Origin of the sequence: Pseudoalteromonas sp. L21, from assembly GCF_021728035.1 — a bacterium.
Taxonomy (GTDB): domain Bacteria; phylum Pseudomonadota; class Gammaproteobacteria; order Enterobacterales; family Alteromonadaceae; genus Pseudoalteromonas; species Pseudoalteromonas arabiensis.
Genome location: NZ_JAKKCV010000005.1, coordinates 346028 through 403565, shown reverse-complemented (window position 1 = coordinate 403565; position 57538 = coordinate 346028). Strand labels below are relative to the sequence as shown.

The 57538-nt window shown below is 41.7% G+C and carries 56 protein-coding genes and 1 riboswitch (2 of these 57 cut by a window edge); of the genes, 33 read left to right on the top strand and 23 right to left on the bottom strand.

Annotated features, from left to right (window positions below):
- Window positions 1-721: the 3' portion of a site-2 protease family protein gene (locus tag L3V41_RS16340; protein ID WP_062568190.1), read on the top strand. It extends 296 nt beyond the left edge of the window; 721 of the gene's 1017 nt are visible here — the last part of the coding sequence; the start codon falls outside the window, past its left edge; its stop codon occupies window positions 719-721.
- 849 nt (window positions 722-1570) lie between these two features.
- Here the strand turns inward: L3V41_RS16340 and L3V41_RS16335 are convergent.
- Together L3V41_RS16335 and L3V41_RS16330 are read right to left on the bottom strand one after the other, a co-directional pair.
- Complete coding sequence (locus L3V41_RS16335) at window positions 1571-2884, bottom strand: TIGR00366 family protein (RefSeq protein ID WP_237128098.1); 1314 nt, start codon at window positions 2882-2884, stop codon at window positions 1571-1573.
- A gap of 153 nt (window positions 2885-3037) precedes the next feature.
- Window positions 3038-3988, bottom strand: coding sequence for a chemotaxis protein CheV (locus L3V41_RS16330; RefSeq protein WP_237114693.1), 951 nt, complete (start codon window positions 3986-3988; stop codon window positions 3038-3040).
- 146 nt (window positions 3989-4134) lie between these two features.
- On the opposite strand from L3V41_RS16330, the gene L3V41_RS16325 reads away from it, so the two are divergent.
- Window positions 4135-5205 carry a potassium channel family protein gene (locus L3V41_RS16325; RefSeq protein WP_130151464.1) on the top strand — a complete coding sequence of 357 codons (1071 nt, stop codon included), beginning with the start codon at window positions 4135-4137 and terminating at the stop codon, window positions 5203-5205.
- Entirely contained in the window at window positions 5202-5414 is a 213-nt protein-coding gene (locus L3V41_RS16320; protein ID WP_062568194.1) for a hypothetical protein, read from the top strand. Before L3V41_RS16325 ends, L3V41_RS16320 begins: the two co-directional genes overlap by 4 nt.
- A gap of 1 nt (window position 5415) precedes the next feature.
- Here L3V41_RS16320 and L3V41_RS16315 read toward each other — a convergent pair whose 3' ends face one another.
- Both L3V41_RS16315 and L3V41_RS16310 read right to left on the bottom strand, forming a co-directional pair.
- A complete protein-coding gene (locus tag L3V41_RS16315; protein WP_237114695.1) occupies window positions 5416-6447 on the bottom strand; it encodes a cytosolic protein in 1032 nt (343 codons plus the stop codon).
- 76 nt (window positions 6448-6523) lie between these two features.
- Window positions 6524-6985 (bottom strand): EVE domain-containing protein, encoded by a 462-nt coding sequence (locus L3V41_RS16310; protein ID WP_062568196.1) that lies wholly within the window; start codon window positions 6983-6985, stop codon window positions 6524-6526.
- A gap of 79 nt (window positions 6986-7064) precedes the next feature.
- On the opposite strand from L3V41_RS16310, the gene tesB reads away from it, so the two are divergent.
- Window positions 7065-7922, top strand: a complete 858-nt coding sequence (gene tesB, locus L3V41_RS16305) for an acyl-CoA thioesterase II (RefSeq protein WP_193988134.1) — start codon at window positions 7065-7067, stop codon at window positions 7920-7922.
- Here tesB and plsB read toward each other — a convergent pair.
- Window positions 7919-10369: a glycerol-3-phosphate 1-O-acyltransferase PlsB gene (gene plsB, locus L3V41_RS16300; protein WP_237128097.1), complete on the bottom strand. Its 2451-nt coding sequence runs from the start codon at window positions 10367-10369 to the stop codon at window positions 7919-7921. The two genes, tesB and plsB, sit on opposite strands and share 4 nt — an antisense overlap.
- Window positions 10370-10788: 419 nt before the next feature.
- Here plsB and rpsJ point away from each other — a divergent pair, with 419 nt between their 5' ends.
- The 15 genes from rpsJ (at window position 10789) to L3V41_RS16225 (ending at window position 21164) form a co-directional block, all read left to right on the top strand.
- Complete coding sequence (gene rpsJ, locus L3V41_RS16295; RefSeq protein WP_002957900.1) at window positions 10789-11100, top strand: 30S ribosomal protein S10; 312 nt, start codon at window positions 10789-10791, stop codon at window positions 11098-11100.
- A gap of 27 nt (window positions 11101-11127) precedes the next feature.
- Window positions 11128-11763: a 50S ribosomal protein L3 gene (gene rplC, locus L3V41_RS16290; protein WP_036974218.1), complete on the top strand. Its 636-nt coding sequence runs from the start codon at window positions 11128-11130 to the stop codon at window positions 11761-11763.
- 17 nt (window positions 11764-11780) lie between these two features.
- Entirely contained in the window at window positions 11781-12386 is a 606-nt protein-coding gene (gene rplD / locus L3V41_RS16285; protein WP_062568199.1) for a 50S ribosomal protein L4, read from the top strand.
- Complete coding sequence (gene rplW / locus L3V41_RS16280) at window positions 12383-12685, top strand: 50S ribosomal protein L23 (RefSeq protein WP_054552368.1); 303 nt, start codon at window positions 12383-12385, stop codon at window positions 12683-12685. Before rplD ends, rplW begins: the two co-directional genes overlap by 4 nt.
- 17 nt (window positions 12686-12702) lie before the next feature.
- Entirely contained in the window at window positions 12703-13527 is an 825-nt protein-coding gene (rplB, locus tag L3V41_RS16275; protein WP_036974212.1) for a 50S ribosomal protein L2, read from the top strand.
- 16 nt (window positions 13528-13543) lie between these two features.
- Window positions 13544-13822: a 30S ribosomal protein S19 gene (rpsS, locus tag L3V41_RS16270; RefSeq protein WP_010376377.1), complete on the top strand. Its 279-nt coding sequence runs from the start codon at window positions 13544-13546 to the stop codon at window positions 13820-13822.
- A gap of 14 nt (window positions 13823-13836) precedes the next feature.
- Window positions 13837-14169, top strand: a complete 333-nt coding sequence (rplV, locus tag L3V41_RS16265) for a 50S ribosomal protein L22 (RefSeq protein ID WP_055016519.1) — start codon at window positions 13837-13839, stop codon at window positions 14167-14169.
- A gap of 11 nt (window positions 14170-14180) precedes the next feature.
- On the top strand, window positions 14181-14882 hold the full coding sequence (rpsC, locus tag L3V41_RS16260; protein ID WP_062568200.1) for a 30S ribosomal protein S3: 702 nt from the start codon (window positions 14181-14183) through the stop codon (window positions 14880-14882).
- A 12-nt stretch (window positions 14883-14894) separates the two neighbouring features.
- Window positions 14895-15308, top strand: coding sequence for a 50S ribosomal protein L16 (gene rplP, locus L3V41_RS16255; protein WP_036974208.1), 414 nt, complete (start codon window positions 14895-14897; stop codon window positions 15306-15308).
- On the top strand, window positions 15308-15499 hold the full coding sequence (gene rpmC / locus L3V41_RS16250; RefSeq protein ID WP_004588692.1) for a 50S ribosomal protein L29: 192 nt from the start codon (window positions 15308-15310) through the stop codon (window positions 15497-15499). The genes rplP and rpmC overlap by 1 nt, the downstream gene beginning before the upstream one ends.
- The gene (gene rpsQ / locus L3V41_RS16245) at window positions 15499-15756 is read left to right on the top strand and encodes a 30S ribosomal protein S17 (RefSeq protein ID WP_054552372.1); all 258 of its coding nucleotides are present in this window, start codon (window positions 15499-15501) and stop codon (window positions 15754-15756) included. Before rpmC ends, rpsQ begins: the two co-directional genes overlap by 1 nt.
- Window positions 15757-16407: 651 nt before the next feature.
- A complete protein-coding gene (locus tag L3V41_RS16240) occupies window positions 16408-19266 on the top strand; it encodes a TonB-dependent receptor (protein ID WP_237128096.1) in 2859 nt (952 codons plus the stop codon).
- 148 nt (window positions 19267-19414) lie between these two features.
- The gene (locus L3V41_RS16235) at window positions 19415-20152 is read left to right on the top strand and encodes a hypothetical protein (RefSeq protein ID WP_062568202.1); all 738 of its coding nucleotides are present in this window, start codon (window positions 19415-19417) and stop codon (window positions 20150-20152) included.
- Window positions 20153-20214: 62 nt separating this feature from the next.
- Window positions 20215-20505, top strand: a complete 291-nt coding sequence (locus L3V41_RS16230) for a hypothetical protein (RefSeq protein ID WP_062568203.1) — start codon at window positions 20215-20217, stop codon at window positions 20503-20505.
- A gap of 68 nt (window positions 20506-20573) precedes the next feature.
- Window positions 20574-21164: a hypothetical protein gene (locus L3V41_RS16225; RefSeq protein WP_062568204.1), complete on the top strand. Its 591-nt coding sequence runs from the start codon at window positions 20574-20576 to the stop codon at window positions 21162-21164.
- A 39-nt stretch (window positions 21165-21203) separates the two neighbouring features.
- On the opposite strand, the gene L3V41_RS16220 is transcribed toward L3V41_RS16225, so the two are convergent.
- A complete protein-coding gene (locus L3V41_RS16220) occupies window positions 21204-22841 on the bottom strand; it encodes an endonuclease (RefSeq protein WP_237128095.1) in 1638 nt (545 codons plus the stop codon).
- Window positions 22842-23116: 275 nt separating this feature from the next.
- Here L3V41_RS16220 and L3V41_RS16215 point away from each other — a divergent pair, with 275 nt between their 5' ends.
- The 6 genes from L3V41_RS16215 to L3V41_RS16190 all read left to right on the top strand — a co-directional run bounded on the left by L3V41_RS16215 (window position 23117) and on the right by L3V41_RS16190 (window position 32026).
- A complete protein-coding gene (locus L3V41_RS16215; protein ID WP_237114700.1) occupies window positions 23117-26047 on the top strand; it encodes a TonB-dependent receptor in 2931 nt (976 codons plus the stop codon).
- Between the two features lie 259 nt (window positions 26048-26306).
- Window positions 26307-28121 carry an assimilatory sulfite reductase (NADPH) flavoprotein subunit gene (locus L3V41_RS16210; protein WP_237128094.1) on the top strand — a complete coding sequence of 605 codons (1815 nt, stop codon included), beginning with the start codon at window positions 26307-26309 and terminating at the stop codon, window positions 28119-28121.
- Window positions 28122-28169: 48 nt separating this feature from the next.
- Entirely contained in the window at window positions 28170-29867 is a 1698-nt protein-coding gene (gene cysI / locus L3V41_RS16205) for an assimilatory sulfite reductase (NADPH) hemoprotein subunit (protein WP_237128093.1), read from the top strand.
- Window positions 29868-29905: 38 nt separating this feature from the next.
- Complete coding sequence (locus tag L3V41_RS16200; RefSeq protein ID WP_062568209.1) at window positions 29906-30646, top strand: phosphoadenylyl-sulfate reductase; 741 nt, start codon at window positions 29906-29908, stop codon at window positions 30644-30646.
- A 102-nt stretch (window positions 30647-30748) separates the two neighbouring features.
- The gene (locus L3V41_RS16195) at window positions 30749-31471 is read left to right on the top strand and encodes an ABC transporter substrate-binding protein (protein ID WP_237128092.1); all 723 of its coding nucleotides are present in this window, start codon (window positions 30749-30751) and stop codon (window positions 31469-31471) included.
- 15 nt (window positions 31472-31486) lie between these two features.
- Window positions 31487-32026: a DUF4124 domain-containing protein gene (locus L3V41_RS16190; protein ID WP_237128091.1), complete on the top strand. Its 540-nt coding sequence runs from the start codon at window positions 31487-31489 to the stop codon at window positions 32024-32026.
- Here the strand turns inward: L3V41_RS16190 and L3V41_RS16185 are convergent.
- The 4 genes from L3V41_RS16185 to L3V41_RS16170 form a co-directional block, all read right to left on the bottom strand.
- On the bottom strand, window positions 32023-32268 hold the full coding sequence (locus L3V41_RS16185; RefSeq protein ID WP_062568212.1) for a hypothetical protein: 246 nt from the start codon (window positions 32266-32268) through the stop codon (window positions 32023-32025). The two genes, L3V41_RS16190 and L3V41_RS16185, sit on opposite strands and share 4 nt — an antisense overlap.
- An 81-nt stretch (window positions 32269-32349) precedes the next feature.
- A complete protein-coding gene (locus L3V41_RS16180) occupies window positions 32350-33186 on the bottom strand; it encodes a DUF4097 domain-containing protein (protein WP_237128090.1) in 837 nt (278 codons plus the stop codon).
- 188 nt (window positions 33187-33374) lie between these two features.
- Window positions 33375-36125, bottom strand: a complete 2751-nt coding sequence (acnA, locus tag L3V41_RS16175; RefSeq protein ID WP_193988144.1) for an aconitate hydratase AcnA — start codon at window positions 36123-36125, stop codon at window positions 33375-33377.
- Between the two features lie 433 nt (window positions 36126-36558).
- The gene (locus tag L3V41_RS16170) at window positions 36559-36933 is read right to left on the bottom strand and encodes an RNA-binding S4 domain-containing protein (protein WP_062568215.1); all 375 of its coding nucleotides are present in this window, start codon (window positions 36931-36933) and stop codon (window positions 36559-36561) included.
- Between the two features lie 235 nt (window positions 36934-37168).
- Here L3V41_RS16170 and L3V41_RS16165 point away from each other — a divergent pair, with 235 nt between their 5' ends.
- Together L3V41_RS16165 and L3V41_RS16160 are read left to right on the top strand one after the other, a co-directional pair.
- A complete protein-coding gene (locus L3V41_RS16165) occupies window positions 37169-37456 on the top strand; it encodes a hypothetical protein (RefSeq protein WP_193988145.1) in 288 nt (95 codons plus the stop codon).
- A gap of 56 nt (window positions 37457-37512) precedes the next feature.
- Complete coding sequence (locus L3V41_RS16160; protein WP_062568217.1) at window positions 37513-38175, top strand: hypothetical protein; 663 nt, start codon at window positions 37513-37515, stop codon at window positions 38173-38175.
- Here the strand turns inward: L3V41_RS16160 and L3V41_RS16155 are convergent.
- The 5 genes from L3V41_RS16155 to glnA form a co-directional block, all read right to left on the bottom strand.
- Window positions 38172-38630 (bottom strand): cyclic nucleotide-binding domain-containing protein, encoded by a 459-nt coding sequence (locus L3V41_RS16155; protein WP_062568218.1) that lies wholly within the window; start codon window positions 38628-38630, stop codon window positions 38172-38174. The genes L3V41_RS16160 and L3V41_RS16155 overlap by 4 nt on opposite strands.
- A gap of 27 nt (window positions 38631-38657) precedes the next feature.
- Window positions 38658-40043: a nitrogen regulation protein NR(I) gene (gene ntrC / locus L3V41_RS16150; RefSeq protein ID WP_237128089.1), complete on the bottom strand. Its 1386-nt coding sequence runs from the start codon at window positions 40041-40043 to the stop codon at window positions 38658-38660.
- 18 nt (window positions 40044-40061) lie between these two features.
- Entirely contained in the window at window positions 40062-41132 is a 1071-nt protein-coding gene (gene glnL / locus L3V41_RS16145) for a nitrogen regulation protein NR(II) (protein ID WP_130151490.1), read from the bottom strand.
- 80 nt (window positions 41133-41212) lie between these two features.
- On the bottom strand, window positions 41213-41737 hold the full coding sequence (locus L3V41_RS16140; protein WP_228074387.1) for a DUF4124 domain-containing protein: 525 nt from the start codon (window positions 41735-41737) through the stop codon (window positions 41213-41215).
- 134 nt (window positions 41738-41871) lie between these two features.
- Window positions 41872-43278, bottom strand: coding sequence for a glutamate--ammonia ligase (glnA, locus tag L3V41_RS16135; protein ID WP_062568222.1), 1407 nt, complete (start codon window positions 43276-43278; stop codon window positions 41872-41874).
- 508 nt (window positions 43279-43786) lie between these two features.
- Between glnA and typA the strand changes: the two genes are divergently transcribed.
- Window positions 43787-45610 (top strand): translational GTPase TypA, encoded by a 1824-nt coding sequence (gene typA / locus L3V41_RS16130; protein WP_062568223.1) that lies wholly within the window; start codon window positions 43787-43789, stop codon window positions 45608-45610.
- A gap of 144 nt (window positions 45611-45754) precedes the next feature.
- Window positions 45755-46054, top strand: a complete 300-nt coding sequence (locus tag L3V41_RS16125; RefSeq protein ID WP_062568224.1) for a hypothetical protein — start codon at window positions 45755-45757, stop codon at window positions 46052-46054.
- A gap of 38 nt (window positions 46055-46092) precedes the next feature.
- On the opposite strand, the gene L3V41_RS16120 is transcribed toward L3V41_RS16125, so the two are convergent.
- Window positions 46093-47184 (bottom strand): MBL fold metallo-hydrolase, encoded by a 1092-nt coding sequence (locus L3V41_RS16120; protein ID WP_237128088.1) that lies wholly within the window; start codon window positions 47182-47184, stop codon window positions 46093-46095.
- A 131-nt stretch (window positions 47185-47315) separates the two neighbouring features.
- Window positions 47316-47972, bottom strand: coding sequence for a DUF2959 domain-containing protein (locus L3V41_RS16115; protein ID WP_062568226.1), 657 nt, complete (start codon window positions 47970-47972; stop codon window positions 47316-47318).
- 86 nt (window positions 47973-48058) lie between these two features.
- On the opposite strand from L3V41_RS16115, the gene L3V41_RS16110 reads away from it, so the two are divergent.
- Genes L3V41_RS16110 through dtd form a run of 3 tightly spaced genes read left to right on the top strand, consistent with a single transcriptional unit; the run spans window position 48059 to window position 50335 of the window.
- Window positions 48059-48931: a virulence factor BrkB family protein gene (locus L3V41_RS16110; RefSeq protein ID WP_062568227.1), complete on the top strand. Its 873-nt coding sequence runs from the start codon at window positions 48059-48061 to the stop codon at window positions 48929-48931.
- 25 nt (window positions 48932-48956) lie between these two features.
- A complete protein-coding gene (locus L3V41_RS16105) occupies window positions 48957-49910 on the top strand; it encodes an alpha/beta fold hydrolase (protein WP_062568228.1) in 954 nt (317 codons plus the stop codon).
- Window positions 49898-50335: a D-aminoacyl-tRNA deacylase gene (gene dtd / locus L3V41_RS16100; RefSeq protein ID WP_062568229.1), complete on the top strand. Its 438-nt coding sequence runs from the start codon at window positions 49898-49900 to the stop codon at window positions 50333-50335. Before L3V41_RS16105 ends, dtd begins: the two co-directional genes overlap by 13 nt.
- Here dtd and L3V41_RS16095 read toward each other — a convergent pair whose 3' ends face one another.
- On the bottom strand, window positions 50336-51025 hold the full coding sequence (locus L3V41_RS16095) for a fused MFS/spermidine synthase (protein ID WP_062568230.1): 690 nt from the start codon (window positions 51023-51025) through the stop codon (window positions 50336-50338).
- Window positions 51026-51250: 225 nt separating this feature from the next.
- Between L3V41_RS16095 and L3V41_RS16090 the strand changes: the two genes are divergently transcribed.
- Window positions 51251-52144, top strand: coding sequence for a bifunctional GNAT family N-acetyltransferase/hotdog fold thioesterase (locus tag L3V41_RS16090; protein WP_193988152.1), 894 nt, complete (start codon window positions 51251-51253; stop codon window positions 52142-52144).
- A 51-nt stretch (window positions 52145-52195) separates the two neighbouring features.
- Here the strand turns inward: L3V41_RS16090 and L3V41_RS16085 are convergent, their stop codons facing one another.
- The 5 genes from L3V41_RS16085 to dapA form a co-directional block, all read right to left on the bottom strand.
- Window positions 52196-53233 (bottom strand): phospholipase A, encoded by a 1038-nt coding sequence (locus tag L3V41_RS16085; RefSeq protein ID WP_193988153.1) that lies wholly within the window; start codon window positions 53231-53233, stop codon window positions 52196-52198.
- A 176-nt stretch (window positions 53234-53409) separates the two neighbouring features.
- Entirely contained in the window at window positions 53410-54528 is a 1119-nt protein-coding gene (locus L3V41_RS16080) for a succinylglutamate desuccinylase/aspartoacylase family protein (RefSeq protein WP_193988154.1), read from the bottom strand.
- A gap of 5 nt (window positions 54529-54533) precedes the next feature.
- A complete protein-coding gene (locus tag L3V41_RS16075; protein ID WP_237128087.1) occupies window positions 54534-55739 on the bottom strand; it encodes a PLP-dependent decarboxylase in 1206 nt (401 codons plus the stop codon).
- Window positions 55739-56479, bottom strand: coding sequence for a 2,3,4,5-tetrahydropyridine-2,6-dicarboxylate N-succinyltransferase (locus L3V41_RS16070; RefSeq protein ID WP_237128086.1), 741 nt, complete (start codon window positions 56477-56479; stop codon window positions 55739-55741). Before L3V41_RS16070 ends, L3V41_RS16075 begins: the two co-directional genes overlap by 1 nt.
- A gap of 14 nt (window positions 56480-56493) precedes the next feature.
- Window positions 56494-57378 (bottom strand): 4-hydroxy-tetrahydrodipicolinate synthase, encoded by an 885-nt coding sequence (gene dapA / locus L3V41_RS16065; protein WP_237128085.1) that lies wholly within the window; start codon window positions 57376-57378, stop codon window positions 56494-56496.
- 137 nt (window positions 57379-57515) lie between these two features.
- Window positions 57516-57538, bottom strand: a riboswitch (Lysine riboswitch); it runs 174 nt beyond the window's last position.

Sequence of the window (57538 nt, the reverse complement as noted above, 5' to 3'; positions counted from 1 at the left end):
ATTTAAAAGTGCAAAAGTTGTTAAAGCAGCACTTGCTGGAGCATCCGTAGCGGGTTATGCATGGCTATTCTCGATAGAGTTTGCGTTGATGCTAATAGGGTGCTTGGTTGTGCATGAATATGGGCATGTCAGAGCGATGCAGTATTTTGGTATAAAAACCAAAGGTATTTACTTAATTCCATTTGTCGGCGGGCTTGCTGTTTCAGACGATAAAATTACGACCCGTTGGCAAGATGTTGTTATCTCATTGATGGGGCCAGCATTTGGTTTGATCACATCAGTACTGGGTGTGGTGCTTTATTACGCAACTGAGATGGAAATATTCGCGGGTGTAGCAGTATTAAGTGCACTACTTAATCTCTTCAATTTATTACCAATTCTCCCTCTAGATGGGGGGCATGTGCTGAAAAGTATTAGTTTCTCAATGCGCTCGTGGATTGGCCTAACAATGTGTTTAGTGGGTGTGTTATTAGGCCTTTGGCTTAGCTACACTTTCGGACTGACGTTGTTAGTGTTTTTCTTGTTTATTGGTGCGCTGGAAATACTTTTTGAGTGGCGTGAACGCCATAATTCACACCTTGTACCATTAGATACTTATGGGCAAACCTTCTCAACTGTGATGTATGCGCTGGTGGTCGCAGGCCACGTAGCCGTGATGATGCACTTTGCTGATTCACAAAGCGCAATCTTAAGCCTACCAATGAAAATTTTATCAAGTTAGTTTATTGTTTTCGCGCTGAGTTAATTTGAAATAGCGTTATAAAATTAATCGGAATGTTCCATGAGTCATTTATCCGAATTTACTGACATGAAAGCCCATATTCCGTACTTATTTTAGGAGTTATCCTATTTACATAAAGTAGGGTAGAAATTTAAGTTAAATATCTGTGCTTTCCGATTACTTTGCAATTGCATGAGCACCACTTACGAGTCACGCCAATGGAAAGCTGTTTAAGGCTGAAATTATGTGAGAACAAGGCACATTGATTGGAGTGCTCGTTTAAAGTTTAAATCATTATGATTCCTTACTACATTTAGGGCGCCTTATCACTCTATCCGTTTTGGAGGTATGAAATGAAGCATCTCTACCGCGTATTATTTTTACTAATATCTACAGGAGTGATTACATATATAGGCATTGAATTTAAGCTAAATAAGAGCATACCGGAAACACTATCATTAGTTTGTATAATCTTTTTAAGTTTTTCTATCGGTTTCTATGTAGGTAGATATGAAAAAAGCTAGTTTAATGGACGCTGGTATAGCGAATGATACAGCGTGAAAGTAAACACTTGTTTGCTCTCAAAAACTTAAACATGTTACTTTTTATGGACTTTTTAGGAAAGGTTAGGACACACGAATCCGACTTTATAAAATATACAGATAAAAATTATGGGACGAATAAGTAAGCTTTTGGTATATAAACTGAACCAGTACGAAACGGTTAAATAAACAACCTTGTTTCGAACACTAAAAGCTAATCTCAGAGCTATTCCCTAAGCCTCGCTATGTATCCATTGCGATATTTTTATTGGCTTAGTAAAACGGGTTTATATACTTTAGCCTTATTTTAAGGATAAAAACTCAGCATTAGCGCAATAAACACACCGGTGATCACCAGTTGCACTAAACAAAAGCCCATAATATCTTTTGCTTTTAGTCCTGCTATCGCAAGTACAGGTAGGGCCCAAAAAGGCTGAATGAGGTTTGTCCATGCATCACCCCAAGCAACGGCCATAGCAACACGGGGTATGTCGGCACCGAGTGTTTGTGCCGCAGGTATGACGATAGGTGCCTGAACAGCCCATTGGCCTCCACCCGATGGCACAAATATATTCACAAAACCAGCGCTTAAAAAACTCCAAAATGGCAGTGTTTCGGCTGTGGCTATTGCGATGAAGCCTTCGGAAATTTGCTGAGCTAGGCCCGTGTTAACCATGATAGCCATAATGCCTGCGTAAAATGGAAATTGCACTACGATTCCAGCACCGCTTGGGATTGCTTGCTGTAGGCTTGTGAGTAAGTTATGAGGTGTTTGGTGCAGTAAAATAGCGCTGAATAAGAAAATGGCGATAACACTATTTAAATTTAAGCCACCGTTACTCAGTACAAAGTAATAAACTAGATAGCCAAGGCCGATGAGTCCCATCCCTATACCCAGTATGCGGCTATGCTCAATGATTTCAGCAGGACGGCTAGGGGTTACCGACTGAGTCGGTTCATCATCTAGCTTTGCAGGGTCAATATATATACTGTCTTTGTTGCTTGGCAACATGTAGCGGTTTACAAGTGGCATGACAATAAATAAGCCAATGACAATTGCGATATTAAACCCTGAAAAAATAGTACTGTCCGTACCTATTACGCCGATACTTTGCTCTGAAAAGTGCCCCTCTGTTGCGATAGTCAGTGGTACTGAGCCTGCCAAGCCACCATGCCAGACAATAAAGCCTGAATAAGCACTGGCAACGAGTAACCTGTAATCAACGCGAACTTGTTTGGCAATCGCTTTTGCAAACAAAGCTCCTATTACTAAACCAAAGCCCCAGTTGAGCCAGCTTGCTAATAATGAAACGAACGTAACCAGTATAATTGCCTTGGCAGGTGTACTAGCCAAGGCCGCCAGCTTGGTTAATATATGTCGCATGACAGGCGTACTTGCCAGCATATAACCGGTTAGTAATACTAACAGCATTTGCATGGCAAATTGCAATAAGTTCCAAAAGCCGCTTCCCCAAGCCGTTAAAATTTGTATCGGTGTCGATGGTGTGAAAATACCAGCAACGATAAAGCTTAAAAAAGTTAATAAAATTACAAAAATAAATGGATCTGGTAGGTAACGCTCAACCAGTTTTGTGAATGGCTTTGCAACATGATTTAGCATAATTTTTATTGTTGTCAGTAAATTGATTGTGCCAATTAATCATGAAAATAACTAATTGGCAAATCGACATTCTTTGGTGGGTTTACATTGGGCATCCCAAAAAGTGCTCATCAGCATTTTTTGCGTTATTTAAAAGGGCAATTATTTATAAGACTATTTTTGTTGCTCGAGTACAGCTCTTAAACGCGATTGTACTTCCTCGACAAGCAAAATAGGTTGAAACTTAGACAAGAAGGCATTACACCCTACCTTTTCAACCATTGCTTGGTTAAAACTACCACTCAAAGAGGTATTTAAAACGATATGTAGGTTTTTTAGGCGGCTATCTTGGCGAATTTCATGGGTGAGCCTATAACCATCCATTGCCGGCATTTCAGCATCGGTAATTACCATCAGTAATTCTTTTTCAACATCCTTGCCCTCGTCTGCCCAGCCTTTTAGCATCTCTAATGCTTCAAGGCCATTACGTGCTGGAATTATTTCTATACCTAATTGAGTTAGTGTATCACTTACTTGTTTGCGCGCAGTCGGGGAGTCATCGGCATGTAAAATTTTACGACCTGTGAACTCGTTGACTATATTTTGATCTAAAATGTCATCGCTGATTTGCACTTCGTATTCGATAATTTCAGCCAAGACTTTTTCAACATCGATAATCTCAACTAGGTGCTCTTGATTATCACGTTTAATTTTTGTCAGTGCAGTTAGGTAATGGTTTTTACCAATAGCGGTGGGTGGCGGCATAATGTCAGACCATGTCATATTGATAATCTGATCGACTTTGCCAATTAAAAAGCCCTGTACGGTGCGATTGTACTCAGTAATTACTAAGTTAGTATCTTCAATGTGTTTCGCCTCAGGCATGTTAATCGCTTTACGTAAATCGATCACAGGAATAGATTCACCACGGATATCGACAACACCAGATACTTTAGGATGTGAATTGGGTATTTTGCTTAAGTGGGGAAGTTTAACAACCTCTTTTACTTTGAATACATTGAGCGCAAATAAGTGGCGGCTGTGTAGATAAAACAGCAAGAGCTCTAAACGATTTTCACCAACTAATTGTGTACGTTGATCGACTGAAGCTAGAACACCAGACATATTGCACCCTTAATACTTAATACAGAGAAAGTATAGTCTACTATTATTTTTCATCGACAGACATTAAGAATTTTCCACCAGTTGCCAAAACCTATGCATTACAGTACCGTATCGGTTAATTTCTTCTAAGATACATTGCAAGGATTATGCATCATATTTTTAACCGCTTAGTGGTGCTTATACGCAGTCATATTGATCAGGTTAGCTGGCAGGCTGTGGTAATAACAACACTTTTCCATATGTTGCTTATTTGGTGGTTACTCGTGCTTGCAGGAGAGCAGGATCTCACACCAATTAGCACCTACTTTTACTATTATGTTGTCACGACTTCTACAGTCGGTTATGGCGACTTTAGTGCCAGTACAGAGCTAGGACGCTGGATCGTTGCACTGCTACAAATTCCTTTTGGTTTGGCATTATTTGGTGTTCTGTTAGGAAAAACAGGGCAAACAGTTACTTACTTGATTAGGCGCGCTATGACGGGTGATAAAAGCTTCTCACATATTAACAATCATATAATTATCTTCGGTTGGCATGATACGCGGACAAAAAAGATGATTGACTATATTTTGGCAGATAACAAGCGTCTTGATCGACGCATATTATTAGCAGTGACCGAGCAAATGGAACATCCATTTCTAGACAATACACATGTTGATTTTGCTCGCTTAAGTAGTTTTACCGATATTGATGAGTTAAAACGTGTGGCTATAGAGCGGGCAGATAAAATTATTATTGATGGTCAAGACGATGACCAAACATTCACAACGGCATTACGCATCAGTAAATTGGTCAATGAGCAGTGCCATATTAGTGCTCATTTTGATGATGAAACTAAAATTGAGATGCTACTTGAGCATTGTAATAATGTTGAATGCAGTAGTTCTAAGTCTGCAGAAATTCTTGTACGTTCAATGCAAGACCCAGGTTCAAGCCGTGTGCAAGAAGAATTATTATCTACGCTACACGGTGACACGCAATTTAGCTTGCCAATACCTAAGGGTGTAAAAGCCATGACGTTTGGTAATTTATTTCATCACTTTAAACAAAGTCATGATGCGATTTTGCTTGGTGTGGCGCATAACTTAAGTGCTCAGAATATGGATTTAAACCCACCTCTGGATTATACCGTCAGTGAGGGGGATATTTTGCACTACATCGCCGTTGAACGTGTACTTAGTAATGAAGTTGATTGGTCTTCATTGGTGAGCGAATGAATGAAGTTGCGTTTTTAATTATTGTATTGAGTGCGTATATTTTGCCTGTGGTGATTGTTTTAAATAGCAAACGCACTCAGGGGCATGAAAAAAATGCATGGTTAATAGGGATTATCTTGTTTTCGTGGTTAGCACTTATCATGTACTTAACCATCGTGCCCAAGCATGGGCACGTTAAAAAAAATAAAAAGGCGAAAAGTAAACACTAAGTTATTTTAACTGTTTTAGTTTGTGTTCAATAACCGGATCGTCAGGAGCCAGTTGTTGCGCCACTTTAAGCAATTTTACGGCATCTTTAGGGTGTTGCTCTTGGTGTTTTAGAGCAACATCTAACAAAGGTTGCACATCAACGTTTTCTTGCTCTTCTTTTACATGCTCCGCTTTTTCATCAATTAAAATGTTATGGGCTGTACTCAATAGTGCCAAGCGGTGTGCGGAACTCGCATTCGCTTTGTTAAGGCGGCGATAGTAGTCTTCTTTAAAACGCAGTGTACGTGTTTGCTGGCGAAATTGTGCAATATCGACTTGCTGGTGGCGCATAAAGTCAACGGCAACATCTTTATAAAATCCAAACTTACTGAGGTAAGTGGCATGTACACTGTGTCCCATTCCGAACACTCTTAGATGATTAAGCTGTGGGTAGCGCTTAGCGTGGGCACGGTCGATGCGATTTGTTGGGTCGTAAATAATGTAGCCTTTAGCGTGGCCTAAATCTAAGTCATGGTAATCACCGTGCCAATCAAAATTTTGTGCGATATCTGTGCTTGAGCGATCATCCCATGGCACTTTATCTTTATTTTTGGTGCTGACAGGGTGAAATAATAGTACTTTGTCGAGTTTTAATAAGTTAGCGAATGCACCTACTGCAAAGCCACCACGACTCAAGCCGTAACCTAATCGCTCGGTAAAGCAACTAACTAAAGGTGCCAATTGCTCAATAAAGAAAATCAGATTCCGATGTCTAAACCAATTGCTTTTCCCTAAATGTTGAAACGCAATTATATTTATTCCCTGCTTTTTGGCGAGCTTATAGCCCCAAGGAGTAAAGTCGTCGGTTAAGTCATGTTCTTGATAATTGGTACCAGCAGGAGAGAAGGTAAATAGCAGTGGCTTATTAGCATCGCTGATGTGATATTTCATATACACATCACCAAGCAAGTCGCCGCCAATAAATGGTAGTTGATTTTGCTGTTCGTCGCGGGGTAGCTTGGTCCACTCATCTAACCAATACAATAATTTCATACATACCCCATCTTACCCTTGAAACAAAGGTGACGTATTTTAGCAAATTTGGGGGCTCATTTAAATGACAGTGATTTTATGTCTCACTCATTGTCATTATTTGCTGCCAGTCATGTTCAGTCACGGGCATGACTGACAGTCGGCCGCCTTTTTTAAGGGCGATTTCGGTAATTGACTCATTGGCTTTAATTGCTTGTAAGCTCACTGGCTTTTTAAGGTGTGATTGATATTTCACATCGACCACAAACCAGCGAGGGTTGTCTGTTGTTGCTTTGGCGTCATAGTAGTCGCTATTTAAATCGAATTGTGTTGGGTCAGGGTAGGCATCACGCGTTATCGTTGCAATGCCTACCACACCAACTGCTTTGCAACTGGAGTGGTAAATCATCACCAAATCACCTTGCTTCATGTCATCACGCATGAAATTACGGGCTTGATAATTACGTACGCCATCCCACATAGAGGTTTGCTCAGGTGTGTTTTTTAGATCATCAATTGAAAATGCATCGGGTTCGGTTTTAAAAAGCCAATAAGCCATAATGAGGTGCTCTTACAAAGATTTACTTCCAATTAGTCTATAGTATCATTAAACGCTTGTCGGGATTGAGGATAAATAAATGAGCCAAGTATTAGATGATTTGCTGTCATTAATGGCGCTAGAAGAAATTGAACAAGGCTTATATCGTGGCCAAAGCCAAGATTTAGGGTTTAGAGCTGTTTTTGGCGGCCAAGTTATGGGCCAAGCTTTATCGGCCGCTAAAGAAACGTTACCCGAGGGGCGCATCGTTCACTCTCTGCATTCTTACTTCTTACGCCCAGGGGATGCTGCAAAACCGATTGTTTATGATGTAGAAAACATTCGTGATGGTAAAAGTTTTAGTACTCGTCGAGTTAAAGCCATTCAATACGGTAAACCTATTTTTTATATGACGGCGTCCTTCCAAGGCGATGAAGAGGGGTTATCGCATCAAACGCAAATGCCAAGTGTGCCACAGCCTGAAGAGCTAAAGTCGTCTCTTGAATTCTATCAAGCGAATGCCGAGCTTATTCCTGAACCTATACGCAATAAGTTCATTCGCGAAGTGCCGATTGAAATGCGCCCTGTGACTTTTCATAACCCATTTAAGCCACAAGTTATGGAGCCAGTGAAACATATTTGGTTTAAAGCCAATGGCGAGATGCCTGACGACCAGCGCATTCATAATTATTTACTTGCGTATGCATCGGATTTTGAGTTCTTACCAACGGCCTTACAACCCCACGGTGTATCGTTTATGCAGCCGAATATGCAGGTTGCGACGATTGACCATGCAATGTGGTTCCACCGTCCGTTTAGACTTGATGATTGGATTTTATATTCGATTGATAGCCCAAGTGCGAGCTCTGGACGTGGTTTGGTGCGAGGCCAATTCTTTGACCGTCAAGGCAACTTGGTTGCCTCAACGATCCAAGAAGGGGTCATGCGTCAGCGTTAACCTTTTGAGTGCTTAGCTTGGCTTTGCACTATGTCGTCAATTGACTGCCAGACGCGTGCTGGCAGCAATGCCTTAAGGTATATATACACCTCACACAGCTCACTGCTACCCGTTAACCCTTGTTCTGTTTCAGTGATCAGCTTTTGCTCACGTAAACTTGTAATAAAACCAATGAGTACTTTCTTATCAAAGAATTCAGGGGTTTTAATGCCGTGTAACGTCCCTAAACGCTCTGCCAATACTTGGCTTTCATGCTCAAGTTCAGCACGCTCAATGCCATGACTGGTTTGGATAAAACCAATAACGATTGCATAACGTTGTAAAGTTAAGCTTAAAGCGCGACCGAGTATTTCTAGTTTTGCTAAGCAATCACTGCTGTTGGTGATTTTTATATTATCACCGTCAATTTCAATGAGGTCTTGATCAACAAAGCTGGCAAGAACACGCGTAATGTAGTTTTCATCTAACTCATGTAAGAACCACTCTTTGGCAAATAGTGGGTAAAAGCGTGCAATCAAAGCGTGGCAATCTGCCATCGTCGTTTTATGCGCTTTAAATAAATGCAGTGCAAGCAAGCTTGGCACAGCAAACAAGTGCAATACGTTATTACGGTAATAGTTGAATAACGTTTTCTCTTTGTCGTTAATCGCGATAATTTCACCAAACTCATCGCTGATAACATCAAATTTATTAAGCTTAAGCGCATGCTCTAATAGCTGCTCAGCCGTTTCGTCTGGTGTTGTTACTTTGTCGCTATAACTCGCGCTGCGTTGTAAATGTAGATAAAACTCAAGCTGAGCAATCAATTTAGGCTTACTTAACGCATGTTTATCATTAACTAATAAAATCATGGCCAGTAGATTCACCGCATTGAGTGCCGCGGCGCTATTAATATTAACCATGACTTTATCAGCAAGGTTGGCGACCTGCGGCCCAAGCCATTGTGGTTTTTGTACATCGGTTGGGTGAATAGATTCACGCCAATCAGGTTGCTGCTCATTCAGGTATTGGTTTATCGAAATAGGGTCGCCAAAGTTTAAGTAACCACGCCCATAGTTTTTCAGGTTTTTAATCGCTTTAAAGATACCTAATATCGACTCACCTTTTTTATCGTTACCGGCAAGCTCTTTTAAGTAGGTATTAATTTCCATTACGTGCTCATAACCTATGTATACAGGCACAATCGAAATAGGGCGATCAATACCTCGTAGCATGGCTTGCAACGTCATAGCGAGCATACCTGTTTTTGGCGGTAACAAACGACCAGTACGGCTACGGCCACCTTCAGTGTAAAACTTTACTGAATAACCTTTGATAAACAGCTGACTCAGGTATTCTTTGAATACTGATGAATACAGTTTATTGCCCGCGAATGAGCGGCGAATAAAGAACGCACCGCTACGGCGGAAAATTCCCCCTGCTGGGAAGAAGTTTAAGTTAATACCTGCCGCGATATGCGGCGGTACCAAACCTAAATGGTAAATAGAGTAGGTCAGTAATAAGTAGTCCATATGAGAGCGGTGACACGGCATATAAATAATCTCGTGGCCTTTATCAGTCAGCTCATTGACTTGTTCAGAAAACTTAATATCAATACCGTTGTAAAGCTTATTCCATAACCAAGTTAACACGCGATCAGCAACACGAATGGTTGCATCACTGTAATTTGCCGCTATTTCATCAAGAAGTTTCAGCGCATTTTGGCGTGCTTGCTGTTGGCTGATGTTCTTTTCTTTGGCTTCAATTTGAATGGCTTTTTTAATTGTAGGTGAAGCAAGTAGCGAATTGAATAGCTGCTCTCGCGATGGCATTTTAGGGCCAGTCGCAGCCAGTTTTTGACGTTTGAAGTGAACGCGTGCAACACGCAGTAGTTTGTGTGGTAGCTCATCCACGTCTGCTTTTTCGTTCACTAGCAGTGATAAGTCCAGGGGCTGACTAAAACGAATAAAATTATCGCGCCCAGAGAATAGCAACACAAAAAACTTGCGGAACCAACTTGGTGTGAGCGAGTGCGATACTAACGTCCCTAAGCCAGGTTTTTCTTTACCTGGGTTACGACCCCATAAAATAGTCACGGGGATCACTTGCACGTTTTTTTCTCCCGTGCGCATCAAATGATCAATGATTTGCTTGCCTTGTTGCAGCGCATTACTGGGTTTACTTTTGTCCCCAAATAATGGCGGAGGGTTTTGAATACCAATAAAGCGATTAAGTTCAGCATGCCCTAAAAGCTGCTCTTGTGTTGGGTCTGGTAGACCATATTTTTTACACACGCGCGCGAGTGCAGCCAAATCTGAGCGTGCATTAAGCTTAACTATATAGAAAGTCGGGTTAGCTGGGTTTAGGTTATATTGTTCAATCGGGTTGTCGGGCAGCACCTTGCTTCTTACAAACAAGCGGTTCATACCTGCTGACATAAAATTCAAACAACGATTAATGATACGCATCAACTCACCAAAGTAAATAAAGTAGTAATAGAGGCAAAAATAAGCGCAATAGAATAGCAATTATTAACTGGACTGACCATTTAAAAGCGATGCTTGCGCGCCTCAGACTGCACAAGTATAAAGTAAAGACGGCAATGTTATTGATAAAGTTCGAAAATTAAACAAATTTTAATTGGGGCTGTGGATTTTTCAAAATTGTTGTTGCATTTATCACCAATATCACTATAATACGCAGGCTTTCAAAATTCCCTCGGGAACTTGGAAGGAAAGATTAAGCTTGGATTTCAAGCTAATAAAACAGGAACTCCGATTTGGAGTTCAACGTAGATATAAGAAAGCAGCCGACATCTTAGTTAGTAAGATTGTTTCGGTCGTTTTTTTATGCTCTTTTTAAATGCTCTTTATATTGAGGTTTAAGAATGTCAAATCAACGCATTCGTATTCGCCTAAAAGCTTTTGACCACCGTTTGATTGACCAATCAACGGCGGAAATCGTGGAAACTGCGAAACGCACTGGCGCACAAGTACGTGGTCCAATCCCACTACCTACACGCTTTGAACGTTTTACTGTACTAACTTCACCGCACGTTAACAAAGACGCGCGTGATCAGTACGAAATCCGCACCCATAAACGTCTGATCGACATCGTAGAACCAACTGACAAGACTGTTGACGCTCTTATGCGTTTAGATCTTGCTGCTGGTGTTGATGTTCAAATCAGCCTGGGTTAATCGGAAGATTAGAGAGGTTTTAGGAAAATGGCATTAGGTCTAGTCGGTCGTAAAGTGGGTATGACACGTATCTTCACTGAAGATGGTGTATCTATCCCTGTGACAGTTATCGAAGCGACTCCTAACCGTATTGCTCAGATCAAATCTGAAGCAACTGACGGTTATAACGCGCTTCAAGTAACCGCAGGCACTAAAAAAGCAAGCCGTGTAAACAAAGCAGCAGCGGGTCACTTCGCTAAAGCTGGTGTTGAAGCGGGTCGCGGTCTGTGGGAATTCCGCCTAAATGGTGGTGAAGGCGATTTTGAAGTAGGCGCTGAGCTTACTGTTGAATTATTCAACGAAATCAACAAAGTTGACGTAACCGGTACTTCTAAAGGTAAAGGTTTCCAAGGTGGTGTTAAGCGCTGGAATTTCAGCATGCAAGACGCGACTCACGGTAACTCTCTATCTCACCGTGCTCCTGGTTCAATCGGTCAAAACCAATCACCTGGTAAGGTGTTTAAAGGTAAGAAAATGGCCGGTCACATGGGTGCTGAGCGTGTAACGACTCAAAACTTAGAACTAGTTCGCGTTGACGCTGAGCGTAACTTGCTTTTAGTTAAAGGTGCAGTACCTGGCGCTATCGGCGGTGACGTTATCGTTAAACCAGCTGTTAAAGCATAAGTCCTGGAGATTTAGTGATGGAATTAGCAATTAAAGACGCTTCTGGCGCTCTTGAAGTTTCTGAAGCTACTTTTGGACGTGAGTTTAACGAAGCATTAGTACACCAAGTAGTTGTTGCTTACGCAGCAGGTGCTCGTCAAGGTACTCGTGCTCAGAAGACACGTTCTGAAGTAAGCGGTGGTGGTAAAAAACCATGGTCTCAAAAAGGTACTGGCCGTGCACGTGCTGGTACAATTCGTAGCCCAATTTGGCGTTCAGGTGGCGTTAGCTTCGCAGCTAAACCACAAGATCACAGCCAAAAAGTAAACCGTAAAATGTACCGCGGTGCGATCAAAAGCATCTTATCTGAATTAGTTCGTCAAGAGCGTTTAATCGTTGTTGAACAGTTTGGTCTTGAAGCACCAAAAACTAAAGAACTAGTTGCTAAGCTTAAAGAACTTGAGCTTAAAGATGTTCTAATCGTGACTGAAGAAGTAGATGAGAATCTTTTCTTATCGGCACGTAACCTATACAAGGTTGACACGCGTGATGTAGCTGGTATCGATCCTGTAAGCCTAATCGCTTTCGATAAGGTACTTATTACAGCTGCTGCTGTTAAGCAACTTGAGGAGGCGCTAGCATGATCCGTGAAGAACGTCTTTTAAAAGTGATCCTTGCTCCACACATCTCTGAAAAAAGCACTATCGCTGCTGAAGAGAACAACACGATTGTTTTCAAAGTAGCTTCTGATGCAACTAAAGCTGAAATCAAAGCTGCAGCAGAAAAGCTTTTTGAAGTAGAAGTAACTGGTGTTCGCACACTAAACGTTAAGGGTAAAACAAAACGTACTGGCATGCGTTTCGGTCGTCGTTCAGACTGGAAGAAAGCTTACGTTACTCTTAAAGAAGGTAGCGAGCTAGACTTTGTCGGCGGCGCCGAGTAATAAGGGGAGTTAGAATTATGGCACTTCAAAAGTGTAAACCAACTTCTGCGGGTCGTCGTCACCTGGTTAAAGTGGTTAACCCAGATCTACATAAGGGTAAACCTTACGCACCACTACTAGAGAAAAACTCTAAGTCTGGTGGTCGTAATAACAAAGGTCGTATCACGGTTCGTCACATCGGTGGTGGTCACAAGCATCATTACCGTGTAATCGACTTTAAACGCACTAAAGATGGCATTCCAGCTGTTGTTGAGCGTCTAGAGTATGATCCAAACCGTAGCGCAAACATCGCTCTTGTATTATATGCAGACGGTGAGCGTCGTTACATTATTGCACCTAAAGGCTTAAAAGCTGGTGATTCAATCCAGTCTGGTGTTGATGCACCAATCAAAGCTGGTAACACATTACCAATGCGTAACATGCCTGTAGGTTCGACTGTTCACAACGTAGAATTAAAACCAGGTAAAGGCGCGCAAATCGCACGTTCTGCTGGTGCATACGTTCAAATCCTTGCACGTGAAGGTCAATACGTGACTCTACGTCTTCGTTCTGGCGAAGTTCGTAAAGTTCCAGCTGACTGTCGCGCAACACTTGGTGAAGTAGGTAATGCTGAGCATATGCTTCGTTCACTAGGTAAAGCTGGTGCAAATCGCTGGCGTGGTATCCGTCCGACAGTTCGTGGTGTTGCCATGAACCCGGTAGATCACCCGCACGGTGGTGGTGAAGGTCGTACATCTGGTGGTCGTCATCCTGTGTCTCCATGGGGTAAACCGACTAAAGGTGCTAAGACACGTAAGAACAAGCGTACTGATAAGTTTATCGTACGTCGTCGTACTAAATAATAGTTGAGGAATAGCCATGCCACGTTCTCTCAAGAAAGGTCCTTTTATTGACCTACACTTGCTGAAGAAGGTAGAGAAAGCGTTGGAAAGCGGTGACAAGAAGCCAATTAAAACTTGGAGCCGTCGTTCAATGATCATACCTAACATGATCGGATTGACCATCGCTGTCCATAATGGTCGTCAGCACGTTCCTGTGTTTATCACAGACGAAATGATCGGTCACAAACTGGGCGAATTTGCACCAACTCGTACTTACCGCGGTCACGCTGCGGATAAGAAAGCGAAGAAACGTTAAGAGGGGAATGATAAATGCAAGCATTAGCTAAACATAAATTCGCCTCTGGTTCGGCGCAAAAAGCTCGTCTAGTTGCAGATCAGATCCGCGGACTTCCGGTTGATCGCGCTCTAGAAATCCTGGCGTACAGCCCTAAAAAAGCGGCTGTATTAGTTAAGAAAGTACTTGAGTCTGCTATTGCTAACGCAGAGCATAACGAAGGTGCTGACATTGATGAGCTACGTGTAGCTACGATCTTTGTGGACGATGGTCCTACAATGAAGCGTATTATGCCACGTGCTAAAGGACGCGCAGATCGCATCCTTAAGCGTACAAGCCACATCACTGTTGTGGTTTCAGATAGCTAGGAGTATAAGTAATGGGACAAAAAGTTCATCCTACTGGTATTCGCCTAGGTATCTCTAAACCTTGGGTTTCTACCTGGTACGCGAATTCAAAAGATTTCTCTGATCAGCTTTTTGGCGATCACAAAGTACGTAAATTCCTTACTAAGGAATTAAAAGCGGCTTCTGTGTCTAAAATCGTTATTGAGCGTCCAGCTAAATCTATCCGTGTAACAATTCACACAGCTCGTCCTGGTGTTGTTATCGGTAAAAAAGGCGAAGACGTTGAAAAACTACGTCAAGCAGTAACTAAGATTGCAGGTGTTCCGGCTCAGATCAATATTTCTGAAGTTCGTAAGCCTGAACTTGATGCACAACTAGTAGCTGACGGTATTGCGTCACAGCTAGAGCGTCGTGTTATGTTCCGTCGCGCTATGAAGCGTTCGGTACAAAACGCAATGCGTATTGGTGCAAAGGGTATCAAAGTTGAAGTTAGCGGTCGTCTTGGCGGTGCTGAGATCGCACGTTCAGAATGGTATCGTGAAGGTCGTGTACCTCTACATACTTTACGTGCTGATATCGACTACGCAACTTCTGAAGCCTTAACCACTTATGGTATCATTGGTGTTAAAGTTTGGATCTTCAAAGGCGAAGTTATTGGTGGTTTACCACTAGTACAAGAGCAAGAGAAGCCAGCTAAACGCGCGCCAAAGAAAGCCAAAAAAAGTGCTAAGTAGAGGTAGCGAGTAATGTTACAGCCAAAACGTACAAAATTCCGTAAAATGCACAAAGGCCGCAACCGCGGTTTAGCGCAAAACGGTAACAAAGTAAGCTTCGGTACTTTCGGTTTGAAAGCTACTGGTCGTGGCCGTATGACTGCTCGTCAAATCGAAGCAGCTCGTCGTGCTATGACACGTCACGTAAAGCGTCAAGGTAAAATCTGGATCCGTGTATTCCCAGATAAGCCAATTACGAACAAACCATTAGAAGTTCGTATGGGTAAAGGTAAAGGTTCTGTTGAATATTGGGTTGCTGAAATTCAACCTGGTAAAGTACTTTACGAAATGGAAGGTGTTTCTGAAGAGCTTGCTCGTGAAGCATTTAACCTTGCAGCGCGTAAATTACCATTCACAACAACTTTCGTAACTCGGACGGTGATGTAATGAAAGCTAGCGAACTAAAAGACAAAAGCGTAGAAGAGCTAAACGCTGAACTTCTAGGACTTCTTCGTGAGCAGTTCAACCTGCGCATGCAAGCAAGCACTGGTCAGTTAGCTCAGACACACACGCTAAGAACAGTACGTCGCGATATCGCGCGTGTAAAAACAATTATTAACCAGAAGGCAGGTCAATAATGAGCGATAAAATCCGTACTCTTCAAGGCCGTGTAATCAGCGACAAGATGGATAAGTCTTTCACTGTTGCTATCGCACGTTACGTGAAGCACCCAGTATATGGGAAATTCATCAAACGTACGACTAAACTACACGTACATGACGAAAACAACACAGCTCAAACTGGTGACGTAGTTACTATCTCTGAGTGTGCTCCTATTTCTAAGACTAAGTCTTGGACTTTAGTAGACGTTGTTGAGCGTCCAAAGAAAGCTTAATTTTTAATTAAGTTTACTTTTAAAAAGCCCCGGCACTTGCTGGGGCTTTTTGTTTTCAAACTCTAAACAGCCATTTCAGTTAGTGTTTACTGTCATTCATCTTTGTATGAAAAAGCTTGCGTAATTTGATTTACAGTAATTCGCAAGTGTTCAAAAAATAGACCACTCAATTAAATAGAAAATAACTATTTAAGTAATAAAGTTAACCGTGTCGTTTTAAGAAAGAGATATTTAATCATTTTTTTATAAGCTGGCTCAAAATTTATTATTGTCAAAAATAAGTGATGAAATACTTTTTCAGAATCAACCTTAAATAATAGGTTTATTTTTGAGCTATATTGTTACTTTGTTGTTTTGTTTTTAATTTTATATGTGTTTTTTATCCAGATTTATGCTTTTGTAAATTTATTGTTTATATGTAATATTATAATTAATAATGTGAGGTGTGGAAATTATTTTTATCTCAAGTTACTGATTGTATTGGTTATTTATTTGATTTACATATATTTACATATGTATCAATAGTTTTATTTAATTGTTCCTTTTTAAATTTATAATGAGCTTTGCGTTTATGTACCTTTATTGGTTATTGATATAGGTGTATTGATGTAAAACGCAAATAAAAAATAAAATAATCATTTGGAAGGGAAAATGAGCAAGTTAAACACATTATCATTTAATATAAAGGCTGCCCTGTGTATAACAGGGCTTGGTTTATCACATGTTGCCACTGCTGCAGATGAAGGTAATGAGCAAGTTGAGCGTATTCAAGTTACGGGTTCAAAAATAAAGCGTATTGGTGATTTGTCTCCAACTCCTGTTACTGTTATTACGGGCGATGCGATGGTTAATGCGGGTATTACTAATGCCGCTGAACTATTAAGCGAGATGCCATCGGCTACAGTTGGTTTATCACCTGAGACAACAAACGATAACGTTTTTGCTAATGGCTTGAGTAATACAGACTTACGAGGTTTAGGTGCAGAACGTACGCTCGTACTTGTTAATGGACGCCGCTTTATTGCGGGTGCTCCGGGCAGTAGCGCCGTCGACTTAAATAATATTCCAACCGCAATGATTGAGCGTATGGAAATCTCAACCGGCGGCGCTTCAGCTGTGTATGGTTCAGATGCGGTCGCTGGTGTGGTCAATATTATTACTAAGAAATCATTCCAAGGCTTTGAATTTGATGCATCAACATCGCAGCCTCAGCAAGACGGCGGTGAGGAGTCTTATGTATCATTCACTTTTGGTAATGAAGGTGAAAAAGCAAGCTTTGTAACGAATATCTCTTATTCGGATTCAAAACAATTACGTGGTGATCAACGAGACTTTATTCGTAACGGTGTTATTTCTTTAGACCACCCAGATAACTTAAATGATGAAGATGGCATTCCTCGTCGAATCATTTATGATCAAACAGGTAGCACAACGCTTGGCTTTTATAGTCCAACAGGTGATTTCTTCACATCTGATGGTCATTATATCTTTGCTGATGACGGTTCAATTCGTCCATTTGCAAGTGGTGAATATTTACCAGCAAGTTCAACGCCAGGTAGCCGTAATACGCAATATTATGTTGGTAATGAAGGCGATGGCTATCATTTCTTAAATCATAAATATGTGCGTACACCACTTGAGCGTTTAAATTTATCATCGAATGTGAACTATGCGTTTAGTGATGCTCACTCAATGGCATTTGAGCTTACGTATTCAAATACGCATGCCTATGGTGAAAGCTCGCCTGCATTCCATACTTTAAGTGGTATGCGTACAGATAATGCGTTTTTTAGTGATGAGACAAAACAGTTTTTCTCTGATCGTGATATGGACACATATACAGCGTATATTACTACAGACGCACTAGGTAACCGCGTATACGATCAAAAGCGTCAGCTTATTCAAGGTGTTTTAAGCTTTGAAGGTGAAATAACCGATAACTGGTTTTACTCAGCTTATGTGCAACGTGGCTCAGTACAAGCGGATACAACTTGGCACGGTGAAATGCTTGTCGACAATTTTAATAAGTCATTAGATGCCGTTGAAATTGATGGCGATATTGTCTGTGCCGATCGTTCTGGAGATGAAGTAACTGCCCGTGAAGGTTGTGTGCCTCTTAATATTTGGGGAACAGGCCTTGCCTCGCAAGAAGCGCTTGATTATGTAAAGACAGATGCAACTCGCCGTGCAACAGTTGATCAAACAACTTATGGTGTAACGTTTAGCGGTGATTTATTTGAGCTAGAAGCGGGACCAATTGCGACAGCATTTACCATTGAGCATCGTAAAGAAGCATCATCAACTTTACCTGATCCCGCTATGCGTAAAGGATTGATTTTTAACAATCAATCTGAGGCATTATCAGGTTCATTTGATGTCAGTGAGGCCGCTGCAGAGTTCTCTATTCCGCTTGTTGTAGATGCATCATTTGCCGATGAAATTTTCCTTGAAGCGGCATATCGTTACATGGATTACTCATCAACAGGCACTGATGACGCATGGAAGTTAAGTTTTAACTATGTACTTAATGATGATATTCGTTTCCGTATTAATAAGTCTAAATCAGTTCGTGCACCAAACATAAATGAGCTTTATCAAGCCCGTTCAGAGACTTTTAAAAGCTTTGATGACCCATGTGAACAAGGCCAAATTGATAATGCAGGTGAGTATAAAGAAAACATCACCAATAACTGTCGCTCGCAAGGCATTCCTGAAGGTTGGGTTCCAAGTGAAGACTGGAAGCGTACTAACCACTCTGGTTTCAATTTAGGTAATATTAATCTTGAAAATGAAAGTGCGCACGATTTAACTGTTGGTGTTATATACACACCTTCATTTGTTGATGGTTTAAGTATTACTCTTGATTATTGGGAGTTCGATCTTGAAGATATGATCCGTACACCTAAAGCAAAAACAGTGATTGAAAGCTGTTATGAATTTGAGAGTACAGATAATCCATATTGCCCACTTATCTATCGTAATAAAGATACCTTTGAAATTGATTCGTATGATCTGAAACCTATTAACTCTGCAAGTAACAGTATTGCGGGTACGGATATGGAAGTAACATATTCATTTGATACAACATTTGGCTCATTCAGAATGAATATGCTTGCCACTTACATGTCTAAAAACGATGAAAACTTAACAGGTAAAGAAGCTGATAAACGTAATGCTGCAGGTGAGTATACAGATCCACGCTGGAAGGCACGTTTCACAACGAACTATACCTATGAAAACTTACAGGTAAATTTAATCGGTGCCTATCGCCACAGTACTGTTTGGTCAAACGACTGGGTAGCTGAAGATAATAACTATAACGATATCTCATCTTATACGAAGTGGGATTTAACAGCGCGTTATAATATTACTGATGGCCTACAAGTGCGTGGTGGTATGTTAAATGTATTTGACCGCACTCCACCAAGACACCCAAGTCTTTATGATGACGGTGAATACTTTGATTTGAACGGTCGCACCTTCACACTAGGTGTTAACTATAAGTTTTAATCCTTAAGTGTTTTGATAGCCCCAGCACATGCTGGGGCTTTTTGATTGTATATTCTAAAAGATGCTGCTTTTTTGTATCTGTTAAAGCTCTGGGCACTGAACTATTTCGTTTTTTTAACACTCTTAAAATAAAAAGTGAGGAGTTTAGGTGTTAAAGGGAAGCTACAAAGCATGGATGATTTCAATTGCGCTGCATGCTGTAATCTTGTTTCTATTTGCGCAGCATATGCGGTCTGTATCTGTATCACCTGTCTCTGATTCTGTGAATGTAATACACGCATACGTTAGTGTTGATCTCACGGCTTTACCTAGTATAAAAAAAAGTGAAAAAATAACCTCAAAAGAAAAGCAGAATGACTCAAGACTGAAACCGCAAACAAAAGAGGCTGAACCCAGTCATTTAGGACAGTCAGCTGATACAAAAGCGGCTAATCGCTCTTTGAAAGAGCCTAAAGCAGTTCAAGCTGTAGTCGCTAAATCCAGTAAAGAGGTAGAAACTTTAACTGCTGAGCCTAAAACGAATAGTGAAGAAACAGCTGAAAAACCATTTAAAAAGCTGAATCCTTATGCACCAATCCCAGAGCTTAAGTTTGAAAATGGCTTTTCTAATGCTTCAGCACTTGGTCAGATTGATGCTGCAAATAATAATTCGCCTGTAGGCGGGGTTACAGTGCCTGCACAATTAACTGTCTCTGATAAAGCAACAATACTTTGGCAAAATGGCAATGGCAGCAAGCGAACAGAAATGCTCAATGGGCTATGTTACGACATCGATTTTAATACCGTATTTGGCAAGTCAGGAGTACCAAGCGGATCGCCCAGACCCTGTGAAGATAAAGAGGCTAAATTATTTAAGGAAATAATGAATAAATGGCGCAAAAAATAACAAAATACTTTACCTCAACTTAACTTGAGCTTTTAAAGTGGCGTTTTTAAAAGGACGCTATTATGAACTCATTAGAAAACTACTTGTTAAGTTTGCAACTTAATAACTATAACACTTCAATTTCACAAATCGTCGAAATACAGATTCGTACTTGGCAGTCGCTGCAATCGAGATCGCTTTATGCTCGGGAGTTGTTAGAAACATTAAAGGTCACGCATTATTCACTACAACAGCAACACCATGAGTTATTAAAGCACGTGCTGCCGCTACTTGGTTATCAGACCAAACAACAACACGACAACATGCTGTTGATAGAACATAAACGACTCACTCATTGGTTAAATTTATCTTGAATTGTCATTAACCAGTCACACTGCTAGCGTCAAATAAGCTGCTTTAAGAAAGAAAAGTCGCTTAGTTTATGCAAGAGCAGCCAAAAATCATTATCTTAGGTAATGGTCCTATCAATACAGATCTTACTGAGCAAGTAAATCATTGCCCACGAGTGGTTAGGTTTAACCATTGTGCAGCAATGCCTGATTATTTAGGCCAACGTTGTACTGACTTGTGGTTGGTTGGGCGTGGCCGACAAGCCCTGAGTTTATTAAACACACCACAAATGTCTCTCGAAGGGCTGAGCCAGGTTATGATCACCGATCCAACTCCTAACTCTGTAGCGCAATGTTTTTTTAAATTGATACAACGTAAAGGTAAGGTAGATTTCGGGGAGGCTCTAATCTCAGCCTATGCGCAAAAGTGCCAAGTAGAGCGTTTAACAGCACAGTTTCGCCAATCATTATTAAATGAATTATTAGCCCTTGGCTCACCGATACATCGGCCTCGTTGTGTTAGTTCTGGTACTTTGGCAATTGCTTACTTTTTAGTGCGGTTTAAATACGTACATATTGCAGGTTTTGGTTTTCAAGGTTGGAAGCGTCACCCTTGGAACCTCGAAAAACAATTTGTGGAGCAACTCGTCGCCGAAAAACGAGTTATATTGTTGGACAGTTAAACCAGACACCTAGCTGAGCTAAGCGCCTGGCTTATGATATTACCAAATCATCCCAACAAACTCAGGGTGATCGACAAATGGATTACGGTTACCTTGGTGCTCATATGCCGCTTGGTTGCGATCAAGTTCTAATTGGCTGACAGGGTCCTCGTTGTGCCATTTTAGTAGCATTGCGACAACCCAATTCTCAAATACTTGATTTGAGGTGCCGTTAAGTACAGCGTTACTGTAAGTAGTTTTATTTTGCCAACTTGCAATGACATTTTGATAGCGTGTTGCCATATAGAAATAGGCTCTTGCAAAATCGCCTTTAAACTCATCAATAGGTTCAAATACAGTACCTGAGTAATTTAAAGAACTCGCTGCGCTGCCCAATTTACTACCATTACTAGAGGTATAGCTTGCGCTTCCTACTTCACCAAATGGGTAGTTACTGCGTTTAGAGTTTACATAACCATCGGTTGCGAAAATGTGGTGTACATCAGAGTTCATAGGCTCAACAGTGCCGCCAAACCAGCTTTTCGGAAAAGAGTGTTCACGGTTGTAGCAATCAGCTTCACTGTTATAAGTACCACATTGATCGCTTACGGCTACATAGTTGTAGCTATCTTGACCTGTCGGGTTTTCTGAGTAGCGGTCTAGAATTGAGTTATCGTTTTCAAAATACTTATCGCGTGAGGCAATGTCATAAAAACTCCAAATAGCAGAGTAACCTTGCGAGTTGTGATCTTTAATAATGTTGTACAACTCTGTTTTTAGAGCATAGCCTGTGAGGCCTTGTGTAGTCACATAATAGCCTGTCGGATCAGGTGGTGTTGTACCGCCATCATCACCGCCAGCGCTATCACCTAATGTAAACGGTGTCGCCTCTGAGCTTTGGAAGTTTGCGCCACTGGCAAGCACCGTTTGGCCTAGAGAGAGGTTGTAGCTGCCATTACCGAACGAGCAACACATGCCATCACCGTAACTATCAAAAATAGTGAATGTGTAGTCACCATCAATTAAACAGGTTTGCTCACTATACTGAGTATTCGCTGCATAGCTGCCGCCAGATGCCACTGTACTGCCTTGGGCATTTGTTATTTGCCAACTTGTTTCTTCACCATAGTTGTCAGTGGTGAGCACTAACGATACTTGATTATCTGTGCAACTACCTGTCGGTGGTGGGGTTGTGCCTGTACTGGGTGCAAAATTATCGACATAAACCACTTCGCTGCCATCAAAACCCGTTACGTCGTAAAAGCGTAAGCCAACATTGATAGCGGTTGTTGTTGGAGCTGTGTACTGGTAGCTAATTTGTTGCCATTGATTGGTTAATGCTGAATTTGAATAGTCCTGATAGCCATCAACCACTAAGCGTGCTTTCACACCACCTTCGGTATGGTAAACCCAAGCAGAAAACTCGTAGCTTTCGCCCGCAACAACATCAACGAGCTGCTGTAAATCAGTATTGCTTTGTGTGCCAGTGTTAACAGTGACTTGTGCAGAATATTCGCCAGAGTAAACCACACTGTTGTTAGCACTAATGCTGATACCACTATCAATCGTGCTCCAAGCTGTTGGTGTGTTTGCTGACCAAGTTTCAAAGTCTGCATTATTAATATTTGCAAACGCTGTGTTGCTTAAAAAAAGTAAGCTGCTAGTAAGTATGAGCTTTTTCTTAATCCCGTATGGCATAGATTTTCCCTATTATGTGTTTTCAAATGGTGGACAATAGATGATAACAATGACAGGTTTTTTACAGAATTGATAATTTTTGGATTATTTTATATACGCATTTGTTAATTAAAATTTACATTTCTGCATTGTTTATATTTTGCACACTTTTTAGTTTTGTTCCTATTTTGGGTTTGTCGTGTTACTTCTAAAAGCACTGTTATAGTTTTGTGGTGTAAAGATCACCCGACTTCAACAGCAATAATCAAATAATAACAGCTTGTTTAGGGGTCAAAATGAAGAAATATAATTTATTGGCGCATAGCGTTAAGTTTGCTTTGTCGTTAACTGCACTTTCTACTGTGGGTTATTCAGTCGCAGCTGAAGAGGGAGTTGATGAAGTTGAGCGAATTCAAGTTACAGGGTCTCGTATTGCAAAACCAAAGCTTTCTCAACCCACACCAATAGTAACAATTGGTGCGGCTGAAATAGCCAAAGCAGGTACACCAGATTTAGGGAGTATTCTAGCTGAGTTTCCGTCTATAGGCGCGACCGATACCCTCTTTGGTAATAATGATGACAATGCTGATGCAGGTATCAGCTCTGCTGATTTAAGACGCCTAGGATCCACGCGTACACTTGTTTTAGTGAATGGCAAGCGCCATGTCGCAGGGGCGCCAGGGTCATCTCAGGTAGACTTATCAACAATTCCAGCTGCACTTATTGACAGAATTGAAGTAATAACAGGAGGTGCATCGGCAGTGTATGGCTCTGATGCGGTTTCCGGTGTTGTAAACGTGATTCTAAAAGACAATTTCGATGGCTTACAATTAAAGGCATCAGTTGGTAATTCAACCGAAGGAGTCGGCTCTAAAAATACCTCACTAAGTATTTTAGCGGGGACAGATATTGCCGGCGGTCGAGGTAATATCACTTTCTTTGCTGGCAAAGACCATATCAATGAAGTGATGGCAAATGACTTACGCCAGTCGGATAACTGGGGAACAGTTGATAATCCGCTCAGCCAAGGTGAGGAAGATGGTATTCCTGATCGTTTAACAAGGCCTCGTGTTTTTTCGGATCGTATAAGTGAAAATGGTGTGCTAAACCCATTTGGTGCATTTGGTGAAATTACCACGTTTTCAGATAATGGCACACCTGAATTAATGCCGATTCGTGAGTTCACAAATAGCTTTGCATTCGGTAATTTCCCTGATGGATGTGAGCACTGCTTTAAACTTCAAGACTATGAAAATGTATTACCTGAGCAGGATAAAATAACCATCGCATCAACACTTAATTATAATATTACTGACAACCATACATTTTACAGTGACTTTAAGTTCGTTCGTTCAGACATTAAACAACAGTTTCAGCCATCTTTTCGCTTTGGTGATATATTTATTAACGTAGCAGACAACCCCTACCTTGATGAAACGCTACGCCAGTCCTACCTTAACCAAGGCATTACAACAATAGAAATGTCTAAGTTTTTTGCTGAATTCGGTAATCGAAGTGCTGATAACCGCCGTGAGCTATTTCGATTCGTTGGTGGGGTTCAAGGCTTATTTACTTTAAGCCAAACTGATTTTAACTATGATGTTTACTATGTATATGGGCAAACAGATAACCGCCGGAACTCATTAAACGATTTAATTTCAGGCAATCTTGATGCTGCGCTTGATGCTGTTATTAACCCAGATACGGGCGAAATAGTATGTCGAAATCAAGTACCCGACTTACAACTACCAGATGAGGATGGAAATGAGTATGTTAACCCTGCCACTTTAAATCCCGCAGATTGTGTTCCTTATAATGCGTTTGGTTTTGACCAAGCATCAGAGGCTGCAAAAGACTGGGTAACAGCCGATGTATCGCGTACAGATGAAATAACGCAAGAATTAATTGGCGCTAATATAACATTTGATACTGGGGAGTTTTTTGAACTACTTGGCGGGCCAATCGGTTTAGCTGCTGGTTTTGAATACCGTGAAGAAACATCAGAAACACGCACCGATGAGCTGACAAAATCAGGTGTTTTAGCACAGGCAGCTACACCCGATGCATTTGGTGAGTATGATGTAACTGAGGGTTTTATAGAGGTGAGCTTGCCTCTGCTTGCAAACCTTGCTTACGCAAAAGAACTTACCTTAGATGCCGCATATCGTTATGCTGATTACTCGCATGCTGGCGAAACTGACGCGTGGAAGGTTGGTGTGTTGTATCAGCCTATTGAGGATATTCGTTTGCGAGGCACTTATGGTCAAGCGGTACGTGCCCCGAATATAGCCGAAGCCTTTTCACCCATTTCTCCAGGCTTTGGCCGTGTAGCCGATCCATGTGATGCTGATAGTATTCTCGATAATCCTAATCGCGTTGCTAATTGTGCAGCAATCGGCATACCAGCAGGGTTTGAGGCAAATGATAATGCGAGTATAGATACTATTAGTGGTGGCAACTCTGAACTTGAATCTGAAACCTCAACCTCATTTACGGCAGGCATTGTTTGGACACCGAGCTTTTTTGAAAACTTTTCAATGACCCTAGATTACTATGATATTGAAATAGAAGACGCAATTTCATTTATCGCGACACAAAGTATTGCTGATAATTGTGTGGATGCCCCAGGAGGCCCAGACGAAAGTTTTTGTTCTCAAGTTGAGCGAGACCCTACAACGAATAATGTGACTTTAGTTCGCTCTGGCTTTTTAAATGCAGCAGCTTTGACAACTAGAGGCCTTGAAGCTGATTTTGATTACAGTATGAAGCTGTCTGATTATGGTTTGGCAGGGGATTTAAATTTAAACTTATTTGTAAATCATCTTTTAGAGCTAGAGGCTTTTGAGTTCCAAAGTCGACCTGATAAAGTAAATGTGGAAGATGGTGAAGTGGGGGATCCTGAGTGGCAAGCTCGCTTTTCCGCAACCTATGCTATTAACGATTTAGTTGTAAACTGGTCATCACGTTTAATAGATCGTTCAGCTCGTATCGACCTATCGCCTGACGGAGATATACCTGAAGATTTGAGCCCTGCCTTTGTGGGAACTATTGTGACCCATGACTTGTCCGCTAGCTACCAGTTATTTCAAAACACCCGAGTTGGTTTAGGTATTCGTAACTTAACCGATAAATTACCACCGGCTTATATTGCAGCCAGTGGAGCTAATGATGCAATTTACGATGCTATCGGTCGTCGTTTCTTTGCAAATGTTGTTATTGATTTTTAACTAAAAATCCGTTTAAACAAAAAGACACTGACTTATATGTTAGTGTCTTTTTTTTAGTTATTTATAAAATTAATAACTAAATGGAATATCAAAGCAGATTCTATTCTTTTTTAATCGCGCGAGACCTCGTTATTCTTCACGCTCAGATAAACCTTTAAAGCGTTTTTATTTAGTCTTTAAAGTCGAAAAAATTGTTCGCGAAATGACGGTAGCAAGTTCGTTTCGCAGTTAACTTTTCAGGGTTACGAGGAATAAATTCATGTTGTTAAGTCAACTAAATGCAGCGGCGAGCCCGCTATCGCAAGAGCAAGTACAAAAGCTGCAAGGCTTAGTGGCTGAACTTAATCCAATTCAGCAAGCGTGGGTCAGTGGTTACTTAGCTGCTAATGCCAACGCAGGTGCAATAACGGGTGGTGTTGCTGCCGCTCCAGCTGCTAGTGATGCTGCACCCTTAACTATTTTATACGGCTCGCAAACGGGTAACGCAAAAGGCGTTGCGACTAAGTTAAAAGAACAAGCCCAGTCGCGTGGTCTCACCGTTAAGCTAGTCAACATGGCTGACTACAAACCAACTGCCCTGAAAAAAGAAAAGTTCATCACGGTTGTTGTTTCAACCTATGGTGAGGGCGAGCCACCAGAAGACGCTGAAAGCCTGCATGAATTCTTAACGACTAAAAAAGCACCAAAACTAGATGGTGTTAAAGTGGCTGTGATTGGCTTAGGTGATTCAAGCTATGAGTTCTTCTGCCAAACAGCAAAAGATTTTGAAGCGCGTTTTAACAAGCTTGGCGCAGAAACTATTTTCCAGCGTGCTGACTTAGATGTTGATTACGATGATGAAGCTGCTAAGTGGATTGATGGTGCACTTGATGCGTTTGAACCTGATCTTAAAGCGCAGCAACAAGCAAGTGGTGGTCAAGTTGTGGCGATGCCATTTGGTGCAGCGGCACCTGCGGCAAGCCAATACACCAAGCAAAACCCATTTGCTGCAGAGCTAAGCGTTGTGCAAAAAATTACGGGTCGTGATTCAACCAAAGATGTGCGTCATGTTGAAATTTCATTGGAAGGTTCAGACATCACCTATACACCGGGTGATTCGTTAGGCGTCTACTTTTTAAATGACGAAGCACTTGTTGATGAAGTGCTCACGCTTACACAAATCGATGCATCTAGCACGGTTAAACTCGGCGACGACGAGCTAAGTATTCGTGACGCACTAATCGAAAAGCTAGAGTTAACTCAGTCATACCCAAGCTTTGTTGAAAAATACGCAACAGCAACGGGCAACCCTGAATTATTAAAGTTAGTTGAAGATAAAGCAGCAATGCGTGAGTACATCGAGCCTCGCCAAATCTTCGATATTATTCGTCAAAACCCAGCTCAATTGGAAGCGCAAACCTTAGTAGATTGCTTACGTAAACTACAAGCACGTTTATATTCGATTGCATCTAGCCAAGCTGAAGTTGAAGAAGAAGTTCACTTAACGGTGGGGTTGGTTGAGTTTGATGCATTCGGAAGCGAACACTTAGGTGGTTGCTCTGGTTATTTAGCACGTCGTGCACAAGAAGGCTGTAAAGTAAAAGTATTCAGCGAGCATAACGATAATTTCCGTTTACCGGCTAATGATGAAACGCCAATTATCATGGTAGGTCCAGGTACAGGTATTGCCCCATTCCGTGCATTTTTACAAGAGCGTGATGCACGTGAAGCAAGCGGTAAAAACTGGTTATTCTTTGGTAACCCTCACTTTACTCAAGACTTCTTATATCAAGTAGAAATTCAAGGTTACTTGAAGTCAGGCTTACTGACTAAAGTGGATGTGGCGTTTAGCCGTGATCAAGCTGCAAAAGTATATGTTCAAGACAAACTTCGCAAAAACAGCCAAGAAGTATTTGCTTGGTTAGAAGCGGGTGCTCATTTCTATATCTGTGGTGATGCAAACCGTATGGCGAAAGATGTTCACCAAGCGCTTGTAGACATTATCAAAGAAAATAGCGGCAAAGATGATGAACAAGCTGAGCAATATTTAAAAGATTTACGTAGCGCAAATCGCTATCAGAAAGACGTGTACTAATCGCGTTTAAAGCTAACAGCCGTCACTGTAACAAATTTAGGAAATACCATGAGCGAACAAGACAAAAACGTAAAGCTTTCTGATAACGAGCGTTTGAAAAGAGAAAGTAACTTTTTACGTGGCACAATTAAGCAAGATTTAAAAGACGAGATCACCGGTGGTTTCACTGCTGATAACTTCCAGCTGATCCGTTTCCACGGCATGTACCAGCAAGATGATCGTGATATTCGCCCTGAGCGTGCCAAGCAAAAACTAGAGCCGTTACATAACGTTATGTTACGTGCGCGTATGCCTGGCGGTATCATCAAGCCAGAGCAATGGTTAGCGATTGATAAGTTTGCTGAAGAGAAAACTAGCTATGGCAGTATTCGTTTAACCACGCGTCAAACGTTCCAGTTCCATGGTGTGCTTAAGCCAAATATTAAAGGTATGCACCAAATGCTCAATAGCGTGGGCATAGACTCAATTGCAACGGCGGGCGATGTAAACCGAAACGTATTATGTACGACGAACCCAGTTGAGTCTGAGCTTCATCAAGAAGCGTACGAGTGGGCTGCGAAAATCTCTGAGCACCTATTACCAAAAACCAAAGCATACGCTGAAATTTGGTTAGATGGTGAAAAGAGTGAAACCACTGAAGAGCCAATTTTAGGCTCAACTTATTTACCGCGTAAGTTTAAAACCACAGTAACAATTCCACCGAACAATGAAGTGGATGTACATGCGAACGACTTAAACTTCGTGGCAATTGCAGAAAACGGCAAGTTAGTAGGTTTTAACGTGTTAGTAGGTGGTGGTCTTGCGATGACTCATGGAGATACAGCAACGTATCCTCGTAAAGCGGATGACTTTGGTTTTATCCCACTTGAGCACACGTTGAAAATTGCTGAGCACGTCGTGTCCGTACAACGTGATTGGGGTAACCGCTCAAATCGTAAAAATGCGAAAACTAAGTACACACTAGACCGTGTTGGTTCTGATGTATTTAAAGCTGAAGTAGAAAAACGTGCCGGTGTTCAATTTCAGCAGAGCCGCCCGTATGAGTTCACGCACCGTGGTGACCGCATCGGTTGGGTTGAAGGTATTGATGGCAAGCACCACTTAACGCTGTTTATCCAAAGTGGCCGTATTTTAGATTACCCAAATCAACCGCTAAAAACAGGCTGTCGTAAAATTGCTGAAATTCACCAAGGTGATTTCCGTATGACGGCAAACCAAAACTTGATCATTGCAGGTGTTCCGGCTGACCAAAAAGCGGTAATCGAAGAGATTGCGCGCAACCATGGCTTAATTGATGACAGCCATACAGAGCAGCGTAAAAACTCAATGGCGTGTGTAGCATTACCAACCTGTCCATTAGCGATGGCAGAAGCTGAGCGTTACTTACCAAGCTTAATAGAGAAAACGGAAGCATTATTAGCTAAGCATGGTCTGAGCGATGACAACATCATTATGCGTGTTGTGGGTTGTCCGAATGGCTGTGGCCGCGCAATGTTGGCAGAAGCGGGTTTGGTTGGTAAGGGACCTGGTAAATACAACGTGTACTTAGGGGGGAACCGTGAAGGCACGCGTATTCCAAAATTGTATTTAGAAAATGTTGGCGAAGACGTTTACCTAGAGGCATTCGATAAGCTAATTGGCCAATGGGCAAGTGAGCGTAATGAAGGCGAGTGTTTTGGTGATTTTGTTATTCGCAAAGGCATTGTTGCTGAAGTTAAAGTTTCAGTAACCGATTTTCACGCATAATTTTATAAGCGACACCGCTTTAAGGTTTGGAATTAACCATGAGTGAATTTAAAGACATCTTAACGATGAGCAAAGAAGACCAAACAGCTATGCTGGCTGATATTAATGGTCTTCTGGCTGATAAAAGCGCTGAAGAGCGTGTTGCGTGGGCTCTTGAAAACTTACCAAGCACGCACTTTTTGTCGTCTAGTTTTGGTATTCAAGCGGCGGTGATGTTGCACTTAGTGACATCGCAGCAGCCAGATATTCCTGTGGTACTGACTGACACTGGTTATTTGTTCCCTGAAACCTATCAGTTCATCGAGCAAATGACGGAGCGATTATCGCTTAATCTTAAAGTTTATAAAGCACAGCTTAGTCCTGCGTGGCAAGAAGCGAAGTTTGGTAAACTTTGGGAGCAAGGTGAAGCCGGTATTAAGCAGTACAATCAACTGAATAAAGTTGAGCCAATGACTCGTGCTTTAAACGAGCTTGAAGCGGGCACCTGGTTTAGTGGTTTACGCCGCGGGCAATCATCGAGCCGTGCTGACAAGCAAATTGTTGAAATTAGCCGTGGTACTGTGAAAGTGTATCCACTTATTGAGTGGAACAACCGTGATATTTATCAGTACCTAACTAAGCATGATTTACCATATCACCCACTTTGGGAACAAGGTTATGTATCTATGGGTGATGTTCATACAACTCGTAAACTTGAACCTGGTATGACAGAAGAAGAGACGCGTTTCTTCGGCTTAAACCGTGAATGTGGCTTGCACATTGATGGTGATGGTATTTAATTCTATTTTCCTATCAGAAAATTCATAAAGCGCAACTTAGGTTGCGCTTTTTTTGTGTCTTTTGTGTACAATTCGCGGCTTATTAGTAGTATGGAGTCGTCGATGAGTCGTTTTGTCGTTTTCTTATTTTTTGTAGTGCCGTTTTGCCAGTCAGAAGTATTGCGGGTTGGGCTACCAGACAGCGATTACCCTCCCTATCATTTTGTGAATGCCGAACAAGGCGGTATTGTTCAAGACATACTGCAACGCTTTAGTGAGCAATATGCTATTGAGGTACAGTATTCGTATGCGCCTGAAAAGCGCTCGCAAAAAATGCTTGATGATGGGTTATTAGATGGGCGCATTGAATCTATAGATTGGTATACAGGGAGTAACCAGTACTATTGGAGTGAGGCGATTAGCTTTGTAGAGGATGTGTTAGTCATGCCACATGGCTGTCATATACCACCCATAGATGAGCTAACAGGCTATGTATTTATGGGTCGTTATGCTTATACTTATCCGAAATTTGAACATTATTTTGACAGCGGGGTGATGCACCGTGAGAATTTTTATTCAGAACGAGAGATGCTCTTAGCATTAATGGACTGGGATCATAATCAGCGTATCGCCGCTATCTCTCTAGATGCATTAAACTGGTATGTGAGCCGGGATGAAGTATTCAAAAAATTAACCGTAAGCACCTATAATGTGGGAAAAGCGCCACTCCAATTACAGTTTTCAGCAACAGCAAAAACATATTTAATCAAAGAGCAGTTTAATGACTTTATAAAAAGTCTTAAAGCTTCAGGAGAATTTGCTAAGATTGTGAGTCGCTATCAATAGTAGGTAAATGGAAGGATGAAGCGTTTTTGTTATTTTGCCGTCATGTTGCTGCTGATCAGTGTTGTGCTGTTATTTTATATTAAAAAGCCAGATGGTAAACCTTACTTAGAACTGAGCATGTTCGAACATTACTCTGAAAAAGTGAGTGGTGATGTGAGTGACTTTGCTTCGCAAGGTGCCGATGCATTAAGCACACAAGCTAAAAAGTTTACTGAGAAATTGAGCTTTAGCAAAGACGCACATGCACCTGTTGTCGTGTATAAATGGCAAGATGAGCATGGTCAGTGGCACTATGCTGATACACCTCACCCTAATTATTCGAGTACAGTTGTTAGCTTAGATCCGAACGATATTACTGTATTACCTGCAGAAACTTTTCAAGCTGATGAAAAGCAATCATCAACCGTTAAAGCTGACGTAACACCGCCCGCACTTGGGGTGTACGATGCTAAAAATGTGCAAAAGATGATGCAAGAAGCAGAGCAAGTAAAACAGCTTATGGAGCAACGCAATAAGCAACTTGAAAAGCAGCTACAAGAGCAAAGCGGTAACTAATTCAGCCTGTTTTGTGCTGTCAGATCACTTTCCATTTTCATCAGCAAAATAGTGAGGTAAATTTTGGTAGGCAGTGAAAACAGTACGCCGATAGCAATACATGCTGCGCTGAACATAATACCATGCACACCCATGCTTTCACTTAAGTAATTGCCGGCTAATAAAGAATGCCCCAATACGATTAAGCAAATACCTAAAATGATGAAGGTTTTTAATATTCGAATGATGGTTTGTTCAGTCATACAAGCACCTCACTTTTGCCTTAATTAAAGTGTAGGTGCTGTTGTTATTAACTGGATTGTTCTAAATCAAGCAATTGTCGATTATCTATCCAATTTAACTGGGCCATTGATGTTATCGATACTTAAATCGCCAGAGCCCGCTTCGATAATTGTCAGGCCTAGTGTATCATTCACATAAATACTGCCCGAGCCATCGGTGATAGTAACGAGTCCATTTATATGTCTCACATCTATATCACCAGAGCCATCTTCGATAGCCAGCAAACCAGCCAATTTTTTAACGCTGATACTACCTGAACCATCAATAATACGTGCAGGCCCTTGGCTGTTCTCAATGTGGATATCGCCAGAGTCATCTTCAATATCAATGCGACCTTGGCCTTGCTCTATCATAATCGAGCCAGAGTCGTCTTCAATGTTTATATTGCCGCTTACATTGCTAATTCGAATATCGCCTGAGTCATCATCAATGCGAATGTCGTTTTGCATCGCACGTATAACGATATCACCTGAGCCATCATCGATATCAAGTTTAAGGTTGGTGGGCACAGATACGATTAAATCAATGTGAGGTGATGAACCTCTGTAAAACGATAAGCTACCATTATTGAGCTTACTGATAAGCTCTGCGGTGTCGCCGTGTTTTTCAATAGTTAGGGTATAGGTTTCATCGCCTTTAGCCGCATAGATATTGGCATTTACTGTGATAGCTGAAGCGTTACTATCGCCTTTGATGGTCAGTGAGCCTGCTTCGGCATCGATTTTGAGTGTGCTTAAATTTGCAGCCGACACGCTTAAATCTTGTTGTTTTTGCTCTGCGATTTGACCCGGAGATACATGAATCACACAACCAGTTAATAATAAGCTAGATGTGATGGCAGTTGCGCAAATTGCGCGTTTGAATGATGCAATTGTCATATGGATTCCAAAATTATTGTGATTTTTATCTGGTTAGCATTTGCAAACTATGGTCCAATTTTAACATGCTGATTTTTATGTGTTTTTCATTTTTTGTAAATAAGTGTGTTGGTCTAAACTACAAATTATTGGTGTTTTAAACAAAAAAGGGGCTGAAAATTCAGCCCCTTAGTTAACTTATAAAGTGATTACTGCTCAGCCAGCATATTACGAAGTACATACTGTAAAATACCGCCATGTTTGTAGTAATCCCACTCTTTAGGTGTATCTATACGCACATCAACACTAAAGCTAATTTGTTTGCCTTCACTGTTAGTGGCAATGACGCTTACTTCATTGGTTTTGTCATACAGGCCTTCAAAGTCGAATGACTCTTGGCCAGTTAGACCGAGTGACTCATAGCTTTCACCGTCTTTAAATTGTAAAGGTAATACACCCATACCAATTAGATTTGAACGGTGAATACGCTCATAACTTTGTGCAATAACGGCTTTAACACCAAGCAGTAGTGAACCTTTGGCTGCCCAATCTCGTGAAGAACCTGTGCCATATTCCGCGCCTGCTAAAATAATCAGTGGCGTGCCATCTTGTTGATACTTCATAGCAGCATCATAAATGCTGGCAAGCTCATCACTCGGTTGCATACGCGTTACACCGCCTTCGGTACCTGGGGCTAATAAATTACGTAAACGTACATTAGCGAAAGTACCGCGCATCATCACTTCGTGGTTACCACGGCGCGAACCATATGAGTTAAATTGTGCTTTTTGCACGCCATGCTCTTGTAAGTAGAGGCCTGCAGGGGCATCAGCTTTAATAGCACCTGCTGGCGAGATGTGGTCAGTGGTGACTGAGTCACCTAATTTTGCTAAACAGCGTGCGCCACTGATGCTTGGAATTCCTGGAGGCTCAATCTCCATACCATCAAAGAAGGGCGCTTTTTTAATGTAGGTTGACGCATCATCCCAATCGTACAGTTTGCCATCAGGAATTTGAATTTTCTGCCAACGATCATCGCCTTGATACACATTGCCATAGCTTGATGCGAACATTTCTTTGGTTACGGTCTCTTTTACTAATTCATTGACTTCACTGACACTCGGCCAGATATTTTTCAGGTAAATATCATTACCATTAGGGTCTTGTGCTAGCGGCTCGTTGTACACATCAATATCTGTACGGCCTGCGATAGCGTAGGCGACAACAAGTGGTGGCGAAGCTAAAAAGTTCATTTTCACATCTTGGTGAATACGACCTTCAAAGTTTCGGTTACCTGATAAAATAGAGCTGACTACCAGTTTGTGCTTTTGAATGGCTTCGCTGATCTCATCAGCCAGTGGGCCTGAGTTGCCAATACAGGTTGTACAGCCATAACCAACAAGGTTAAAGCCTAACGCATCTAAATCATCCATTAAGTCTGCTTTTTTCAGGTAGTCAGTCACTACTTGAGAGCCAGGTGCCAATGAGGTTTTAACCCAAGGTTTCACTTTTAAGCCTAATTGTTTCGCTTTTTTAGCGACTAAACCCGCTGCTAAAATAACACTTGGGTTTGAGGTATTTGTACAGCTTGTAATTGCAGCAATGACACACGCACCGTCATTAAGCTCAAACTCCTCGCCTTTAAAGTTAACCTTAGCCGCACCCATAAATTGTGCTTCGTTGACTGGCTCATCTGGGTTGGTTGTAGGGCCCTCATCTTCAATGCGCGCTTCTTGAATATCACTTTTATCGCGATGCTGCATGCGTTCATCTTGGAAGCCCTTTAAGTGTTCACCAATGATGTCACCCGCTTTATCAAGAGCAATTCTATCCTGTGGACGTTTAGGACCCGCAAGACTTGGTACTACATCATCAAGGGATAACTCAAGGGTATCTGTGTAGTGGGCTTCATCACCAGGGTTTCGCCATAAACCTTGATGTTTTGCATAGTCCTCGATGAGTTTAAGTTGTTTGTCATCGCGGTTAGTTAAACGTAGGTAGTTAATGGTTTCATCATCAATTGGGAAAATACCGCAGGTTGCCCCATATTCAGGTGCCATGTTGGCGATAGTAGCACGGTCAGCAAGTGGCAAATCGGCAAGTCCATCACCATAAAACTCAACAAATTTACCCACTACGCCGTGTTTACGCAGCATTTCTGTTACGGTTAGCACAAGGTCAGTCGCAGTCGTGCCTTCAGGCAGGCGACCATTAAGCTTAAAGCCAACTACTTGTGGAATGAGTAAGCTGATTGGTTGGCCTAGCATGGCGGCTTCGGCTTCAATACCACCTACGCCCCAACCAAGTACCCCAAGACCATTAATCATGGTTGTGTGTGAATCTGTGCCGACAAGGGTATCTGGGTAAGCCAGTGATTTACCATTTTTTTCATCATTGAACACCACACGGGCTAGGTATTCTAAATTGACTTGGTGAACGATACCCGTTGCTGGTGGCACAACTTTCAAGTTATCAAAAGCAGTTTGTCCCCAGCGTAAGAATTCGTAACGTTCTTTATTGCGTTCGTATTCAAGTTTCGCATTTAAGTCGAATGAGCCATCTTCGCCATAACCATCAACTTGCACTGAATGGTCAATCACAAGTTCAGCGGGTGAAAGAGGATTAATTTTTGCTGGATCGCCGCCGAGTTTCTCCATGGCATCACGCATCGCGGCTAAATCAACAATGGCGGGAACACCTGTAAAGTCTTGCATCACTACGCGCGCAGGCGTAAACGCTACTTCGGCGGAGGGTTTTGCTTGTGGATCCCAGTTTAATAAAGCTTCAATATCTTGCTTTTTGATATTAACGCCATCTTCATTGCGTAGCAGATTTTCGAGTAAGATTTTTAACGAGAATGGCAAGCGCTTTGCTTTATCGCCTAAGCCTTGTAAAGAGTGAATATGGTATTGTTCACCATTGATTGTAAGCTGTTTTTGGGTATCAAAACTGTTATTCATTATTTGCCCCTGTGGTTTTAACAAGCCGAGCTTGTTTTGTGTTTCCTTTTCGAGATATACACTAGCCTGTTGCAAACTTAATACCAGCTAGTAAATTTATTTTGCTGACGAAAAAGTATGCTACTTAAATAGTGTTGATGCCGACACGATTTATTTCAAGGGCAAGGGGGGATAAATAGTCAGTTAATTAAGGTGACTATTAAAAAAAGAATGTTTAGCTGAGCCATTCTTCGTGTTGACTTTTATGACTGACAAAAAGCAGTACCAAGCCAGTGATAATGACACAAAATGGTATTGCCAGTAATAAGATGCTAGCGAGGCTTGCTGCTTAAGCAAGTAGTTTTAGCCAAGTTGGAGGTGTCAAAACCACCTTTTATTACTGTTATAATCCAACTCAATTAAAGGTGATTTATAGCAACTAAGCAACCTTGAACTAACCAAATGAAATAGGGCGACGGCCTGTTTTTTCGTCCACTTTTGGTTTTTTAGTACGCTTGCGTTTTGTTTTTTTCGGTGCTGTTTCGCTCGTTTCTGATTGTGCTTTTTTCGGTGTTTCTGGTGGGCGAGGATTCGGTGTTGCATCTTCGCTTAATGTTAATTGAAACAACTCACCATCAAAAGCGAGCACATCACCACTGTATAATTTTTTCCGTTTTATTGTACAAATTTCATAGTTTACTCCAACATAACCTTCACCTATTAGTGCTTTTGCCTGGCCTCCGGTTTCGACTAAGTCGAGCACTTTTAGCAAATTACATAACTCTATAGGCTCTTCTTCTAGTTCAATTTCTATGAAATCTTCGTTCATGTTGGTCTCTCATAATTTAATCGTAGCCATTATAAAGCCTAGCACTGGATTGAACCAAGATTAAATTTTTAACTTCTTCAAAGGGTTAAAATTGGCTCGCAAAAAAGAATGATATTTTTCAAAAGCAGTAAAAAAATTGCAGTATTTTCTGGTTACACTGCGCGCGTTTTAAATTGGTGTACTAATTGCTATAAGCAATCTCGTTTCATTTTAAATTCGTTCTGGAGAAGTAGTAATGGGCGTAAGATCAGCACTAAGGAAAGAGTTAATGGGGTTACAGGATTCGTCACTATTAGCCGCAGATGATGTGCGAGCTTTGCTAACAAAAGCAATCAAAGCACAGCCTGATAAATCAGAACAAGGCTTTGCATTAATTTCACGTTTTAATGATAACCACAGCCAGCTTGCCTATGGAGAGGAGAGTAAAGAAAAGTTACTTGAGTATCAGGTTCACCGCTTATTTAAAGATATTCTTTACACTCGACGCAGTGTTGATAAATGGCTAAGTTACCATTTAAATTAGTTGATTAATCAGCTTTCCTTTAATAGACTACATTTGTAATCTTTTGGGGGAATAGTATGAACAGGATGTATATTTGGTGTGTGTTGCTATTGTTAGTTGGTTGCCAACAGCCAACTGTTTATGTTTATACAGAAAACTTAGACGCACAGCAGCAAGCTCAGCTCGATTTAGCCTTAAGTGCTCAGCGTTTACCTTATAAATACACGCAACTGAGTGTGCCGCGAGAGTTTGGCGACGCGACTTTGATGTTATCCGAAGATAAAATTTTGACTGAACAGACTGAGATCTTAGCTGGTATCATGCAGCGACTGGGTTATCAGCCTGAGATCAAATACACCACCGCCGCAAATCACTTTTACAATCATGGCAATATTGGCTTTTATTTAAGAGCTAAAAATACCACAACTAGTTTTACTATGCCGACTCGTGTACTCACCACCGGATGTGTTGAAGACAAGTATAATGATCTTGCTGTTACATTTAATAATAAGCAGGCACACTTTACCCTTACAAGCGGTAGAAAAGTCTCCCTTGATTGGGATTACTTATATGGCTACCTAGTTATTTACTATAAAAACTATTCGCAAAGTTACAGCCATTTAACGCCAGAAGTGAGTACCCCATTTGGTATGAAACCATCAGACACCTACCGTTACACAGCACGGGTTAATGAACCAAGCTGGTTGAATTGCTCGTTACAAATTGTGTATATGGATTAGCCGCGTGACTCTAGATAATTACTGAGCTTAATGATGCGTTCACTCATACCTTCGATGATACGATCTTTTATTTTCTCACGGATTACATTTGGTAGTCGAGTAAGCGCTTCTGGTGTGATTGCAAGTACGATAGTATCGATCTTAGCTCGCGCACTAGTACTTCGTTCACGGTTATTGATAAACGCGCCTTCACCAATAAATTCACCAGGCTCTATGCTGCCTAGCTCAACTAAATGGCTTTGCTTAAACACGGTAAGAGAGCCACTTAGTACAATATAAAGGCGTTTGTCATTATCAAATTGTTTAAAAACCGCACGGCCTTGTTGTACTAAATATAAGTGACTAAACGATTCTAATAACACCTGTCGTTCACTGAGAGAAAACTCTCTAAAAAACGACAGTCTGTTAATGATTTCCATTTGTTTAATAAGCGGAATATGCTCGATTAACTTCATTGATTCACTGTGTTCATAGTGTGAAATTTAGCTAATATTGCGCTCTTTTAGCTTGCGGGTCAACGTATTACGCCCCCAACCAATTTTGATGGCTGCTTCTTGTTTGTGGCCTGCACAGTTTGCAAGTGCAGTTTTAATTAAGCGAGTTTCTAATTGTGCTTGAATCGCAGGCCAAATATTCTCTTTGCCTTGTTTAAGTTCAAGATTAAGCCATTGCTGAAATGCATCTAGCCAGTCGCCTTCTTGCTCTGTAGGGGTTGCGGCAATAATTTCGGGAGGTAAATCTTGCTCGCTGATAAGCTCACCCGGTGCCATTACAGTTAACCAACGGCAGGTGTTCTCTAGTTGACGAACATTGCCAGGCCAATTGAATAGGCGTAATTGCTCAGTGGCTTTAGGGCTTAAAATTTTGCTTTCGACTTGCAGCTCTTTAGCACTTTTATGTAAAAAATGTTGTGCGAGGCGCTCAATATCTTCGGTGCGTTCTCGTAGGGCGGGTAGGCGCAAACGCACGACGTTTAAACGGTGGAACAGATCGTCACGAAACTTCCCTTGTTTAACCAAGTCTTCAAGGTTTTGGTGAGTTGCGGCGATGATTCGCACATCGACCTTTATGCTTTGATGACCACCAACACGGTAAAACTCACCATCGGCTAACACGCGTAATAAGCGAGTTTGCACATCAAGCGGCATATCACCAATTTCGTCTAAAAATAATGTGCCGCCATTTGCCTGTTCAAAGCGACCTTTACGAATGCTGTCAGCTCCTGTGAATGCGCCTTTTTCATGGCCAAATAATTCAGATTCGACTAATTCTTTAGGAATGGCAGCCATATTGAGAGCGATAAACTGGTTTTCTTTGCGTGGACTGTGGTTGTGTAGGGCACTGGCGACAAGCTCTTTACCTGTACCTGATTCGCCATTGATTAACACACTCATACTTGAAGCTGATAATTTACCAATCGCACGAAACACCTCTTGCATAGCAGGTGCTTCACCGATGATATGCGCATTGGTTTGCGGTGCTAATTTACGTTTGGTTTTTTTTGTTGAGTTAGCACGACATGCGCTTTCTACCAATGCTACGGCTTCATCTAAATCAAACGGTTTGGCAAGATACTCAAATGCCCCTTTTTGAAACGCATTAACTGCAGAGTCGAGATCTGAGTGGGCAGTCATGATGATCACAGGTAAGCCAGGATTTTGCTCAGCAATTGTTTCTAGCAATGCCATGCCGTCCATACCTGGCATACGCACGTCAGAGACGAGCACTGTGGGCTGGCTAAATTTTAATGCATTAAGTACATCTTGTGCATTTGCATAGCTTTGGGTGTCAAATCCTGCTCTTGCCAGCGCTTTTTCTAATACAAAGCGTATTGAGGCATCATCATCAACTAACCAGACTGTTTTCATGATTACTCCAAAAAACCATTAATCCGTAAAAGGCAAATAGATATTAAATTCTGTATGGCCAGGCCAACTGTCACAGTCTATGTGTCCGTCATGCTGGTCAACCAAGGTTTGCGCTATGGATAAACCAAGCCCTGAACCATTTTCTTTATTGGTGATCATGGGATAGAACAAAGTTTCTTTTAGATTCTTATCTATACCTGGACCATTATCCGAAATTTGGATCAGCAAGGTTTTTTTCGGCGCTTTACCAGGACGTCTATGCTGGTGGTTAATACGGGTTTTTATTCTGATTTCACCACCATCAACGAGAGCCTGTTGGGCATTACGAATAATGTTCAACACCACCTGTTGAATTTTACTTTGATCTATATACACATTAGGTATGCTCGGATCATAGTCTTTTACTAAGGTGATATTCGCACTATTATCCAGCATGCTTAGCTTGATTACTGACTCAAGTGCTTGGTGAATATTGCCATAGGATTTGTGGGGCAACTGATTCGGGCCAAGCAAGCGGTCGACTAGCTCTCGCAATCTGTCTGCTTGCTCAATAATAAGCTCTGCACATTGATCTCGTTCTTGCTGATCAACCTCATACTGCAATAATTGCGCCGCTCCGCGAATTCCACCTAATGGATTTTTAATTTCGTGCGCCAAACCACGTATTAAATTACGCGCAGCTTGATATTGATGCATTTGATTAGAGGCTTGATCGTGACGAATTTCATCGTCCATTTGGCGGCATTCAAATAAAATGTAGTTTTCATTTTTGCTGCTGAGCCGTCGCGTACTGATTGTTAATTTAGCATGGCGAGAATCGATGAACACCACGTCAGCTCTATGCTGATGGCAATCAACACCATCGAACAGTGAGTACTGGGCGATGCGTTTTAAATCAATTGAGTGATAGTTAAATAGATTATCGAATGGTTGGTTGATAATACGTTTAGGACCTAAACCTAAAAGCTCACTTGCACTGTCATTTGCATAAACCAGTTTGAAGTTTCGGTCGAGCAAGATAACGGCAGTACTTAAATTTTTCCAGATACTGTCGAGTATTTCTGAGTCGAAGGGAGTATTACTGAGCATGTTTGCACCATTTTAGTGCGTTGCGATTGAGCATAGCTTAGCACAGCCATTCTGCATTGTGAGGTATCTATTTTAAAAAGTTAATTGCTGTTTAATACAGATGCTCGATGCATAAAAAAGGTGCTTACTGGGCTAACCGAAACGAGTTTATTATTCTCATTAAAAAGCTTAGCTTGCAGTGTGTGTTCGCCTCGATTGACTTCTCTAAGTGCAAAGGTTGTACTGCTACTGGCAACACCTAAAGGAGTGCCATCAACAAGGAGTTGTACCTTAAAGCCTGTTGCAAAGCGTGGACTAATACGAGTCGTTACATAAACGGAACCAGTATTCTCTCTAACGGTGGCTTCATTTTCAGGTGAGGCTATTGTCACTTTAAAATTAACCGGTGTAACGTTCGGGCTGCTATCTAGAATGCTCGTATCGGTCGCTGGCATAGTGAGATTTTGCGTATTTAGCTTTACTTCAGTTGCGCCTGGACGTGGTGTATCAGAAAAGACTAAAACACCATTTCTATCCTTCCACGAATACACTTTCTTCTGAGCGGTACCATGGCTAAAAGTACTAACAAAAATTAGTACTGCTAACAATAAAGTTATGCTTTTCACTCTGCAACCCTGCATTTCTTAATCTATTTAAAACTGTAGAGGAGAATACGTCGAATTACCATTAAAAAAGCCCGCAAAGCGGGCTTGAGAACACACATTTATTATCTGATATAGATAATTCTGCTACAGCGCAATTACACGCTGTAGTACATTTCAAACTCAACTGGGTGAGTTGTCATGTTAAGCTTTTCAACTTCTTTGTTCTTCAGTGAGATGTATGCATCGATTAGATCGTCAGTGAATACACCACCTTGGGTTAAGAATTCACGGTCAGCGTCTAAAGAAGCAAGTGCTTCGCTTAGTGAAGAGGCAACTTGTGGGATCTCAGCAGCTTCTTCAGCTGGTAAGTCGTATAAATCTTTATCCATAGCATCGCCAGGGTGGATCTTGTTTTTGATACCGTCAAGGCCAGCCATAAGCATTGCTGAGAATGCTAGGTATGGGTTAGCTGTTGGATCTGGGAAACGTACCTCGATACGACGTGCTTTTGCAGACGGTACCACAGGGATACGGATTGAAGCAGAACGGTTACGTGCAGAGTATGCTAGCATTACTGGTGCTTCGAAGCCTGGTACTAGACGTTTGTACGAGTTAGTTGACGCGTTAGCGAATGCGTTGATTGCTTTAGCGTGCTTGATGATACCACCGATGTAGTAAAGTGCTTCTTCAGAAAGACCCGCGTACTTGTCACCAGCGAAGATGTTTACGCCATCTTTACCTAAAGATTGGTGACAGTGCATACCAGAACCGTTATCACCTACAAGAGGCTTAGGCATGAAGGTTGCTGTCTTACCATAAAGGTGAGCCATGTTATGGATAACATATTTCATCTCTTGGATTTCGTCTGCTTTTAATACCATGGTATTGAAGCGTGTTGCGATTTCGTTTTGACCCGCAGTTGCAACTTCATGGTGATGAGCTTCTACAACTTGGCCTAGTTCTTCAAGAACTAAACATGTAGCTGAACGCCAGTCGTGTGATGAATCAATAGGTGAACATGGGAAGTAACCACCTTTAACGCCTGGACGATGGCCTTTGTTGCCACCTTCGTAGTCTTTATCTGAGTTCCATGCAGCTTCGATATCATCAATTTTGTACATAGAACCAGACATGTCTGATTTGTATTTTACATCATCAAATAGGAAGAACTCTGGCTCTGGGCCGAATAAAACAGTATCAGCGATACCTGTTGAACGCATGTATTCTTCAGCGCGTTTTGCAACAGAACGTGGATCACGCTCGTAACCTTGAAGTGTTGAAGGCTCAACAACGTCACAACGTACGATTAAAGTAGCTTCTTCAGAAAATGGGTCCATTTTAGCAGACTCAGGTACAGGCATTAGTACCATGTCTGATTCATTGATGCCTTTCCAGCCAGCAATTGAAGAACCGTCAAACATTTTGCCGTCTTCAAAGAACTCTTCATCAATTTGGTGATGAGGAATAGAAACATGCTGTTCTTTACCTTTGGTGTCAGTAAAGCGTAAATCAATGAACTTAACGTCATTTTCTTTGATAAAATCTAAAACCGATTGTGACATGTGTCCTCCAATTGTTGGGTTTTATTTTTGCTGCATTATTGCTTTTGTTTTATATAAGCTGATTTCATGCCATATTTTTAACATGTTGTTTAGGCTTATAAAAAAAAATAGAATAGGGTTTTGTTAAAACTATTTGCACAACTTTGGTGCGTAAAAGTTTCATTGTGGTGCATTGCTTTTTCACAATGCCAAATGCACAGAAATTGAGCATACCTAATAAATGAACTCTGAGCTTGATTTACTCTGAAAATATGGCTCATAACTCAGAATTTCGCCAATTCTTACTGTTTGAAATGAACAAAGTTCATAAATTTGTCATTTATAAAACAGATACTTAGAAAAAGCTTGAAGAAAGTTTATAAATTTACATTGGATAAACTTTCATCCATGCCATTATTAAGGGATAATATGCGCCCTTTTAAATCCTATGCTGGGACATCTGGTGAAAACTCAGATGAGTGCGTAGATCTTGCAGGATCAATGAGATTCAATTTCTCTGAGAAAAAATATGAGCATCGAAAAGTTAAGAAATATAGCGATTATCGCCCACGTTGACCACGGTAAAACAACTTTGGTTGATAAACTGCTTGAGCAATCAGGCACATTAGAAACGCGCGGCGGTAACGAAGAGCGCGTAATGGACTCAAACGACATTGAGAAAGAGCGTGGTATTACCATTTTAGCTAAAAATACAGCTATCTCTTGGAATGACTACCATATCAATATCGTAGATACCCCAGGACACGCCGACTTCGGTGGTGAAGTAGAACGCGTACTTTCGATGGCTGACTCAGTATTACTACTTGTTGATGCTCAAGAAGGTCCAATGCCACAAACGCGTTTCGTAACGCAAAAAGCATTCGCACAAGGTTTAACGCCGATTGTTGTTATCAACAAAATCGACAAACCAGGTGCACGTCCTGACTGGGTTATGGACCAAGTTTTCGATTTATTCGATAACCTAGGTGCAACTGATGAACAGTTAGACTTTAAAGTAATCTATGCATCAGCTATCAACGGCTGGGCAACAATGGATTTAGACACGCCATCTGACAACATGGAACCTATGTTCCAGATGATCGTTGACGAAGTATCTCCACCGGATGCCGATCCTGAAGGTGCTCTTCAAATGCAAATTTCTCAGCTTGACTACAACTCATACATCGGTGTTATCGGTGTAGGTCGTATCAAGCGTGGTACTGTTCGTCCTAACCAACAAGTAACGATTGTGAGTGCAGACGGTACTAAGCGTAACGGTAAAGTTGGCCAAGTAATGAGTTACTTAGGTCTTGAGCGTCACGAAGCAGAATCTGCGGGCGCAGGCGACATCATTGCAATTACAGGTCTTGGTGAGTTAAAAATCTCAGACACTATCTGTGATGTAAATACCGTTGAAGCATTACCACCACTAAGCGTTGATGAGCCGACAGTAACAATGACGTTCTCTGTAAACACATCACCATTTGCTGGTAAAGAAGGTAAATTCGTCACTTCACGTAATATCCTTGAGCGTTTACAAGCTGAGCTTGTACACAACGTAGCACTACGTGTTGAAGAAACTGATAATCCAGATAGCTTCCGTGTTTCTGGTCGTGGTGAGTTACACTTAGGTATCTTAATCGAGAACATGCGTCGTGAAGGTTACGAGCTTGCGGTTTCTCGTCCACAAGTAATCCTTCGTGAAGTTGATGGTCAAAAAGAAGAGCCATACGAAACACTTACAATCGACTGTCAAGAAGAGCACCAAGGTTCTATCATGGAACAAATTGGTCTTCGTAAGGGTGAACTAACAGACATGTCTCCAGATGGTAAAGGCCGTGTACGTATGGACTTTATGATCCCAAGTCGTGGCTTAATAGGTTTCCAAACTGAATTTATGACATTAACCTCTGGTTCTGGTCTTCTTTACCATACATTCGATCACTACGGTCCACATAAAGGCGGTACTATTGGTGCGCGTAAGAATGGTGTAATGATTGCGAACGCAACGGGTAAAGCACTTACTAATGCATTATTTAACTTACAAGACCGTGGTAAGCTATTCATTGGTCACGGTGTTGAAGTTTACGAAGGTATGGTTATTGGTATTCATAGCCGTGACAACGACCTAACAGTAAATGCACTTAAAGGTAAGCAACTTACTAACGTTCGTGCATCAGGTACTGATGAAGCGCAAACATTAACGCCACCACTAAACTACACGCTTGAGCAAGCGATTGAGTTCATCGATGATGACGAGTTAGTGGAAGTAACACCTGAGAGCATTCGTATTCGTAAACGTCACTTAACTGAAAGTGACCGTAAACGTGCGAGCCGTCAAGCTAAAGACTAATAACGTCTTTTAGTTTTAAAAAATATAAAAACCGTCGTATTGAAAAATACGGCGGTTTTTTTAGGCCTTTAAAATAAAGAGCTTCTAGTGACAACTCTTAACTTGTAAAATAAGACTGCCTACAAAAACAAAGGAATCGATTTAATGGACAAGGATCAAGTGGACGCGCAAATTGCTTTTTCTCAGATGCAGCGTAATGAATCCATCAATGAGAAAATAGATGCGCTCAGACCTAAGTGGTGGTCTATTATCAGTAAGTATGCAAGTTTTATTTTCACGCTTTTAGTTGTGCAATACTTCTTTCCTGAAACGATTGACCAGCCTGTTTTCTACTTTATTTTACTAATGATTTTTAATGTAAGTATTGCCCAATACTATGCAGATAAACAATTACATAAACGATTAGACTTACTTCATAGTTTAATAAAAGAGACGAAAGTCTAACCGTTTTGGTGTGTTAGATTGATAGGGGCAAGGTTTTACTACAGTGACACTTGCTCACCTTCATTCAGTATATATACGGGTACTTGGCTGCTCATGTCTTTTTGCATATGCAGTAATCGTAGCAATGCAGAGTGACTAGAATGGTCGCCCATTTGCCAGCTTGCGTTACCATACCCCCATGGGATCATCACTTTACAGCTTAGCTCCTCAGCTGCATTTAACGCATCTTCAGGTGTTGTGTGTACATAGCGGTACCATTTGCCGCTTTCTTGGTGGTAATAGGACGCTATCGGCATCAAACACACATCAATTTCGCCGTATTTTTGTTTAATATCCCGAAAATGTTTTGAGTAACCGGTATCGCCAGCAAAAAATAAGGTTTTTCCGTTTTGTTCGAGTAACCAACCATTCCATAAATCTTTATTGTGATCTTCATAAATGAAAGGCACTAAGATACGGCTGCTAAAGTGGTGAGCTGGCACGGCATGAATCGTTAAATCATTAATCTTGGTACTTGCGTACCACGCCATCTCTGAGATAGTAAAACCACCGGTAGGGAAGTTATCTGCAAATCCTAAAGGTACTAAATAGCGTGGACCATTGCCAATTTCTTCTATATCCGCTTTGTTAAAATGATCATAATGGATGTGTGAGTACATCACCGCATGTAGGCCATCAAGCTCTGTTTGCGTTGGCCAAGCCCCAGGTTTGCGATAGATACCGCCTGCGAGTTTGAAGGCCAAGTCTACAGGTGAATCAAACTGATCCTTAACGGGGTCAAACAGCAACTGCTCACCACTGGGTGATTGAATATAAAAGCCTGCATGACCTAACCAGCGAACTGTAAAGCCTGAATCGACTTTAGGTACTATTTGTTCGCCTTGATAGTGGCATTGTGAGTTGCTGTCGTTGCATACAAGCAGCTCAGACGTTTCATAGCAATTGTCGGTGCAGGTTGTTGGGTACTCTTTTTCACCGGGGTAAAGGTTATGGTAACGACCAGCCTGCTCTCCTTCGGTTTTTAACGGGGTAATCGTACCTTCGCCAGCAATAACATTAACAGTGTTAGAGTGGCTACAAGCTGCTAAAAGTGCAGCGGCGATAAGTGTAGGAAGTGTTTTTAAATGCATAACATGCTTACTTTTTATTCTTTGCCACGAGTTTAGCAAAATAAGATTTAAGATAAATCATTAAAAAGTAACAAGAGGTTACATAAAAAAGCCTACGTTTAAGTAGGCTTAGTGAAATTTGCGCAAGATGATTAGCTTGCTTTATTCATTTGCTCAATGAATTTATTTGAGTCTTCAATCGACTTATTCATATCATCCATTAAAATTTTGATGTCGCGTTTTAGATTCGTAAACTCGCCTTTGATAGCTGTTACAGCTTGTGCATTAAGGTTGTGTTTTAGATACAGCACGTTATCGTGAAGCGATGTTAATACAGGCTCCATTTTACTCTCAGCACTGCGCATTGAGCGTAACAGTTGGTCAAATTGGCGCTTGGTTGCATTAAGCTTTTTGCTGCTTTCACGCTTTAGAGAAGCGCTTTTATATTGCTCAAGCTCATCGCTCCATTCATCGAATAGCGCTTCGGCTACATCTTCAACTTTGTTGATGTTGGTGGTTACTTGATTCGCAGCTGCAAGGCTTGATTCATAATCATCATTGAGTTGGTTGTAGGCATCTTGTAGTTCGCCACCATCAAAGTTGATTAATGTGGTCAGCCTCTCTAATGCTGATTGAAATTCTTCTTGTGACTCTTGTTGAGACTCTTTAGTTTCTTCAACACGGTCAACTAAAATATCGCGCTTATGGACACCTACAGACTCCATGGCTGAATAATAAGCTGACTGACAGCCTGATAATGCCATGGTAACTGCAAATAGTGGTGCGCTTAAAAGTGTCAGTTTTTTCATTGAGTTCCCTTTTTGGATGCCTGTCATTTCAAATTATGTGGCGGATTGCTATGATTATCAAAACATTTTAGCAGAAAGTTGATTCTATGGATGAGAAGCTCAGTCGTTTTAAGCTGCAAATAAGTATTTTCCTAAAGCAGCAACCTAGTTGGTGGATGCAGTATTTGACGCGATGTATCGATGATCAAATTACGGTTAATGCTGGCTATTTGGCGTATGTGACCTTGCTATCGATTGTACCACTTGTTGCCGTGGGCGTGGCGATATTTTCTGCATTTCCTGGGTTTGAGAGTACCTTAGTGACAATCGAAAACTTTCTATTTACTAACTTAGTTCCCACATCGACTGATGTTATTAAAGAGCATATCAGTTCTTTTGCTGGTAACGCAAATAAGATGACGGCAGTCGGGGTCGGCTTTTTAGCGGCTGTGTCGTTGTTATTGATTAGAAATGTCGATGCTACCCTCAATCGTATTTGGCGAATCAAGAAAAAACGGCCGATGATGATTTCTTTTGCCGTGTATTGGATGGTTTTAAGCTTAGGACCTGTGTTATTGGGGGCAAGTATTGGCGTGACCTCTTATATTGTGTCGTTAGTGTCTTTTGCAGATCAAGGGATCCCCGGTTTTAGTGGATTCTTATTAAAGCTTTTACCTTACGTTATTTCCATGGTGGGCTTTATTATGCTCTATACTTTAGTACCTAACACACGAGTTCCATTTAAGGCGGCAATACCAGGGGCTTTATTTGCAGCCATGTTGTTCGAGCTGACGAAAAAAGGTTTTGCACTGTATATCAGTCATTTCCCATCCTATGAGGTTATTTATGGGGCCCTGGCGACCATTCCTATTTTGTTTGTATGGGTATATTTGTCGTGGATTGTTGTTTTACTCGGTGCAGAGTTTACCGTTTGTATCAGCCCGGAAAAAATTGAAGACACCCCTGATATAGATATTTAAACCAACTGCACCTAAGGAGAGCAAGGTGCAGTTTCATCCACAATACGTAGCTAACCGCGACTATCATCTGAGTGTAGGGGATGGTCATCAAATTCATGTTCAGGAGTTCGGAGAGCCCAGTGGCATCGCTGTCGTTGTCTGTCATGGGGGGCCTGGTTCTGGACTATGCCCTGAAAATTGTCGGTTTTTCGATCTTCAGCGTTATCGTGTAATTATGTTTAGTCAGCGTGGATGCGGTCACTCTACACCCCACGGAACGCAAGCGAACACGACCCAAGATTTGATCTCTGATCTTGAATTTTTACGCATCCAGCTTGGCGTTAAAAAGTGGCTTGTTAGTGGTGAGTCTTGGGGAGCAACATTGGCTTTGCTCTATGCGATTAGTCATCCTGAATCCGTTGCAGGGCTGCTTCTACGTGCTAGTTTCTTAGCCTGTGAAAGTGATTTTGCATGGTTGTATTCACAACAAGGGGCTGGCGCCCAATTTTACCCAGAAAGCTATAGAGAATTTGCAGGAGAACTGCGCGATTGGTCGCAGCTATTAGATTTTTATCAATGCCAGCTTAGTAGTGAAGACCAAATAAATGCTAATAAGTATGCAAAAAGATGGTGTCATTGGGAGCAGGTTTTATGTCACGCTGAGCCATGTACAAGCTGGTGTATATCTGAACCCCACTCAGCACTGAATCAAGCACGCTTAATGGTTCACTACTTTCGTCATCGTTGCTTTATTGAGGATCACTATATTACGAAACACAGTAATATATTGGCGCATATCCCTACTTGGTTTATTCATGGTCGAGCTGATTTGGTGTGTCGTTACAGTGCGGTGCAGCAATTAGCAGAGCGGCTCAATGCGCAATTGTTGATATTAGATGGCATTGGGCACAGCAGTGATAATCAGGTATATTTGGCGGCAATGCGACGTGCCGCAGATTTAATGTATATCAAGTTATCGAGGGAGCAATGCAAGGCTTAATTCAAAGAGTTACACAAGCGAAAGTAGAAGTGGCAGGCGAAGTAGTGGGTGAAATTTCACAAGGTATTTTGCTGCTATTAGGTGTGGAAAAACAAGATACTGAGCAAAGCGCTCAGAAGCTTTTACATAAAGTTAGTAATTACCGCATTTTTACCGATGAACAAGGAAAGATGAACTTAAGTTTGAATGATATCAAGGGAGAGCTTTTAGTGGTTTCGCAGTTTACGCTAGCGGCTGACACTAAAAAGGGCATGCGTCCAAGCTTTTCAAGTGCGGGCACACCAGCGCAGGCAAATGAGTTATATGAGTATTTTATCGCTCAAGCAAAAGAGGCCGGTTTACGTGTAGCGACTGGGCAATTTGCAGCTGACATGCAAGTGAGCCTGTGCAACGATGGCCCTGTAACGTTTAACCTATCAGTATGATTACTTTGTGATCATGACGATATGATTGACGTAGTTAGGAATTTTTTCAATACTTGGGCGTTTACCAAATTCAGTGATGAGTAAGTGCTCAAGTTGTTTTAGCTGTGATGGATGGTTTGACAGAAAATTTATGAATAGTAAGCCATCTTTTGCCATTGCTGCACGTAACTTGGCATAAAATTGATGTTTAAATAAAAATAATGGTGCATCTACTTCACTGAATAAATCTAAAATAATCCAATCATACTCATGGCCTTGCTCTAACACCTGCTGAGCATCGAAGCAGCGTAAATTATTATCATGATGACCACCAAAATAACGTTTGTAGCAGTGAATAATATCGGGGTTTTTATCAACAGAAGTTAAGTGGCTTTGCGGGTAGGTATGCTGTAAATAATTTCGGATAGCACCTCCACCTAACCCCAGCTCGAGTATTTTGTTGGGTTCCTCCAACTCTTGCCAAAGCCTTGCAAGGTACTGTAAATGAGGGAAAAGTAATCGTGCAGGGCGACGCTTTTCGACTACAGATTGTAATGTTTCATTAATTAGCAGCCAGCGAAACTGATTCATTTGTCTTACTTGAATAGACTCCCTGCCTTGCTTATGCCAATAAATAAGCTGCCCGAGCCTGTGGCAATCTTCAATGAAACACTGTTTTATCGCGCCACTGGGTTCAAAAAAATGTTCCATATTTCGGGCCTTTAAGTTTTTGTGTATAAAGTATGACAATTACTTCAGCATAGACCAGCCTAGCTAAAGTGCCAATTGTGCAGTAGTTTTTACAGCGAAGAATAATAATTTTGGCTAGGTCACCAAAGTATTATTCCAACTTGATGGAAGATAGCGTATCGTAATTTGCATTCGTTAGGCCACGAAAAAACAACATGAGATGGCTGAATTATCACAGGAGTATTTATGTTTAAAGTGACCACCCCACAAAGCAGCGAAGATTGGCAAGCGTATTATTCATTGCGTTGGCAGGTTTTAAGAGCGCCATGGGGCGAGCCGCGCGGTTCTGAACAGGATGATCTAGAGCAAGACGCAGAGCACCGCTTTATCAAAAATAATGATGGTGAAGTATTAGGTGTGGCACGTCTTCACTTTAATAATCATCAGCAAGCGCAAGTACGTTACATGGCGGTAGCCGAAGGTAACCGCAATCAGCATATTGGTAGCCGTTTATTACATGAATTAGAAAAAATCGCATGGACTCAAGATGCAGATGAACTCGTGTTGTTTGCTCGTGAGCGAGCTCTTGATTTCTATAAGCGTCATGGATATGAATTAAAGGAAAAAGCACATTTAGCTTATGATGACGTACAGCACTGGAAAATGATTAAACAAAAGCCCTCTGAACCAGGCTGGTTCCGTCACCCCAATTGGACACAGGTGCTACAAAATACATGGCGTGAATCAATTCCAATTAGTGATGCGATGGGTATTAAAGTTGAAAGTTATACTGATTGGCAGTTTACTACCCGTGCTGATTTAGATGCGAACTTAAACCTTCACAACACCATGTTTGCTGGCTCTATTTATAGTTTAGCCACATTAACAGGGTGGGGAGCAACTTACCTTGCACTGAAAGAAGCAGGCCTTGAAGGGAATATCGTGTTAGCTGATGCCAACATTAAATACCTTAAACCACTGAATAATGATCCACGTGGATGCGTTGAACTAAAAGGCTGTAAAGGTAAACTCACCGATTTAGAGGCAAATGGTAAGGCAAGCTATCATGTTCCTGTAAATATTTATGATGGTGATGTGTTAGTTGCAGAATTTGAAGGTCACTTCATCGTTAAAAAATAACGAATATTCAGAGCGAGCTAACTAAAGCTCGCTCTTCATTATTTATTGCAGTTAAAGTAAGTCAGTTAACAGAATACCCACGCCAAAGCGTTCAATATCGGCGTTGTAATCAATCAAACTCTCACCATAACCATTAAAGTACTGTGCATAACCACGTAACCTGCCCCAAAGAGGGAAAGACCAATCGAGTTGAATTGCCCCACGATTATCTGAATTTAGATTATTACGTGTCATAAAGCTGAATTCATGTTCGTTATAACGGTAAGCGCCAGAAAACTCAAAGTAACCCATGTATTTATAGATATCAGGGTTGTCATCACCACTGGCTTCTAGTTCATCGTCTTTTTTATCTTCTGGGATGCGGTACCAAGGCTTGAAACCAAACACGAACCCCTCTTTTTCCCATAAAAAGTTGGCATAAATACGGTTCCATGAACGTGAGTTTGGTTGGCTGCGGCCATTTGATTGATGTGATGCACCAATCGCAATTGCCATTTCATCTCCCCACAAGACATTTTCTTCATCAAGGTAGTTTATCCAGAAAACTTCTGGCTCATAGTTAGTTTCACGAAATGGTGACGAAATATCTTTGTTGTAAAACTGCCAAAACGACTGCATCGTAAACGCAAAATACACACCTTGGTCTTTATCTGAGAAGCCCTCAAAGACAGGTACCTTAATTGATAGCTGATATTTTACTTCTAGGTTATCGAGAGGCTCACCATTTGTTTCTTCTGCCAGATCCTTCAAACCGTCAAAAGGGCGAGTATTTGGGTGCGATACGTAAGACAGTGGCAAGATATAGTTACGTTTATGCGGCGTGATTACATTGCGGTTCTTTTTACTTACTTCCTCGCGTGCTTTTCGTTTATCAAGTGCAGTAAGCTTTTTACTTTCATCTAAGTCTGAGCATTTTTTGCGAAGTTCTTCGAGTGTTTGTTTACCGTCACCGCCAATCGCTTCATTTAAAATACATTGTTTTACTAATTCGAGCGCGTCATCTTGTTCATTGGTTTTTGTTTCTTCAGTCTGCGCCATAACAGGTACAGAAAGTAAACTAGCGACAGCTAGCCACATGCGCCATCCCATTGCGATTTCCTTATTGAATAGAGGTGAAGTTGAGATAAGTATAACGATTTTTACATAAGTAACCGTGAACTTGTACTGAATTGTTAAATTTTTAGGTAAATAGAGCCCCAAGCGAAACTTGGGGCTCTGCTGTTACGGCCTAAGCCGTGACTCTCACGCAATGAGAAGAGGTGAGCTTATAGCTCAAATACGTTGGTAAAAAACTTATATAATTCGGTGCCTTGATTCACGCTTGCTGACGCGAAGTGTAAAATGGCAATTGCATCTTTATCAAAACTGAGTGTTTGCAATGGTTGTTCTGATAGATAACGCTCCATTCGTAGGATATGGGCGATAGGTTCACCCGCTTTAATATGGCCACCCAGCGGGGCAAGGTATTCGACCATGCCGCCCATGGGGGCGTAGTAAGCAATATAATCTTCAAGCATACTGGCATAGCGTGTCATCACTTTTGGTTGATATGCTGCATCAACCAATACCTCTTTGTGGTTGAGGTAACTTAAAATACTATTTGCGTCTTCAAGTGCTGCACTTAAATCGATTTTTTCTTGGCTACCTAACTCAACGGTGAATGCTTCGACTGGAACTGCAAATTCACGGCCTTGTTTGGCAAGTTCTTCAGAAAGCGACCACCAAGGACAGAAACTCGCTTCATCCATCGCGCCATCAAAATCATTCGGGATCAATAACACATGCTCAATGTTGAAATAGCGGGCGCTGCCTTTAGCGTATTCAGGGCAGTATAAGTGCTGACTTGAGATAGGCCCAGTGTGAAGGTCTAAAACAATATCAGCCTGATGGGCGAGCTTTTGCAAGTTAAGGGCAATACGTTTACCGGTTGTTAGGCTGTAATCTGGGCCCGTTAATTGGCTGTCAATGTCAGTAACGAGTGCCCGTTTAAACGCTGCTTTAAGGGTCGCATCATCACTGTCTTTGTGCTGTTCAGCAATTTGTGATGGTAACGCTTTGTTAAAGCGATACATACGGTTCCAGTTGGTGCCCGTAATTGGATCGAAGCGACCTAAGGTAAACTCACCTGATTTTTGGTTGCAACCAATAGGGTTGGCATAAGGCACTAGGGTAATATCGCCACGCAGTTTGAGAGATTTTAGCTGCTCAAGCAATTGATAAATTACTGCATTACCTTGTACTTCAGCGCCGTGCATATTGGCTTGTACATACACGTTTGGTCCTGAGCCATCGCCTTTTAAGCGATACACAGGGATTGTCAGTGGTAGGCCGTTGGCAATCTCGCCAACCACAATATTCTCTTGGCTGATTAATTCTTTACTCATGGCAATTACCTTAAATAATAGCTGGCATTTTCAGCGCTACGGATGCACTCAATATTGCCTTGTTCAAGGATGTATTCAGCCGCTAATTCGTGGCATAAAAAGTACGGCATACTTTCGGTAAAGCCGTATGCACCACATTGGCTGAATACCAACCAGTCTTGTTCATTTAAATCGCTTGCTAATTGGTGTTCACCCAAGCAATCAAGGGCGGTGCAAAGTGGGCCGTATAAAGTCATTGCCTTAGGTTCAGCTGTCGATTTACGCAATAACGCCGCAGGAAAATTTTGGCTTGTCACTGCAGGGCGAAGTAAATGGTTAATACCGCCTGATAAAATCACCTGCTGTTGATTGTAATTCTCTTTGCGCTCAACGACTGGGGTTGCGTAATGACCACATTCGCCCACCGCATAGCGGCCAAGTTCCATCCAAAGCTCTTTGACACCAGCATCAGCTTTAATGCTCGCGAGGGTCTCGATAAGTGCAGACCAATCAAGTCGGTTAGCATCTTGGGTATAAGGGATGCCTAAGCCCCCGCCTAAATCGAGAATATTAAGATTAATATTTAGTGAGTTAGCCAGCTGTTGTAATGGCGAGATCATCGTGCGCCATAACTCTGCGAGCTTGTTAGTGCTCAGCATATTGCCCCATTGGAAAATATGCAGACCGTCAAAGCTAAGAGCTGGGTAATCACTGACCGTGAGAGCTTGCCACTCATCACAGCCCAAACCAAAAGGAGTGAGGCTGTCGCCGCCAAGCGGGTTCTTTTCGCTGTCTGGCCAACGCAGTTGTACACGCAATAGAATTTGCAACTGACAATTTGCTTTCATTGCTTGTTCGTTTAACCAGCGCACTTGGTTAATGCTCTCGGCCACAAAGGTACGTACGCCGCGAGCAATAAAATGTGAAATTTGTGTAGGGCTCTTTGCAGGCCCTGTGTTGAGCACGCGCTCGCTATCGATGCCCTGAGCAAGTACTTGCTCAAGTTCACCTTTGCTTGCAACATCAAAGTTAAACCCTGCGCTGTCTAAACATTGAATAATGCGAGACAGTGGGTTGGCCTTAACGGCATACCAAAGTTTCACATCGGTTTGCGCAGTCAGTTGATTTAAATGTGCAGTTAATTTATCTAAATCATAGATAAAAAATGGCGTATCAAGATGCGTTGAAACGTGTGCAACCGCTTGCTTGATGGGCGTGCTCAAAAAGCTCATTAACGTAAAACCTCTTCTAACAATAATGATGCATCGCTTTGTTCGTCACGGTATTTCACTATCAGTGCACAAGACATGCTTAGACCTTGCTCGCGAGCCCACGCATTTGAAGCAGGGCGAGAGCCTGGGATCACAATCGCGTTTTCTGGGATCGCTTCACCTTTATCTAGCTGGCGCTCATTCACACAATCGTAGACGGGAATAGTTGCAGATAAGCGCACACCCGGCGCAAGCACAGCACCTTTTTTCACAACCACACCTTCAACAATAACGCAGCCTGCGCCGATGAATGCATCATCTTCAATCACCACTGGGCTGGCACCAATTGGCTCAAGTACGCCACCTAACTGTACTGCTGCACTTAGGTGGACATTTTTACCTACTTGTGCGCATGAGCCCACTAGTGCGTGGCTGTCGACCATCGTGCCTTCATCGATAAAAGCACCAATATTTACATACGCTGGTGGCATGATAATCGTGCCTTTGGCAACGTGTGCGCCACGACGAACACTGCTACCACCTGGTACCATACGCACGCCTGCATCGGCTGCAAAGCCTTGTGGTGCTAAGTTGTGCTTATCAACAAAACCACCTGGGAACTCGGTATTCGTGCCATTTTTGAAAGCTTCTAAAATGCCTTGCTTAACGTCAACATTGGCGTGCCAGTTGCCGTTCTCGTCTTGTGTTGCTGCGCGAACTGCGCCTGATTCTAAGTTGTTTAATAATTCTAACCAGCTCATGATAAAACCTGTTTTTAGTTCCAAGATAAAATTGTGTTGTTTGCGTGGGTGATGCCGTCTGTTTGCTCAAGCTCTAAATGCGTAAGCGGCGGACGTAAATGCGGGGTATTTATTTTACCTTGCAGGTGCATCAGTACTTTTACGGGGATTGGGTTTGCCACAGCGAATAAACTTTGGATTGCTTGCGACCAATCGGTGAATAGATTTGGGTATTGACCACTTAAACTGCGTTTAACAAACTCATGGGTTTGACTCGGCCAAGCATTCGCGGCAACCGACACTAAACCTTTTGCACCAGCTTGAGCAAAATATGGCATAAGTGCATCATCGCCACTGAAAATGGCCAGTGTTGGCGATGCCGTTCTAAAACCTTCAAATTTACTAATGTCGCCACTGGCTTCTTTTAAAGCCCACAGGTTTTCGTGCTCAGCAAGGTTTTTGATCACCTGGGGTGCAATCTCAACTGCGCTTCTTCCAGGTACGTTATACAACATACAAGGGTGATGACTTGCGTTAAGTAGGCTTTCAAACCAATGTGTTTGGCCAACAACCCCAGGTTTTGCATACAGAGGTGAGCCCAATAGATAGCCATGAATAGGGAGTTGATTGCAGTATTCAACCCAAGCAATTTGTTGCTTAAGGTTCATGCCGCCTACAGCAACCATGAGGGGGACACTCGGTGCTAATTGGCAAACATGCTCAACAATGGCTTGCTGCTCTTTAAGTGAAAGCGCCAGTCCTTCACCGGTACTGCCAAGTAATAAAATGCCGTTATTTGCATCTTGCTGCTCAGCCACCAGTTGTTCAAGGGCCGTGTAATCGACCTCGCCAGATTCAGAAAATGGCGTGACAAGCGCTGTCCATAATGGATAGTCGTTTAAATCAAAATTGTTGATCATCTCTCACGAACTTATAAGGTATTCGAAGAGTTTATGCGGGAACATTTGAATGGAGCCGCATGTCGTCATTCGAACAAGGTATAATTCGAAGAGCGAATGGGCTTAAAATAATAAAGACGCGACGGCCTTATTATACTAAGACCAGAAGCTCTCCACCAAA

Excerpts from the sequence above, each read along its gene's own strand:
- L3V41_RS16220 (WP_237128095.1), bottom strand. The coding sequence starts at position 22,841 with ATGCCATACGGGATTAAGAAAAAGCTCATACTTACTAGCAGCTTACTT.
- cysI (WP_237128093.1), top strand. The coding sequence starts at position 28,170 with ATGAGCGAACAAGACAAAAACGTAAAGCTTTCTGATAACGAGCGTTTG.
- L3V41_RS16240 (WP_237128096.1), top strand. The coding sequence starts at position 16,408 with ATGAGCAAGTTAAACACATTATCATTTAATATAAAGGCTGCCCTGTGT.
- rplP (WP_036974208.1), top strand. The coding sequence starts at position 14,895 with ATGTTACAGCCAAAACGTACAAAATTCCGTAAAATGCACAAAGGCCGC.
- rpsQ (WP_054552372.1), top strand. The coding sequence starts at position 15,499 with ATGAGCGATAAAATCCGTACTCTTCAAGGCCGTGTAATCAGCGACAAG.
- L3V41_RS16315 (WP_237114695.1), bottom strand. The coding sequence starts at position 6,447 with ATGAAATTATTGTATTGGTTAGATGAGTGGACCAAGCTACCCCGCGAC.
- L3V41_RS16190 (WP_237128091.1), top strand. The coding sequence starts at position 31,487 with ATGAAGCGTTTTTGTTATTTTGCCGTCATGTTGCTGCTGATCAGTGTT.
- rplD (WP_062568199.1), top strand. The coding sequence starts at position 11,781 with ATGGAATTAGCAATTAAAGACGCTTCTGGCGCTCTTGAAGTTTCTGAA.
- L3V41_RS16180 (WP_237128090.1), bottom strand. The coding sequence starts at position 33,186 with ATGACAATTGCATCATTCAAACGCGCAATTTGCGCAACTGCCATCACA.
- L3V41_RS16210 (WP_237128094.1), top strand. The coding sequence starts at position 26,307 with ATGTTGTTAAGTCAACTAAATGCAGCGGCGAGCCCGCTATCGCAAGAG.
- L3V41_RS16125 (WP_062568224.1), top strand. The coding sequence starts at position 45,755 with ATGGACAAGGATCAAGTGGACGCGCAAATTGCTTTTTCTCAGATGCAG.
- rpsC (WP_062568200.1), top strand. The coding sequence starts at position 14,181 with ATGGGACAAAAAGTTCATCCTACTGGTATTCGCCTAGGTATCTCTAAA.
- L3V41_RS16155 (WP_062568218.1), bottom strand. The coding sequence starts at position 38,630 with ATGAAGTTAATCGAGCATATTCCGCTTATTAAACAAATGGAAATCATT.
- L3V41_RS16185 (WP_062568212.1), bottom strand. The coding sequence starts at position 32,268 with ATGACTGAACAAACCATCATTCGAATATTAAAAACCTTCATCATTTTA.
- tesB (WP_193988134.1), top strand. The coding sequence starts at position 7,065 with ATGAGCCAAGTATTAGATGATTTGCTGTCATTAATGGCGCTAGAAGAA.
- L3V41_RS16170 (WP_062568215.1), bottom strand. The coding sequence starts at position 36,933 with ATGAACGAAGATTTCATAGAAATTGAACTAGAAGAAGAGCCTATAGAG.
- L3V41_RS16110 (WP_062568227.1), top strand. The coding sequence starts at position 48,059 with ATGGATGAGAAGCTCAGTCGTTTTAAGCTGCAAATAAGTATTTTCCTA.
- rplB (WP_036974212.1), top strand. The coding sequence starts at position 12,703 with ATGGCACTTCAAAAGTGTAAACCAACTTCTGCGGGTCGTCGTCACCTG.
- typA (WP_062568223.1), top strand. The coding sequence starts at position 43,787 with ATGAGCATCGAAAAGTTAAGAAATATAGCGATTATCGCCCACGTTGAC.
- plsB (WP_237128097.1), bottom strand. The coding sequence starts at position 10,369 with ATGCGTATCATTAATCGTTGTTTGAATTTTATGTCAGCAGGTATGAAC.
- L3V41_RS16120 (WP_237128088.1), bottom strand. The coding sequence starts at position 47,184 with ATGCATTTAAAAACACTTCCTACACTTATCGCCGCTGCACTTTTAGCA.
- L3V41_RS16335 (WP_237128098.1), bottom strand. The coding sequence starts at position 2,884 with ATGCTAAATCATGTTGCAAAGCCATTCACAAAACTGGTTGAGCGTTAC.
- rpsS (WP_010376377.1), top strand. The coding sequence starts at position 13,544 with ATGCCACGTTCTCTCAAGAAAGGTCCTTTTATTGACCTACACTTGCTG.
- L3V41_RS16095 (WP_062568230.1), bottom strand. The coding sequence starts at position 51,025 with ATGGAACATTTTTTTGAACCCAGTGGCGCGATAAAACAGTGTTTCATT.
- L3V41_RS16195 (WP_237128092.1), top strand. The coding sequence starts at position 30,749 with ATGAGTCGTTTTGTCGTTTTCTTATTTTTTGTAGTGCCGTTTTGCCAG.
- L3V41_RS16200 (WP_062568209.1), top strand. The coding sequence starts at position 29,906 with ATGAGTGAATTTAAAGACATCTTAACGATGAGCAAAGAAGACCAAACA.
- rplV (WP_055016519.1), top strand. The coding sequence starts at position 13,837 with ATGCAAGCATTAGCTAAACATAAATTCGCCTCTGGTTCGGCGCAAAAA.
- L3V41_RS16310 (WP_062568196.1), bottom strand. The coding sequence starts at position 6,985 with ATGGCTTATTGGCTTTTTAAAACCGAACCCGATGCATTTTCAATTGAT.
- L3V41_RS16215 (WP_237114700.1), top strand. The coding sequence starts at position 23,117 with ATGAAGAAATATAATTTATTGGCGCATAGCGTTAAGTTTGCTTTGTCG.
- rplW (WP_054552368.1), top strand. The coding sequence starts at position 12,383 with ATGATCCGTGAAGAACGTCTTTTAAAAGTGATCCTTGCTCCACACATC.
- rplC (WP_036974218.1), top strand. The coding sequence starts at position 11,128 with ATGGCATTAGGTCTAGTCGGTCGTAAAGTGGGTATGACACGTATCTTC.
- L3V41_RS16160 (WP_062568217.1), top strand. The coding sequence starts at position 37,513 with ATGAACAGGATGTATATTTGGTGTGTGTTGCTATTGTTAGTTGGTTGC.
- L3V41_RS16070 (WP_237128086.1), bottom strand. The coding sequence starts at position 56,479 with ATGAGCTGGTTAGAATTATTAAACAACTTAGAATCAGGCGCAGTTCGC.
- L3V41_RS16075 (WP_237128087.1), bottom strand. The coding sequence starts at position 55,739 with ATGAGCTTTTTGAGCACGCCCATCAAGCAAGCGGTTGCACACGTTTCA.
- dtd (WP_062568229.1), top strand. The coding sequence starts at position 49,898 with ATGCAAGGCTTAATTCAAAGAGTTACACAAGCGAAAGTAGAAGTGGCA.
- L3V41_RS16325 (WP_130151464.1), top strand. The coding sequence starts at position 4,135 with ATGCATCATATTTTTAACCGCTTAGTGGTGCTTATACGCAGTCATATT.
- acnA (WP_193988144.1), bottom strand. The coding sequence starts at position 36,125 with ATGAATAACAGTTTTGATACCCAAAAACAGCTTACAATCAATGGTGAA.
- L3V41_RS16230 (WP_062568203.1), top strand. The coding sequence starts at position 20,215 with ATGAACTCATTAGAAAACTACTTGTTAAGTTTGCAACTTAATAACTAT.
- glnA (WP_062568222.1), bottom strand. The coding sequence starts at position 43,278 with ATGTCACAATCGGTTTTAGATTTTATCAAAGAAAATGACGTTAAGTTC.
- L3V41_RS16320 (WP_062568194.1), top strand. The coding sequence starts at position 5,202 with ATGAATGAAGTTGCGTTTTTAATTATTGTATTGAGTGCGTATATTTTG.
- L3V41_RS16225 (WP_062568204.1), top strand. The coding sequence starts at position 20,574 with ATGCAAGAGCAGCCAAAAATCATTATCTTAGGTAATGGTCCTATCAAT.
- L3V41_RS16165 (WP_193988145.1), top strand. The coding sequence starts at position 37,169 with ATGGGCGTAAGATCAGCACTAAGGAAAGAGTTAATGGGGTTACAGGAT.
- glnL (WP_130151490.1), bottom strand. The coding sequence starts at position 41,132 with ATGCTCAGTAATACTCCCTTCGACTCAGAAATACTCGACAGTATCTGG.
- rpmC (WP_004588692.1), top strand. The coding sequence starts at position 15,308 with ATGAAAGCTAGCGAACTAAAAGACAAAAGCGTAGAAGAGCTAAACGCT.
- L3V41_RS16090 (WP_193988152.1), top strand. The coding sequence starts at position 51,251 with ATGTTTAAAGTGACCACCCCACAAAGCAGCGAAGATTGGCAAGCGTAT.
- ntrC (WP_237128089.1), bottom strand. The coding sequence starts at position 40,043 with ATGAAAACAGTCTGGTTAGTTGATGATGATGCCTCAATACGCTTTGTA.
- L3V41_RS16115 (WP_062568226.1), bottom strand. The coding sequence starts at position 47,972 with ATGAAAAAACTGACACTTTTAAGCGCACCACTATTTGCAGTTACCATG.
- rpsJ (WP_002957900.1), top strand. The coding sequence starts at position 10,789 with ATGTCAAATCAACGCATTCGTATTCGCCTAAAAGCTTTTGACCACCGT.
- L3V41_RS16330 (WP_237114693.1), bottom strand. The coding sequence starts at position 3,988 with ATGTCTGGTGTTCTAGCTTCAGTCGATCAACGTACACAATTAGTTGGT.
- L3V41_RS16080 (WP_193988154.1), bottom strand. The coding sequence starts at position 54,528 with ATGAGTAAAGAATTAATCAGCCAAGAGAATATTGTGGTTGGCGAGATT.
- dapA (WP_237128085.1), bottom strand. The coding sequence starts at position 57,378 with ATGATCAACAATTTTGATTTAAACGACTATCCATTATGGACAGCGCTT.
- L3V41_RS16085 (WP_193988153.1), bottom strand. The coding sequence starts at position 53,233 with ATGGGATGGCGCATGTGGCTAGCTGTCGCTAGTTTACTTTCTGTACCT.